Source organism: Nonomuraea basaltis (assembly GCF_005893125.1).
In the GTDB taxonomy this organism is placed as follows: Bacteria; Actinomycetota; Actinomycetes; order Streptosporangiales; family Streptosporangiaceae; genus Nonomuraea; species Nonomuraea basaltis.
On record NZ_VCJS01000109.1, the window covers coordinates 1 to 41,679 of the forward strand.

A 41,679-nucleotide genomic window follows, 5' to 3' on the forward strand; every position below is an offset into this window, starting at 1 on the left:
GTCTTAGGGTCTCGTGGGCTCGGAGATGTGTATAAGAGGCAGCCGCGAGATCAGCCGGCCAGGCTGATCCCGAACTTGTCCAGCTGCTCCTTGTACTTCGCGGAGTCGCTCTGCAGGGCGCTGAGCACCTCCTGCGGGGCGACCTCCATCGGGGTGAGCGAGTTCTCCTCGTTGAACTTCTTGTACGCCTCCGTGGCGAACGTCTTCTTGGCGGCGTCCAGCAGCCGGGTCTTGACGTTCTCCGGCGTGCCCTTGGGCGCGGTCAGGAAACGGTACTGGGTCACGAGAACCTCGAAGCCCTGCTCCTTGGCCGTCTTCACGTCGGGCAGGAACGGGATGCGCTGCTCCGAGAACACCGCGAGCGGGACCAGCTTGCCCGCCTTGATGTTCTCGATCGCCTCGCCGATCTGCATGGTCGAGACGTCGACCTGGTTGCCGAGCAGCGCGGTCAGCGCGGGGGCGCCGCCGTCGAAGGGCACGGCGGTCGCCTCGATCCCGGCCGTCTTGAAGGTCAGCGCGGAGGCCAGCTGGGCGCCGGTGCCGACGCCGGTCGTGCCGTACCGGATGGTCTTGCCCGCCTTCTTCATGTCCTCGATGGAGGCGAAGCCGGACTTGGGGTTGGTCGCCATGACGTAGTCGTCGCGCGAGATCCCGGTGATGACCTCGAACGAGTCGATCTTCGTGGCCTCGGCGGGGGACACCGTGAGCGGCGTGATGGTGAAGAGCGAGGCGTTCTGGACGGCGATCTTGTAGCCGTCGGCCTTCGCGGACTGGAGCTCCTTGGCGTTGAGCGCGCCGTTGGCACCGGGCTTGTTGATGACCGGCGTGGAGACGCCGAGCTCCTTGCCCATGCCCTGGGCCAGCGCCCGGGTGATGAGGTCGGTCGAGCCGCCCGCGGACGCCCCCACACTGAACTCGATGTTGCCGGTCGGATACTCTCCGCTGCCGCCACCGGAGGAGGTCGTCTTGACCCCGCCGCACGCGGTCAGCGCGATCGCGGCGGCGGTGCCGAGGACACCCACAAGGATGCGGCGGGGGGTTGTCCGAGATGTCGGCATGGACTTCTCCTTCGTGCGGGGGTTCGCCGCGCGTGGTCTGCTGTGCCGCGGCGATCGGAGGGGCGATCGGAGTTACGTGAGGTTACGGCAGGGTTTCCGCTCTGTAGTCTCCGGAGACTAGGGACCAGCTTCGATGCCTGTCCAGGCTTAATTCGGTATCAAGTGATACTCTTTCCGCATCATGCTAACACTCGATCAGATCCGGGCATTCGTGGCGGTTGCTGAGGAGCTCCACTTCGGCCGCGCAGCTGATCGGCTCCGCATGACGCAGCCTCCGCTCAGCCGCCACATCCAGAAGCTCGAGCGCATGGTCGGCGTGACCCTCCTGGACCGCGACAACCGGCGCGTCGTCCTCACCGACGCCGGGCGGGCCTTCCTGGAGGACGCGCGGCGCATGCTCTCGCTCGTCGACACCGCGGGCGACCGGGCGCGCCGGATCGCGAGCGGCGCCGCAGGCACCGTACGCCTCGGCTTCACGGCGGTCTCGGCCATCAGCATGCTCGGCGCCCTGCTCAGGAGGCTCGCCGAGCAGCTGCCGGACATCGACGTCATCCTCCACGAGCGGGTGACCGCGGGGCAGGTCGACGGCCTGCTGCGCGGCGAGCTCGACCTGGGCCTCGCGCGCCCGCCCTTCGACATCGCCTCGCTCGACTCCCGGGTCGTCTTCCGCGAGCCGCTCTGCGTCATGGTCCCCGTCGGCCATCCGCTCGCCGGCCTCGACCGGGCGCTCGCCCCGGACGACTTCGACGGCCTGCCGGTGATCAGCTACAACCCGGTCCAGTCACGCTACTTCCACGAGCTCACCGTCCGGTTCCTCACCAACGCGCACCCCAGGATCGAGCAGCAGGTGCATCAGATCCTCACCGCCGCGCTCCTCGTGGCGGCCGGCCGGGGCGTGGCGCTGGCGCCGGCCAGCGCGCGATCGCTCGGCATCGACGGCATCGTCTTCTGCGACCTGGTCCGGGGCGGCGGCGACCCGCTGGACGGCGACGACGGCGCCAAGGGCGAGCCGGTCGAGCTGCACGTCATCTGGAATCGCGAGTCGACCAACCCCGCGCTCTGGCGGGTGCTCGACCTGCTTCCCGACCTCCAGATCGGCCGGTGATGCCCGGTCGGCATCACCGGATACAGAATTGCACTTGGACAGGAATCACCCCACCTCCATAGCCTGGCGACGTCAGACCTGACCGGCGGCGCGGGGGGATCCCACCGCCGCGTGTAAAGCAAAGGACCGTCCGCCATGCCTGATTTCTCGCCACAAGAGCTCGCCGCCCAGCTCAAAAGCGGCCTGTTGTCCTTCCCCGTCACCCATTTCACCGATGATCTGCGGTTCGACGAGGCGCGCTATCGGGAGCATCTCTCCTGGCTGAGCGAGTACCCGGTGGCCGGGCTGTTCGCCGCCGGTGGCACGGGTGAGGGCTTCTCGCTGACCCCCGCCGAGATCGACCAGGTGGTACGGGCGGCGGTCGGCGAGGTCGGCGGCAGGCTGCCGGTCGTGGCCCCCGCCACAGGCGGCACCGCCAACGCCGTCGCCCAGGCCCAGGCCGCCGAGGCCGCCGGAGCCGACGGCCTGCTCCTCATGCCGCCCTACCTCACCGAAGCCGGACAGGCTGGTCTGATCGAGCACGTCACCGCCGTCTGCCGGAGCACCGGCCTCGGCGTGATCGTCTACAGCCGTGCCAACGCGGTGCTGAACGACCGCTCCGTCGAGATCCTGGCCGACCGCAACGAGACCCTCGTCGGGTTCAAGGACGGCGTCGGCGACATCGAGAACCTCACCCGCATCTACGCCGGCGTCGGCGACCGCCTGGCCTACATCGGCGGCCTGCCCACCGCCGAGACGTTCGCCCTTCCGCTGCTCCAGCTCGGCATGAGCACGTACTCGTCGGCGATCTTCAACTTCGTCCCGCGGTTCGCGCTCGACTTCTACGCCGACGTCCGCGCCCAGAACAGGGACGCCGTCTACCGCCGCGTCCGCGAGTTCCTGATCCCGTACCTGGACATCCGCGACCGCATGAAGGGGTACGCCGTGTCGATCGTCAAGGCGGGCCTCACCGCCGTCGGGCGCCCGGCCGGACCGGTGCGGCCGCCGCTGCAGAACCTCACGGACGGCGAGCTCGCCGAGCTGACCGCCCTCATCAACAAGATCAGTTAGGGGCAGGGGCCGTGTCTCCCACCATCCAGCGCGTCGAGGTCGTCCCGGTGGCCGGGCACGACAGCATGCTGCTCAACCTCAGCGGCGCCCACGGACCGTTCTTCACCCGCAACGTCGTCATCACCACCGACTCCGACGGGCGCATCGGCCTCGGCGAGGTGCCCGGCGGCGAGGCGATCCGCCGGACCGTCGAGGAGGCGGGCGCGCTGCTGATCGGCGAGCCGGTGGCTCGCTACCGCAGCCTGCTGCGGTCGGTGGCGGCGCGGTTCGCCGACCGGGACGCCGGCGGTCGCGGCCTCCAGACGTACGACCTGCGCACCACCGTGCACGCCGTCACCGGCCTCGAGTCCACCCTGCTCGACCTGCACGGCCAGTATCTCGGCGTCCCCGTCGCCGAGCTGCTCGGCGACGGCCCGCAGCGCGACCGGGTGCCGATGCTGGGCTACCTCTTCTTCGTCGGAGACCCGGGTAAGACCGACCTCCCCTACCGCGTCGGCGACGCCGGCGAGGACAGCTGGTCGAAGCTGCGCCGCCAGGAGGCGCTCACGCCCGGCGCGGTGGTCGCGCTCGCCGAGGCGGCCGCCGAACGCTACGGCTTCGCCGACTTCAAGCTCAAGGGCGGCGTGCTGGCCGGCGAGGAGGAGGCGGAGACGGTCACGGCGCTGGCCCGCCGGTTCCCTGACGCACGGATCACTCTGGACCCCAACGGCGGCTGGCTGCTCGCCGACGCCGTCCGGCTGTGCCGCGGGCTCGGCGACGTCCTCGCCTACGCCGAGGACCCGTGCGGCGCCGAGGGCCGGTTCTCCGCCCGGGAGACGATGGCGGAGTTCAGGCGGGCCACCGGCCTGCGTACCGCCACGAACATGGTCGCCACGGACTGGCGCGAGCTGGCGCACGCCGTACGGGCCGCCGCCGTCGACATCCCGCTGGCCGACCCGCACTTCTGGACCATGGCCGGGTCGGTCCGCGTCGCCCAGCTCTGCCACGACTTCGGCCTGACGTGGGGCTCCCACTCCAACAACCACTTCGACATCTCCCTCGCCATGTTCACGCACGTCGGAGCGGCAGCCCCAGGCGAGATCACCGCGCTGGACACGCACTGGATCTGGCAGGACGGCCAGGCGCTCACGACCAGGCCGTTCCAGATCACCAACGGCGGCATCGACGTGCCCGCCACGCCCGGCCTCGGCGTCGAGCTCGACCGCGCGGCGCTCGACGCGGCCCACGAGCTCTACCTCGCACACGGCCTCGGCGCCCGTGACGACGCCGTCGCCATGCGGTACCTGGTGAAGGACTGGACGTTCGACCCGAAACGGCCCTGCCTCGTCCGCTGAGAAACCCGTCCCGGACATCACCTACTGTGGCTTCATGGGCATGGTCGGGACGGTCGGGCTTGTGTTGCATCCGCAGCGAGACTCCAAGAAGGCGATAGACACCATCCTGCGCTGGGCGGCAGGCAAGGGCGTCACCGTGCTCGGGCTCCATGAGGAGGTGGGGCGGATCGACTGCAGCGCCGTGGCGGTCGACGCCACCGCCCTCGTCGAGCGGGCCGACCTGCTGGTCGGGCTCGGCGGGGACGGGACGATGCTGCGCACCATGCGGCTGCTCGCCGGGCGGCCGACGCCCATCCTCGGGGTCAACCTCGGGCGGCTCGGGTTCCTCGCGGAGATCGACGTGGACGAGCTGGCCGACACGCTGTCGGCCATCGACGGCCACCGTTACACGATTGAGCCGCGCATGGCGATCAAGAGCCGGGTCGGGGACGTGGAGGTGACCGCGTTCAACGACATCGCGCTGGTCCGGATCCCCGGGGAAGGGCTGGCCGCGGTGTCCGTCACGGCGGCCGGCAGCGACTTCGTCAGGTTCGCCTCCGACGCTGTGATCGTGGCGACGTCCACCGGGTCCACCGCCTACAGCTTCTCCGCCGGAGGGCCCATCGTGTCGCCCCGGGTGGAGGCGGTCCTCGTCGTGCCCGCCGCGGCGCACTCCGCGTTCAACCGGGCCCTGGTGCTGCCCGCGGACGAGGAGGTGACGCTGCGGGTGCTGCCCACCAGCGGGCGGCTGGCGGTGGAGGTCGACGGGGCGGTGGTCGGGCACCTGTGCCCCGGCGACAGCGTCACGGTGACCGCGTGGCCGGGGGCGGCGAAGGTGGTACGGCTCGGCACCACGTTCTACGAGCGGGCGCGGCGGAAGCTGCGGGTGGACGGCAGCGCCGCGGTCGATTGAGCCCGCCGCTCCTCAGGTGCCCGCGCGGCGGTGGCGGGCGGACCGCTGCTCGGCGGGATCCCCCTGCGGGGCGCGGCCGGCGGGATCGCCTTGCGTGGCGCGGTCGGCGGGATGTGCGGTGGGGCCGTGGCCGATGCGCGCGGGACGTTCGGAGGGGCTGCTGGTGGCCGGGGTGAAGAAGCCGCCCTCTGGAGCCTCTGGAGCGGAGCGCTTCGGACGGCCGGCCGGGCCGGCGAAGAAGTCGTCGTCGTGACCATCGTCCGGGCGTGTGAAGAAGTCGTCGTCCGGGTCGTCCGGGCGGCTGAAGAAGCCGTCGCCGGCCGGCGACTCGGGGTCCTCGGCATGGCGGGCGCGCCGGGAGGCGGTCAGGGCCGCCAGCGCGGTGGTGATGGGCACGGCCGAGATCAGGCCGAGCGTGCCGGCGACGCTGCGGACGATCTCCTGGGCGATGACCGGCGTCGTCAGCACATGCCCGAGGGGCTGCTCGCCGATGCTGAACAGCAGCAGCAACGGCAGCGACGCCCCCGCGTACGCCAGGATGATCGTGTTGATCACCGAGGCGATGTGCGCCCGGCCGATCCGGCCGGCCGCCCGGTAGAGGCGGGTGAACCCGTACGTCGGGTTGGCCTGCGCCAGCTCGGCCACCGTCACCGCCTGCGTGACCGTGACGTCGTCGAGCACCCCCAGCGCGCCGATGATGATTCCGGCCAGCAGCAGCCCCCGCGTGTCGATCGGCAGGCTCATGCCCAGGGTCAGCGCGGCGTCGTCGGTGATGCCGTTGAGCTCGGCGATCTCCAGCGCGCCGTACGACAGCGCGCCGGTGAGCGCGAGGCTCGCGAGCGTGCCCAGCACGGCCATCGACGTGGACGGCGAGAAGCCGTGCGTCAGGTAGAGCACGGTCAGCATGATCGCAGCCGCCCCGACGATGGCCACCAGCATGGGCGGCTTGCCCTCGAGGATCCCGGGGATGACGAAGGTCAGCAACAGCACGAACGTGATCGCCAGCCCCACGAGCGCGGTCACGCCGCGCCAGCGGCCGAAGGCGATCACCGCCAGCGCGAACGCCGCCCCGAACAGCCCCAGCGGCACGGCCCGGTCGTGGTCGGAGATCTGGTAGCCGCCGTCCGCGTCGCGCAGCAGGATCACGTCGTCGCCCGCGGCGAAGCGCTGCGCCCCCGGACCGCTCGGCAGGCGGAGCGCGACGTCTTTGTTCACGTCCGGGCCCTCGCCTACCTTGACCGTGGCGTTCCCGCAGGTGGCCGGGTCCGGCTGGGGCGCGCCCTCGGAGGCGGCGGGGCAGGGCTTGAGCGTGACACTGGTGACCGTGCCCGTGAGCCGTTCGACGCCGGCCTGCGGCGGGGCGGCGTTCTGCCCGCCGTCCGGCCAGAGCCACAGCAGGCCCGCCAGCGTGACGATCGCCAGCGGGACCAGCACGGCCAGACTGGCCATGAGCGTGCGCCGCGAGCTCGGGACGGCGGTGCCATGCGCGTGATTGGCGCCCATCGACGTGAAGGTCCTCCTCGAGTGACGAATAGTGACAGTACTGCACGGCGGAGGTCAGGGTAGGCGTAAAGCATGGCATGGCTGGTCGGCACCTCAGGGTGGCAGTACAAGGACTGGCGGGGAGTGCTGTATCCGGAGGGGGTGCCGCAGCGGCTCTGGCTGGAGGTGTACGCGCGGGAGTTCCCGACCGTGGAGAGCAACAACGCCTTCTACCGGCTGCCCAAGCCCGAGACGTTCGCCGCCTGGCGGGAGCGCACGCCGGACGGGTTCGTGATCGCCGTCAAGGCCAGCAGGTTCCTCACCCACATCAAGCGGCTGGCCGATCCCGAGGAGCCGGTCGAGCGGCTGATGGGCGCGGCCGCGGCGCTGAAGGAGAAGCTGGGCCCGATCCTGCTGCAGCTCCCGCCGACGCTCAGGGCCGAGCCCGGCAGGCTCGACAGGTGCCTGGCATGCTTCCCGCGCGACGTGCGGGTGGCCGTGGAGCCGCGGCACGTGTCCTGGTGGACCGACGAGGTGCGCGACATCATGCGAGCCCACGGCGCCGCCCTGTGCTGGCCGGACCGGCTGGGCCGGCCGCAGAGCCCGCTCTGGCGCACCGCCGAGTGGGGGTACGTGCGCATGCACCAGGGCCGGGCCGGCGTCGAGTACGGCGACACCTCCCTGCGGACCTGGGCCGGCCGGGTGCGCGAGGCCGGCTGGGAAGACGCCTACGTGTACTTCAACAACGACCTGGGAGGCGCGGCCGTGCGCAACGCGCGACGATTTGCCAGACTTCGCTAGTGCACACACGGCTGTACAGAAACGGCGCCCTCGTGAAGGAGGGCTTCCCTATCGAGGACGTCTCCGATTACGTGGACGACCCCGGCAACACGGTCTGGTTCGACCTGTGCTCGCCGGCGCCCCAGGATCTCGGCGTCATCGGGGACGAGCTGGGGCTGCACGAGCTGGCCGTCGAGGACGTCCTCACCGACCACCAGCGCCCTAAGGTGGACATTTACGACAACCACCTGTTCATCACCGTGTACGGCGTGCACTTCGACCAGGACCGGCTCGACCCCGTCGAGGTGAACATCTTCGTCACCGCCAACGCCCTGGTCACCGTCCGCGAGAACGACCACTTCGACATCCGCGAGGTGGTCGGGCGCTGGGACGCCGCCTCCCGCCTGGCCGGGCACGGCGTGACGTTCCTGCTGCACGGCCTGCTCGACTACGTGGTCGACAGCCAGTTCGACCTGGTCCAGGACCTCGACGAGCAGGCCGAGGCCCTGGAGGAGTCGCTGTTCGAGGAGGACGTGCACGACGCCAGGGAGCTGCAGCGCGCCATGTACGAGCTGCGCAAGAACACCACCAGGCTCCGCAAGATCGCGATGCCGATGCGCGAGGTGATCGGCACCCTGCTCCGCCGAGACCAGGATCTCATCGCCGATCCCGTGATGGCCCCGTACTACGAGGACGTCCGCGACCACGTGCTGCGCACGACGGAATGGGTGGACTCGATCCGCGACATGCTCGCGAACGTCCGCGAGACCCGCCTCGCCCAACAGGGTTTCCGGCTCAACGAGATCATGAAGCGAGTCACCAGCTGGGCCGCGATCATCGCGGTGCCCACCGCGATCACCGGCTTCTACGGGCAGAACGTCCCCTACCCCGGCGAGGGGCAGTCGTGGGGCTTCTGGATGTCCATGGTGCTCGTGGCGGTGGCGTCGGCGCTGCTCTACTCGGTGTTCAAGAAGAAGGACTGGCTGTAGGCGCAGACTCCGCAGCCTGCGATGGACCGCTGAACGCGGCCCCATCGTAGGCGCAGACTCCGCTGCCTGCGATGGACCGCTGAACGCGGCCCCATCGTAGGCGCAGACTCCGCTGCCTGCGATGGACCGCTGAACGCGGCCCCATCGTAGGGCGGGCGGCAGGGCTCGCCCCGGCCGTCCAGCGTCAGCTCCACCGCCACCCGTACCTCGGCGGCGCCCGAGTCGGGGTAGAGCGGCAGGCAGCGGCCGCCCGCCACCAGCGTCCTGCGGCCGATCGAGGTGGTGAGCAGCGACAGCTCGTCGTACGTGGCGGGCGTGGCCAGCAGCAGCAGCCACGCGCCCGCCTCCGTCCGGCTCCGCGTGCCCTCCAGCGCGTAGTAGTCGAGGACGTTCTCGCTGGCCGAGACGACCGCCCGCATGGTGAAACGACGCCCCTCGACCGTGAACACCTCCGCCGAGGGCGCCTTGTAGATCGAATGCACGTACCCGATCGCGAAGCCGCCGGAGATCGGCAGGCCGTTCACGGTGAGGCGCCCGGCGCCGCCGCCGGAGCCGAGCGCCATCACCGCCGCGATCGCCAGGAGGAGTCTGATCAGGCCTTTTCCTTGAAGTAGCGGGCGGCGCCCGGGTGCAGCTCGACCGGGGCCACCTGCTGGCCCAGCGTCAGGTCGAGCTTCTTCGCCTCCGGGTGCACGGCCGACAGCTCGGCCTTCTTCTCGAACAGGGTCTTGGTGATGTCGTACGCGAGCTGCTCGCTCATCTTGTCGGGCACCAGCAGCACGTTGGCGACGCCGACGGTCTTGACCGTGCCGTCCAGCTTGTAGGTGGACATGTCGACGTCGAGCCCGACGTACTGCTCCCCGAACGTCGTGCGCATCTTCTCCAGCACGTCCGCGGTGTCGAGCAGCTTCATGTCCGGCTTGCTCGTGGCCAGGTCGGTGATGCCCGCCGTGGGCAGCCCGCCGACCCAGAAGAACGCGTCGATCGTGCCGTCCTTGGCGGCCTGCACCGACTCGTTGATCGACAGCTGCTGCTTGGTGATGTCGGTGTCGGGGTTCAGGCCGGCCGCCTCCAGCATGCGCCTGGCCACGACCTGGGTGCCGGAGTTGGCCGGGCCGAGCGAGACGCGCTTTCCCTTCAGGTCGGCCACCTTGGTCGCGGTGACGCCGGGGGCGACCACGACGTGCGTGTAGTTGTCGTAGATGCGGGCGATCGCCTTGACCGGCTGCTTAGCGGTGAAGGTGTCCTTGCCGTTGACGGCGTCGGCCGCGGTGTCGACCTGGGAGAAGCCGATGTCGGCCTTGCCGCTCGCCAGCAGCTTGATGTTCTCCACGGAGGCCGAGGTGACCGACGCGGTGGCCTGGGTGTTGGCGATGTTCGCCGACAGCTGCTTGGCCAGGCCGCCGCCGTACACGTAGTAGACGCCCGTCGTGCCGCCCGTGGCGATCGACAGCCGGTTGCCCGATCCGCCCCCGCCTCCGCCTCCGCCGCAGCCCGCCACGGTCAGGACGGTTGCGGCGATTATCGCAAAGATCCGCTTCACGCTGGGTCCCTTCTCCTTCTTCTGACGAGGTGCACGGCACCGGCCACGGCCAGCATGGCCAGGCCCGCGACGATGGGGAGGGGCTCGAGGAACAGCAGCAGCACCGCGGCCACCGCCGCCAGCAGCCGCTCCGGCCAGCCGGACAGACCGCCCGTGGCCATGGCGAGGGCGGCCACCGCGACCGCCGAGACCGCGCCCATCAGCAGCACGGTCCCGATCGGGCCCTGCCCGAGCAGGGCCTGCCCGTTCGGCGTCAGCACGAACGCGAACGGCACCAGGAACGCCGGCAGCGTGTACCGCCAGGTCATCATCATCGTCTTGTACGTGTTCCCACCGGTGATCGCGGCCGCCGCGACCGCGGACAGCGCCGTTGGCGGGCTCACCTCCGACAGCACCGCGTAGTAGAAGACGAACATGTACGCCTCGGCCTGCGCGACCCCGAGAGAGGTGAGCGCCGGACCGATGATCACGGCGGCGATGATGAAGCTGGCGGTCACCGGCACGGCCAGGCCCAGCAGCATGACCGCGAGACCGGCCATGACCGTGGTCAGGATCAGGTTGCCGGCGGCGAAGTCCACGATGATCGCGCTGAGGTTCAGCCCGAGGCCCGTCTGGGTGATGACGCCGACGATGATGCCCGCCGCCGCGCACACCGCGGTCACCGGCAGCACCTCCAGCGTGCCCTTGGCCAGCGCCTGCCCGACGCGTTTGGGGCCCATCCGGTTCTTCGGGTCGAGGAACGACAGCCCGAACGCGACGGCGGTGGCGATCACCACGGACTGGAACGCCGACCGGTCCATCGCCATCAGCACGACGATGAGGATGAGCGAGCTGAAGTGGTAGCCGAAGCGCAGCAGCAGCCGGCTCGCCTTGGGCGCGTCCACCGGCACGGCGCGGGTGCCGAAGCGGCGCGAGTCGACCTCGATGGCCAGGAAGATGCCCAGGTAGTACAGGATCGTGGGGATCGTCGCGTACAGGAGCACCTGGAGGTAGCTGACCCTGAGGTACTCGGCGATGATGAACGCCGCGGCGCCCAGCGTGGGCGGGGACAGGATCGCGCCGATGCCGCCGGCCGCCAGGATGCCGCCCGCCGCCTCCCTCGGGTAGCCGGCCCGCCGCAGCACCGGCCAGGCCACGCTGCCCAGGCTGACGGTGGTGGCCACGCCCGAGCCGGACACGGTGCCGAGCAGGAAGCCGGCCGTGGTGACGGTACGGCCGGGGGCGGAGCGGGAGTTGCGGAAGGCGGCGAAGCTCAGGTCGATGAAGAACCGGCTCGCGCCCGAGAAGTCCAGCACCGCGCCGTAGATCGTGAACAGGATGATGTAGCTCGCGGCCACCTGCATCGGGACGCCGAAGAAGCCCTCGGTGCCGGTGTAGAGCTGCGACACGATCTGACCGAGGTCGAAACCGCGATGCCCGATCGTCCAGTCAATCGGCAAATATGAGCCGTAATAGGCATAAATCAGGAAAAGCAGGCAGATGATGGTCAGAGCCCAGCCGACGGTCCGCCGTACCGCCTCCAGCAGCAGCACCGTCAGCGCCAGCCCCGCCACGATGTCCAGGTCCGTCAGCGCGGCGCCCGAGCCTCGGTCGCGGAACGCGTCCATGTCGAGCAGCGGGTAGACCAGCACGGCCAGCGCGGCGGCGGCCAGCAGCCAGTCGGCGACGCTCGGCCACTCGGGGCGGCGCGTCCCCTCAGGATGCGCCACCGCCCGCGCCACGCCCTCCAGCGGGTCGGCCTGGCTGCCCGGGGGCGCGGCCGGGGTGTCCCCGGCGGGACGGCGCCGCAGCAGCCGGTTCAGCCACGACGACATCCCTGAGCGGTAGCACAGGAAGACCAGCGGCAGCGCCACCGCCAGGAACGTCATCCGATGTTCGAGAGCCTCGACCGGCCGGAACACCACCGCCAGCGAATAGACCGACAGCAGCCCGCCGACGATCCACACGCCGAGCCGGAGCGCCCCGCCGAGCTGCCGTGCCGGTCGTTCCTGTTCGTGGGCGGAGACCAGTTCGGCCTGACGATCGCTCAGCTCGGTCAAGTGTCCTCCCCGACATGGCGCGTTGCAGGGACTTTACGAGCCGGTTAGGTGATCAGGGAAGACTCCGTTACCCGATTGATTTCCCGCCGTCGGAACAAAGGTCGCGAATCAGCCGCCAACTGTTCGATGGGCACCTCGCCCGCCTGGCTGCCGTCGCGCAGCCGCACCGCCGCCTGCCCGCTCGCCACCTCGCGCGGCCCCACCACGAGCTGGTACGGCACCAGCCGGTGCGCCCTGATCCTGGCCCCCAGACTGCCCCGGCCGGCGGGCGCCAGCTCCGCCCGCAGCCCGGCGGCCACGCAGCGCCGCAGCACGTCCTCGGCGGCGGCCTGCTCGGCGTCCGACAGCGGCAGCACCACCGCCTGCACGGGCGCCAGCCACGCGGGGAACGCGCCGCCGTGCACCTCGATGAGGTGCGCGACCAGGCGTTCGATGGCGCCGACGACGCTGCGGTGCACCATGACGGGCCGGTGGCCGCCGACGTAGCCCAGGTCGAAGCGTTCCGGCTGGAAGTGGTCCACCTGGACGGTCGACAGGGTGCTCTCGCGGCCGGCGGGGTCGGCGATCTGGACGTCGATCTTCGGTCCGTAGAACGCGCCCTCGCCGTGCTCCTCGTCGTATTCCAGGCCGCGCTCCTTCAGCGCCTCGCGCAGGACGGCTTCGGAGCGTGCCCACATGGCGGGGTCGTCGACGAACTTGTCGCCGTCGCCGCGCAGCGACAGCCGGTAGCGCGCGGCCCGGATGCCGAGCCGGGCGTGCGCGGCCTCGATCAGGCCGAGCGCGGCCGACACTTCGGCGGCGGCCTGCTCGGGCGGGCAGAACACGTGCCCGTCATTGAGCTGCATGGCCCGCACCCTGGTCAGGCCGCCGAGGACGCCGGACAGCTCGGAGCGGTACTGGCCGCCCAGCTCGGCGATGCGCAGCGGCAGCTCGCGACGGGTGCGCTGGCGGGAGCGGTAGATGAGCGCGTGGTGCGGGCACAGGCTGGGTCTCAGCACGAACTCCTCCCCGCCCACGTTCATGGGCGGGAACATGTCCTCCGCGTAGTGCGCCCAGTGGCCGGAGCGTTCGTACAGCTCGCGTTTGCCCAGCACGGGAGAGTTGACGTGCTGGTAGCCGTTGCGGCGCTCCAGCTCGTGGACGTAGTCCTCGATGGCCTTGCGCATGGCCGCACCGGCGGGCAGCCAGTAGGGCAGGCCGGAGCCGATCAGCGGGTCGGTGTCGAAGATGCCCAGCTCGCGGCCGAGTCTGCGGTGGTCGTTCATGATCATCCTTTCCAGGGAAAGGGCGAACGACCGAGCTCCCGGGCATTCGCCCGGGAAGCGTGGATTCAGCGCGCCGGGACGAGGTCCGGCGTCGTCGTGACGAAGACGTGAGCGCGCTGCATGCCTCTCACCGTAGCACTCGAGGGGGCGTGAAAAAATCTTTCAAGAGAACCCCAAGGAATGGCAAATGATATAAAGGCTCCGTGGCCGAGATCACTCTGGACTTCTGCCAGCTGCAGGCGTTCGCGGAGGTCGGCTACCAGGTGGCGGGCGCCGGTGGCGCGCACGGGGCGATGGCCGCGCTGCGCCGGGTGGTCTCGCTGGACGCGTACGAGTTCGTCGCGTTCGATCCCGCCACGGGGCGGCACCGCAGCGTCGTGGCGGACGGGCACCGGCGCATCGACCGGGACGCCGCCGAGGAGTACGCCGGGCTGGAGGCGTACCGCAGGGCTCTGGCCACCCGGGCGCCGGTGAGCATGCCCGAGCCGGGCACCGAGCGTTACTTCCGCCGGCATTTGGCCCCGTACGGGTGGCGAGCCGGGCTGACCGCGCCGCTGTTCCTGAGCGAGGGCCGATTCACGGGGCTGCTGCACCTGGCGTCCAGGGAGGCGTTCCCGCGGCTCACCGGCGCGCTGGTGGCGGCGGTGAGCCCGATGCTCGCGCACGTCACCGACCTGACCAGGTGCGTGATCGACCCGGTGGGCCTGCCGGCCGACTTCCGCGCGGTCGCCTTCGACCGGGTCGGCACCCGGCGCGAGGTCCCCGGCCGGGAGGTGTCGGCCGCGTTGTGGGACGACCCCGCGATGGCCGCGTACGCCCGGGCGTTCATCGACTCGCGCCAGCTGAGCAGGCACGGGCTCTGGCTCGACGGCGACGCGCGCTGGCACGAGTTGCGGCTGCTCAGGGCCGGTGTCGGCTACCAGGGGGCGCTGCAGGGGGCCGTCGCGGCCGAGCGGCCGTGCCCGCTGCCGTACGACCTGACCGGCCGCGAGGTGGACGTGCTCACGCGGGTGGCGGCCGGCGACTCCAACCCGCAGATCGCCGCCGCGCTCGTGCTCAGCGTCCGCACGGTGACCACCCACCTGGAGCACATCTTCGCCAAGCTCGGCTGTGACAGCCGCACCCGGCTCACCACCAAGGCCCTCGCCGAGGGTCTGTGCCGCCTCGACGTCTAAACGGCCACGGCGGGCATTCTTGCCTGCAGCAGCTCGAACCAGACCGTCGTCGAGCCGTCCTCGCGGGTGAAGCCCCAGCGGTGGCTGAGCGCCTCGATCAGCGGCAGCCCCCGCCCGCTGGTGGCCTGCCCGCCGGAGGCCGGAGTGCTGGAACGGCACACGCACGGCGGCCCGTCGGACCCGGCGTCCGCCACGCACACCCGTACCGCCGACTCCGAGCTGGTCACGGTCACCGTGAACGAGCCGCCCGACCCCGACCTGGTGTGCAGGATCGCGTTGGTGGCCAGCTCGCTGGTGAGCAGCACCACGTCGTCGTAGAACGGATGATCGCGGCCCAGCGCGGCCGTCACGATCCCCCTGGCCCTGGACACCTGGGAGGGTACCCCCGGCAGCCGGACCACGAGATCGCGCGAGCCGGGCGGATCACCCCCGTTGATACGGTGAAAATCCGGCGGTGCCACGGCGACCTCCCCCATAGTCGAGCCCCTATCCCTCAGGCTGCGTTATGAGACGCGCCGGTGGTGGCCCGGAGTTATCGCGAAAAGGTAGGAATGCCCTTTCCCAAGGTCGCCTGCACGACCGCCGGCGGCTACCGAGTACGCTGCGATCGACGAGTCGTCTAGGCCCATAGGGGAGTCGTCGAGGCCCGTAGGGGAGCGAAGGAGGTCGCGTGAGCAGCCTGGAGGCCGTCTGGGTGCAGCCGTACGACCGGCCGGGGGCGGCGGTCGTGACCGGGGTCTTCGACATCCTGCACGTGGGACACGTGCGCTACCTGGGCGCGGTGGCGGCCCGCGGGCTGCCGCTCGTCGTCGGCGTCGAGGACGATCCGCGCGTGCGCGCCTGGAAGGGGCCGAGCCGGCCGTTCAACCCGTCGGCGGAGCGGGCCGAGGTGCTGGCCGCGCTCCGCTTCGTGACCGGCGTGTTCATCGTGACGGGCCCGCCCGAGGCGAACGGGCCGGAGGACTACATCGACCTGCTCGCGCCGATGCGGCCGGGCGCGCTGGCGCACACGGCGGGCGACCCGCACGCGGGCGCCCGCGCCGCCGCGGCCGCGATCCTGGGCGCCGACTGCTGGGAACTGGAGGCCATTCCGGGCCGCTCCACGACCCGGATCGTGAACGCGGCCGGCAAGGGCTGACCCCCGGGTCACGCGTCGTCCACCCGCCGCAGGCATTCACGCCGCCACCGGCATCGGCCAAGGGCGCTGGAGCCGGTCGTTGGTGCTACCCCATGCGGGTCCTTCGGCGAAGGGCGGCGCATGATCGCGTAATCTTTCATCACATGACGGCTGACCTGGTGGCGAAACGGGTGACGAATCTGCTGGCGCCCCAGGTGCTGGTGATCCTCATGCCGCCCGTCGTCGGCCTGCTCGCGCAGGGGTGGAGCGGCGCGGCGTGGGGCCTGGTGGCCTCGGCGTTCTGCGGCGGCGTGCCGGCGGCGGTGATCGCGGTGGGCGTGCGGTCCGGACGTCTCGACTCGCATCACATCGTGGACCGGGCACGGCGCACCGGCCCACTGCTCGCGGCTGTGGCGGCCGTGCTGGTGGCGCTGGCGCTGCTGGTCGTGCTGGGCGCGCCGACGCTGCTCGTCGCCACCGTGACCGCCATGCTGGCGGCGCTGGCCGTGACCGTGCCGATCACGCTGCGGTGGAAGATCTCCTTTCACGCCGCCGTGTCCGCGGGCACGGTCGTGGTGCTCGCCCACGTGCTGCCCGCCTGGCCGGCCGCGATCGCCGGGGCCGCCGTCGTGGCGCTGGTGTGCTGGGCCCGGGTACGCCTGGCGCACCACACCTGGGCGCAGGTGGCCGCGGGGGCGGCGGCCGGCACGCTGACGACGTGGGCGACACTGGCGGCGTTCGGCATCGAATAACCGGAATAGGCGCGTCGCTGCCGGGGTTGCCGCGAGCATGGATGCTGGCAATCGCGGCCGGGTACGCGTCGAGCGGACGGCCAAGCGCGTGAGGACCTATCTGGGCGGCCGGGTGGTGGCCGACACCACCTCCGCCCTTCTGGTGTGGGAGGTCCCGTACTACCCCACCTTCTACTTCCCGCTGACGGACGTGGACGAGGCCGCGCTCAAGGCGACCGGGACCACCAAGCACTCCCCGAGCAGGGGCGATGCCGTCGTCCACACGGTGACCTCCGGCACGGCGGAGGCGGCCGAGGCGGCGCTGGCGTACCCTGACTCGCCGCTGGAGGAGATCCGCGGCCACGTCCGCTTCGACTGGGACGCCATGGACGCCTGGTTCGAGGAGGACGAGCAGGTCTACTTCCACGCGCGCGATCCGTACACGCGGGTGGACATCCTGCCCAGCTCGCGGCACGTGCGGGTCGAGGTGGACGGCGTCACCGTGGCCGACTCGCGCAGCGCGCGCATCCTCTTCGAGACGGGGCTGCCCGCCCGCTACTACCTGCCGAAGACGGACGTACGGCTCGACCTGCTCGAACACACCGACACCGTCACCCACTGCCCGTACAAGGGCTCGGCGGAGTACTGGTCGGTCAACGGCAAGAAGGACCTGGCCTGGTCCTACCCGACGCCGCTGCCTGAGAGCGAGCGGATCGCCGGGCTGGTCGCGTTCTACAACGAGAAGCTCGACATTTACATCGACGGCGAGCTGGAGGAGCGGCCGAAGACCAAGTTCTCCTGACCAAGCGAAGAGCTCGGCTGCCACGTAAACGGCGATGGCATCGAACCGGCTTCGTCCCGTCACGCCTGTCCAGGAGGAAGCCCGCCGCCTGGTCGATCCGCTGGAGCGGCCTTTCGCGTGGCGGTGAGGTATGTGACTGCAGCTGTAAAGGCGAGCAGTGCGGTCCAGACGTTGAGGCGCAGACCGAGGATGTGGTGGGCGGGGTCGATGCGGAGCCACTCGATCCAGGCGCGACCGGCGGTGTAGGCGGCGGCGTAGAGCGCGAATGTCCGGCCACGGTCGAGCCGGAACCGCCGTTCGGCCCAGACGACGAACCCCGCCACGCCCAGGTTCCACAGCGACTCGTAGAGGAAGGCCGGGTGGTAGGTGGCCGTGGATTCCATACCGGGTGGCCGATGGGCGGGGTCGATCTCCAGCGCCCAGGGCAGGGTTGTCGGCCTGCCGTACAGCTCCTGGTTGAACCAGTTGCCCCAGCGGGCGATCGCCTGCCCGAGCGCGATCCCGGGCGCGACGGCGTCGGCGAAGTCGCGCAGCGCGATGCCGCGCCGGCGGCAGGCCAGCCACGCGCCCACCGCGCCGCCCGCGACGGCGCCCCAGATGCTGATCCCGCCCTCCCAGATCGCGAACGCGCGCAGCGGGTCGTTGCCGGGGCCGAAGTACTGCTGCCAGTCGGTGGCCACGTGGTAGAGCCGGGCACCGACCAGGCCGAACGGCACGGCCCAGGTGGCGATGTCCCCGACCGCGCCAGGCTCGCCGCCGCGAGCGACCCAGCGGCGCTGGGTCACCCAGATGCCGACGAGGACGGCGAGCAGCATCAGCAGGGCGTAGGCGCGGATCGGGAGCGGGCCGAGGTGCCAGACGGCTTGGGTCGGGCTGGGGATGGCGGTCACGCCGTCGAGTCTGGTTCCGGCACGGCGGCGCCCGCATCGAGCGGAATGCTGATTACGTGATCAGTCGACTGGTTGATGCCGAACGGACGGGTGGTTGATTATCGTCGGTGGTGTGGAGTCCTGGGAGCGGTCGCGGCGCCGGTGGCAGCACGCCTTCTTCGCCTCATGGCTGGTGCTGACCTCGGCTGGACCCCTGACGGAGGCGGGCCAGGTACTCCCGGTGGTGCTGGTGGCCGGGCTGGCCGCTTGGTATGCGGTGTGGTTCGTGCTGCGCACGCCGCCCCCGGGTGACGTGCCCGTGCCATACGTGCTCGGCGGTGGGTTGCTCTGGCTGGGGCTGTTCGCCCTCGATTCCTCCTTCCTGGTGGTCGTGCTGAGCGTGCTCGTGCCGTACTGCATGGACGCCGTGCGGGTCGGGCTGGTCGCGGTGGTGTCGTGTGCCGGGGGCTGGCTGTGGCATCGTTTCCACGCGACCGGGTCAATCACCTGGGCCGAGATCGCCATCGCCGCGCTGATCGCGATCAGCGCGGCCACCGCGGTCGGATACTTCAGCTCGGTGTCCCGGCAGAGCGCCGAGCGCAAGCGGCTCCTCGATCAGCTGCAGGCCGCGCAGGAGGCGCGGGCGGCGGCCGAACGGCAGGCGGGCGTGGCGGCCGAGCGGCAGCGGCTGGCCCGCGACATCCACGACAGCCTGACCCAGGGGTTCGCCAGCGTGGCGATGTTGCTGGAGGCGGCCCAGGCGACCCTGCCGGACAACAAGCACCTGACCCAGGCGCTGCGGGCGGCACGGGAGAATTTGGCGGAAAGCCGCCGGGTGGTGAGAGCGCTGCGACCCGGCCAACTCGACGAGTGCGGCCTACCGGAGGCCCTGCAGCTGCTGGCCGGCCGGCTGTCGGATGAAACCGGCATCGACGCGCACACCGTGATCACCGGCAAGCTCCGGCCGCTCCAAGCCCAGGCCCAGGCGGAGCTGCTGCGCGTGGCGCAGGAGGCGGTGGCCAACGTTCGCCGCCATGCCCGCGCCGAGCAGGTCACGCTGACCCTGTCGTATATGGAGGACCTGGTCGTGCTCGATGTCCACGACGACGGCGACGGTTTCGATCCGGGGCGGGCCGCCTTCGGACACGGCCTTTCGATCATGCGGGAGAGGATGGAGCAGCTCGGCGGCACGCTACTCGTGGAAAGTGCCCCGGGTGCGGGCGCCACAGTGGTGGCCAGCCTCCCAGCGGTGGCTTTGAGCGGGGCGCGATGACCGTCCGGGTCCTGATCGCCGACGACCACCCGGTGGTCCGCGACGGCATACGGGCGATGCTCGGCACCCAGGACGACCTGGAGGTGGTCGGCGAAGCGGTCTCCGGCGCAGATGCGGTGCGGCTGGCACGCGACTTGCGGCCCGACGTCACCCTGATGGACCTGCAGCTGCCCGAGATCGACGGCGCGACGGCGATCAGCCGGATCCGCGAACATGACCCAGGCGCCAAGGTGATCGTCTTGACCACTTACGACACCGATGGCGACATCTCCCGCGCCATCGACGCGGGAGCCATCGGCTACATGCTCAAGGACGCCGGCCGTGAGCAGCTGTTCGACGCGATCCGGGCGGCGGCGCGAGGGGAGAGCGCCCTGTCGCCGGCGATCGCGACCCGAGTGTTGTCGTGGGCGCGTGCCGATGCTCCCGATGCCCTCAGCGGTCGGGAGGTCGAGGTTCTCGGCGCGGTCGCCCAGGGGATGAGTAACAAGGCCATCGCCGCCCACCTGTGCATCAGCGAGGCCACGGTCAAGACCCACCTGCTGCACATCTTCGCCAAGCTCGGCGTGGACGACCGCACCGCCGCAGTGACGGTCGCCGCTTCCCGCGGCATCATCCGGCTGGGCGGTTAGCTGCTTCAGCTCAGAGATGGGAGTCCGGGGTGTGCCGCTTGGTGCCACACCCGGGACGCCACGACAAGAACCTGAGCCGGCGTCAGGGGGCCGTCCAATGGGGGTCGCGGCCGAGGTAGCGCAGGAGGGTCGCGACGTCGTCGTCGCCCGTCTCCGGCTCCAGGGCCGCGGCGTACGCGCCCCAGGCGCGCAGCGGCTCGACGATCTCCTTGGCGACCCGCAGCAGGGGCTGCGCCAGTTCGGGCGTGAGCGGCGACGGCGCGCCCGCGGCCATGGCGATGTCCCAGGCGTGCACGGCCGCGTCGAGCGCGCACGCCGTGGACCCGGACCACGGGGACATCTTGTGCGGCGGCACCGGCGTCGGCACCTCGGCGGCGTCCCGGTCGACGCCCGCCCACGCCTTGGCCGAGCGGGCCAGGGCGTCCTCCAGGAACGCCGCCGGGTCCTCCTCCAGCACGCCGGACGGGTCGAACGGGTTGAAGGAGGGGCCGGGCTCGCCGGTCAGCGCCGAGGCGAAGCCGATCTGGTCACCGACGGCGTGCTGGAAGACCTTGGTGACGCTCCAGCCCGCGCAGGGCGTGGGCAGGTCCCAGCCGCCGGCGGGAACGGCGCCGACCGCCTTGCGCAGCGCCTCGTGCGACGCGTCCAGAACGTCCCAGCCGCTGGAGATCGTGGTGTCGCTCATCGGTGACTCCCTTTTTCGTCGGTTCCTCCACTCTACCAGAACGGAATGCTTTATTCCACTATTTGACCCCTCCCGGCCGCCTCGGCGACCAAGCCCCTGATCAGCATGTCCAGGGCGTGCTCGAAGTCCGCCGCCGGGTCCACGCCCCGCTGCGTTCCGCGCAGCAGCCTGCTGAAGTGCGGCAGCGCCACCGGGTCCATCTCGCGGATGTACGCGCCGACCTGCCGGCCGCCCGCATGCTCCCCGGGATCCCCGGTGAACCCGCCCGTGGACATCATCAGTGAGCCGAACACCAGGCTGTTCACCGCGCCCAGCGCCCGCCACGTGCCCACGTCGTCGAACCCCGCCTGAAACAACGCGCCGGCCAGGGCGTCGATCGGCTGAAGCGCGCGTACCGACGTCGGGTTGGACTGGTCGGTGACCAGCGCGAGCGGCACCACCGGATGGCGGCCGAACGCCCGGTACATGCTCAGCGCCAATTCCCGGACCTGCTCCTGCCACGCCAGCGCCCTGTCCGGCCGCTCGACTTGGGCGAACACCCGCTCCGCGATGCCGTCGAGGATGTCGGCCTTGTTCGAGACATGGTTGTAGTGGCGGACGTCGCTCAGGACGCCTTGGGTGTCGTGGCCACGCTCGCCGACGGGCGGGCCCTGCGCGGGGCGTACCTGGTGGGGTGCGACGGCGGGCGGAGCGCGGTGCGCAAGCGGTCGGGGTTCGCGTTCGAGGGCACGCCGCCGACCATGACCGGGCGGACCGCGGTGGCCGAGCTGGCCGACCCGGGGGCGATCGCGTCGTCGCTGCGCAGCCCGGGCGGGCTGGTCAACCTGTCGCTGGTGCCCGGCGAGATCGCCACGGTGGAGTTCGACGGAGGGCCCGACGGCCGGGACGGGCCGATGACGGCCGAGGAGCTGCGGGCCAGCCTGCGGCGGGTGACCGGCCTTGACGTCGTGGTCAGGCGGGTGGAGACCGGGATCCGGTACAGCGACAACACGCGGCACGCGGAGACGTACCGGAAGGGGCGGGTGCTGCTGGCGGGGGACGCGGCGCATGTGCACTCGCCGATCGGCGGGCAGGGGCTCAACCTGGGGCTGCAGGACGCCGTCAACCTGGGGTGGAAGCTGGCCTTCGTCGCTCGGGGGCGCGCGCCTGAGAGCCTGCTCGACACCTACACCGATGAGCGGCATCCGGTGGCGGCCCGGGTGCTGCGCAACACCCGGGCCCAGGTCGCGTTGATGCGGCCGGGAGCGCAGGTGGACGCGCTGCGTGAGGTGCTGTCGGAGGTGCTGGCGCTGCCGGAGGCGCGGCGGCACTTCACCGGGATGGCCGACGGCACGGACGTGGACTACGCGCCGGGCTCGGCCGTCCCGCTCGTCGGGCGGTTCGCGCCGCCGCTGGAGCCGCACGATGCCGCGGCGTCCTGGACTCTCGCCGAGCTGCTGCGGGACGGGCGCGGACTCCTGGCCGACCTGTCGGGCGCGCTCGTCGAGGCCGGGGGAGCCGAAGCGGATGGGGTCGCGGGCGGGGGCGCCTGGCCGGCGGCGGCCGTGGCCGGCCATCGCGACCGCGTGCGCCCGGTCCGCGCCGTCGCCCCAGGCGCACCTGCCGCGTCCGGCGGTGCGAGCCTGCTGCTGGTGCGGCCGGACGGCTACATCGCCTGGGCGGGGGAGGGTGACGGGCTCGGCGAGGCGCTCGTCACGTGGTTCGGCCCGCCCAGGTGACAGGTCAGGCGAGCAGGCGGGCGAGGACGCGGGTGCCGAACTCCAGGCCCTCCACCGGCACGCGCTCGTCCTTCCCGTGGAACATGCCGAAGTAGTCCAGATCCGGCCGGAGCATGAGCGGCGCGAAACCGTACCCCTTGATGCCGATCCTGGCGAAGGACTTGGCGTCGGTGCCACCGCTCATCACGTACGGCACCGGTCTGGCCAGGGGGTCCTCGGCGACCAGCGCCCCGGCGAGCTCGTCGAAGAACGCCGACGGGTACGGCGCCGCGGGCGCGCCCTCCAGGTTGACGAACTCGCGGGTGATCTTCGGCCCGAGCAGCTCGTCGATCGTCTGCAGGAACTCCTCCTGCAGGCCGGGCAGATAGCGCCCGTCCACGTGCGCCTCGGCCGTCGAGGGCACCACGTTGACCTTGTAGCCGGCATCCAGCATGGTCGGGTTCGCCGAGTTGCGGATCTGGCTCTTGAACAGGCTGCCGAGTGGTCCCAGCCGGGCCGCCTCGGCGTCCAGGCGATCCAGGTCGATCGGCCGGCCGGTGAGCTCCGACAGGCTCTGGATGAGCGCGGCGACCGACGGCGTCAGGCGTACCGGCCACTGGTGGGAGGCCACCCGCGACAGCGCGTGGACCAGCGTGGCGACCGGGTTGTCCACCGGGGGACGCGAGCCGTGCCCGGCCACGCCGTGCGCGGTGAGCTTCATCCAGGCGGTGCCGCGCTCGCCCACGGCGATCGGGTAGACGCGGTGCCCGTCCGAGGCCACGCTGAAGCCTCCCGACTCGCTGATCGCCTCGCTCACGCCGTCGAACAGGTCCCGGTGCTCGGTCACCGCGTGCCGCGAGCCGTATTCGCCCGTCGCCTCCTCGTCGGCCAGGAACGCCAGCACCAGGTCACGCCGGGGACGCACGCCGCGCGCGGCCAGGTCGAGCACGGTCGCGAGCGTCATCGCGCACGAGCCCTTCATGTCGACCGCGCCCCGGCCGTACACGCAGCCGTCCACGATCTCCCCGGAGAACGGGTGCATCCGCCACTCGGCCGGGTCGGCGGGCACCACGTCGAGGTGGCCGTGGATGAGCAGCGCGTCGGGGGAGTCGCCGTCGATCCTGGCCACGACCGTGGTGCGCTTCGGCGCCGACTCGAACACGACCGGCTCCAGGCCCGCGTCGGCGAGCAGCGTGGCGACGTACTCGGCGGCCGGCCGCTCACCCGAGCCCGGGTTGGTGGTGTCGAACCTGATCAGATCCGAGCAGATCTCGGCAACGCTCTTCACACTCTTCCCTTCAGAGTCAGCGGGGGCACCCCGGGCGTCTCGATGCCGAAGATCAGCCCGTAGAAGGCCAGCTCGGCCTCGAGCACCGCGACGATAGTCTCCTCCCTGCGCCAGCCGTGCTGTTCGCCGGGGAAGGTCAGCAGGGCCCACTCTTTGCCATGCCTGTCCAATTCGGCGGTGAAGCGCTCGGCCTGGCCGACGTCCACGATCGCGTCCTCCAGGCCGTGCAGCATGAGGCACGGGCCCGACGCGCGGAAGGCGTTCAGCAGCGGCGAGCGCTCACTGTAGCGCTGCCGCGTCTCGGGCAGCGGGCCCACCAGCCCGTCCAGGTAGCGGGACTCGAAGTCGTGCGTCTCGGCCGCCCAGCTCTCCGGGTCGGTGATCGCGTAGTGCGCGACCCCGCCCGCGAACACGTCGCTGTGCACGAGCGCCGCCACCGTGGTCCAGCCGCCGGCGCTGCCGCCGCGGATGGCGAGCTTCGCGGCGTCGGCGCGGCCCAGCTCGACCAGGCCGCGCGCCACCTTGGCGCAGTCCTGCACGTCCACCACGCCCCACTGGTGGCGCAGCCGCTCCCGGTAGGCGCGGCCGTAACCGGTGGAGCCGCCGTAGTTCACCACGGCCACGCCGATGCCCCGGCTGGTGAAGTAGGCGATCTCCAGGTCGAGCACGATCGGCAGGTGGCCGGTAGGGCCGCCGTGCACGAAGATCACGTACGGGGCGGGGCCGCTCTGGGCCCCGGACGGCGGGTAGAGGTGCGCGTGCACGCCGTCGATCGTCACGGCCTCGGGAGTGGGCAGCAGGCCACGGTCCGGCAGCGGCTTGGGCGCCGACACGACCTCTTGTGCTCCGTCGCCGAGGTCGACGAGCGTGACCTCCAGCGGCGTGTACGGCGTCGCGCGCACGGCCGCCGCCCTGCCGCCCGCCACGGACACGGTCGAGGACCAATGGGTGGCATCGCCGCCGATCTCCCGCAGCTCCCCGGTCTCCGGGTCGAGCACGCCGAGCCGGCGCCGGTCGGCCGTCCCGTACACGGCGGCCAGGCTCCCGCCCTCCGCGACGGCGAAGTACGTCATGCCCGGCTTCCACGCCGCGCCGCCGAACTCCAGCTCCATCGGGGTGAGGTTCTTGCCGGGGGAGCCGTCCACGTGGACGAGGTGCACGTTCCACCAGCCGGTGGGGTCGGTGGCCGCGTACAGGCTCGCGTCGTCGCGCCACTCCGCCTGGACGACCGACTCCCGGGGGCCGCCCGCGACCACCCGGTGCTCGCCCGCCGTGCCGTCCTGGCCCAAGGGGGCCACGCAGAGCTCGGTGCCGTCCCAGGGCATGTTCGGGTGGTCCCAGCCGATCCAGGAGATATATCGGCCGCCCGGGGAGATGCGGGGATTCATCAGGAAATGCTGGGCTCTGACGATGATCCTGAGCGGGCCTCCGTCCAACGGCACCGCCACCAGGTCGCGCACGTCGCCGGTCTCCCGGACCGCCCACACCTCGTCCCGGCCCGGCGGCAAGTAGAGGTCCGCGTAGCGCGAGAGGCCCTCCGGGGTGATCGGCGCGGGCCCGTCTTCCCGAAGGGGGCCGTCGAGGCGGTAGAGGCGCTGGTCGGCCCAGTTCGTGAAGACGATCCCGCCGCCCGGCAGCGGCCGCCAGGAGCGGCCGCCGTACTCGATCACGCGGTTGCGCGCGTTCCACCCGGCAGGCAGCGCGTCGGTACGGGAGCCGTCCGGCAGCCGGCGCACCACGCACCGCCTGCCGCCCTCGTGCGGGCGCGGCTCGTCCCACCAGACCTCGACACCGGAGGGCGTGGCCACCGCCTCCACCCACTGAGGGCCGCCGTCGGTACGGGCCACGTCGATCGGTCGAATGCTCATCAACTCACCAATTGCCGTCGGTACAAGGAGGAAGGGGGTGATCGGGCGAGTGCACGACATACGCGATGCCGCCGCTGCCAGAGCTCCGGAGCCACACGTTCTCGAACGCTGCCCGCGGATAGATCCGGCGAACCTCGTCGTCGCGCGGCGCGGCTGGGTCGTTCACGACGACGTCGCCCTCGGCCGTGAAGCCGACGACCACCAGGATGTGCCCGTTCGTGGAGTAACAGGAGCCGGGCAGCTCATGCGCCTTGAACGACTGCGACGTGATCACCGGGATCCCGGCGCGTACGAACCGCTCCAGCTCCGCCGCCGACCGCAGTCGCGTCACGAACCCGGCCAGGCCGTACCGGCCCGCGTAGGCCACGTTGAACGGCCAGTTGCCGGTGCCCTGGTAGCTCTCGTCGTAGGTGCCCATGGCCGCGTGGTCCACGATCGGCGCCGGGTCGCCGGCCCCCACCCAGGCCAGCTCGCCGGGATCCGGGCCGCGGCCCCAGAATCCGAGCACCATGGCCACGGAGGCCGGGCCGCACCAGTTCGCGCCGCCGCCGTCGTAGCGCGGGTGGTGCCCGGCGTGCGCGTGCTGCGAGTGCCGCGGCACGTCCAGCTCCACGGGCTCCGCCGCGGCCGGCGCGCTCGGTCCGGCCGGGCGCTCCGGCGGGGCCGAGGCCATCACGCCCAGCCCCGTCACGCGGGCGCCCGCGCCGTGCACGGTGACCCGCACCTGGTACGCCACCACCGGCCGCCGGGCCACGAACGTGTCCACCGCCACGTCCCCGTCCTCGTCGCCCTGCCCGGGCACCGACGTGCGCGGATCGCCGTGTTCGGACCAGCGCCCCATCACGTACCACTTGGTACGGGCCCCTGATGTGGCCCTGGCCCGAAGCGCTACCTCGATCCAGGCGCCCGGCGAGGTGCGCGCCGTCCACGAGGGCACGAGCTGCGTGGCCGGGAAGCCGATCTCGCGTTCCTCGCTGGTCCACGACTCCTCCGCCGTTCCTGGCACGGCGAAGCGGGCGAAGGCGACACGGGCCAGATCGACGGTGAGCACCAGACACATTGTGGTTTCGCACTCCGTGTCGCACATCGGATGGTTTACGTACCGGCCCGATCGTGTCGGTGATGATCTCTATGGTGCGGGGCATGACTCAAGCGGTACAGGCATACTCCTACGCCGGGCGGCTCAGGTTCGAGTCGTTCTCCGTGTGCGGTGGCGTCTACGCCCGGCTCGACGTGCAGGAGCTCGACGGCGACGTCCTCGACCGGGGCACCACCAACGTCGACGTCAACGGCCCGCTGCGCGAGGCCCTCGCCAGAGTGGGCGGCCGGGACCCCGCTCCACCTGGGCGTCGGGCCCGACGAGCTGACCGTCACCACGCTCGACGGCGCGGTCGTGGAGAAGAAGGTGCCGCTGCCGTCGCGGTGGCTGCGCGGGTTCGCCTGAGGTGCAGGTGATCGCGGCCCGGTTCGACCCTCGGGCCGAGCTGGCCGGGCCGCACGCCGTACGCTTCCTGCGCTCGCTGCCGCGCGGCGCCCGCTCCACCGTCTGGGCCGTGCCCGCCGGAGCTGGGGGCCGCGACCTGCGCGTCTCCTCCAGCTTCGCCCCCGGCGGCGTCCGACAGGGAGCAGGTCGCCCAGCTCAATCCCCGGCTGACGGCGGCCCGCGCGCTGGTGTCGTCGGGCGCCGTGCGACTGGTGGGTGACTCGGCCGAGGTGACGACCGACGGCGGGGTGCGGCGGGTGCGCATCGACGCCGAGGTGACCACATGACCACAGGCGACGCGCCACCGGGAGGTGCGCCCGCGAATGCTCAAGGCGACACCTTGATCCGCATCCAAAAGCGCCTCAGAATACCGAAGTTGAAGCGCTTCGACTGAGGGACTCGCAGAGAGACGCCGCCGACCGCCATGGGGTGATCAAGGGCTGCGGCGCGACTCTTCCGTGAGCCGCTGCCGGTGGATTCTGCTCCACGTGTCTACCAACGAGGGGAAACTGGCGTCACGCATGAGATTCTTCCTGCTCGGGTACTTCGAGATCCAGAAGGCGGATGGCGCCCCCCTGGCGGTGAGCCGCGTCAAGCAACGGCAGTTACTCGCACTGTTACTACTCGACTCGCCGAGCGTGGTGACCACCGAACGCTGCATCCGTGCTCTCTGGGGCGAGGAGGTCCCGCCTTCGGCGCGGAGAAACCTGCAGACCTACATCGCGGGGCTGCGAAAGGCCCTTGCCGTGTCGGAGGTCACGATCGAGACCGTACCGGGCGGATACCGGATGGCCGGCATCGGCGACGGCCTTGACTTGACCGCCTTCGAGACGTTGCGCTCCCGCGCGGCGCTCGCTCTCAGCGTGGGCCAGGACGCGGCCGGGATACAGGTGCTCAGGGAGGCGCTGGACATGTGGCGCGGATCGGCGCTGCAGGATCTCGCGGAGAGCTCCGAGGTGTTCAGGAACGCCGCCATCCGGCTCGACGGGTGGCGGCTGACCGCGATCGGCGACTTCGCCGATGGTTGCATCCGGATGGGGGCGTACGAGACGGCCATCGACCAGTTGCGGGCCGCGATCTCCTGGGACCCCCTTCGGGAAGATCTGCGGGGCCGGCTCATGCTGGCCTATCACCTGAGCGGGCGGCGAGCGGACGCGCTTCTCGCCTACCACGAATGCCGGGCCGCGCTCGTCCAGCGGCTCGGAGTCGGTCCCTCGCACGCACTCGCACTCCTGCACAACAAGATATTGATGGACGACCCTCACCTGTGAAGCGGCGTATGGCGGTTGTATGGCGATCGTGGACAGGCCTCGACAATCCTGAGGGCAGGCAACCGATGAAGTAGGAGGTGTGCCATGCCCGTACGGACCCCTGACGGTCGGACGCTGACCGTCGAGGGCATGCCCGAGCCCTTCAAGACCGGGTGGAGCTGCCTGCTCTGGGTTCATGTCGACACCGGTGCGTATCGAGTCCACACAGGGGCCGCTGGTGCCAGGGAGCTCGTCGCCCGATACCTGGGAGAGTTCAGCCGGTTCACCGTCAGGGAAGCGTCCTGGAACGGAGCCCGGCTGGTCTCGTACGAGGATCCGGAGATCAGCGGCACCACCATGTTGTGGATCGGCCCCCACCACGAGCTCTACACCTTCGTTCCCGGGACGGGTGTGCCCTTCGAGGTGTTCATGGACCAGCTGGGCAGATTCGACGTGCAGGACGCCCCAGACGGCCTGGTGCTCACGCCCCGTCCCGGGGCGGGGGTACAGTTCGCGAGCTTGATCGCGGTCAACACGCTCGACGGGGTGTGCTCCGTCCAGGTCAAGCCGCGCTCTGAGGCGGCGCCCGAGCTGCCGGGCCGCGCCGGCAAGCGGGTGCGGGGAGGAGAGCTCTGGAAGGTCGACGAACGCGCCGCCGACGGAAAGTTGTTCCGCTCCGCCCTGCTGGTGAACGACACGACGGCCACGACCCTCATGGCCGCGCAGCCCGATGACCCGCGGTTCGCGGCCGTGGCCGACTCCATCGAATGCAAGCTGAACTGACACCCATGCAGAACATCATCAACTCCCTTGCCGTCCTCGCCTTCCTTGGCATGATCATCGCGCTCTTCGCGCTGTCGGCCCTGCTCAGGACGGTCAGAGAACTCCAGCAGGCGGCACTGGCCGCCTCCGCTCAGGGTTCCGTCACGCCGGGCGTCCGTTCGGTCGCCCGCTTCGCCTCCACGGACGGTCGTCCCACGTTCCTGCTGGTGGTCTCGGAGCACTGCGCGAGTTGCCGCGAGCGCGCCGAACGCCTCGCCGTCGTCGCCGACGGCCGCGTCGAAGGCCATCTGAAGATGCTGAGTGCCGGAGCCGCCTGCGGGACGTGGGTGGAGGGGACGAAGATCGAATTCATCGCGGACTCGGACCTGCTGGGGAGGGTGGCGATCGGCGCCACCCCTTCCTTGGTGAAGTACGCACCGGACGGAACCGAGGCATGGCGCCGGGTCGTGGGATCTGACAACGATCTCGACCAGTACCTCGGGGCTCAATCTTCAGATGTTGCGAACGTGAGGTGAGTTTCATGACGACCGACTACTGGGCGAGTGTTCCCTCCGCGGACGAGCCTGAATCGACGGATTCCACATCGTCGAGGCCGCGCCGGGCACGGCCGCGCCTGGCCCGCCGGACGATGTTCAAGACCATGGGGGTGCTCGGCGGCGCGCTCGCGCTGAATGTGGTGGGTGCGCTGCCGCCCGCGCGGATCAGGAGTGCCTCCGCGAGGGTCGGTACCGAGTGGACCCACTGTGCCGGGTTCGGCGGGTGGGCCGGCTACGACAACAACACCAAGATCTGTGTGGGTGCGCCTTACTCCAGGTCCTACTGCGGGAGCGACGGCTGGTTCCGTACCGACGGCAACGCCTACTCCGCGTACATCCCCATCCAGGCGTGCGGTACCGGCAGTTACAGCAAGAAAAACGCCTGGCGCTGGACGCACAGCGGAACACCGTACCGTTGCGCGGACGGGTACTTCCGCGTCTACGGCTCGGGCGACACCTTCTACATCTGCTCGTGGTCCAATCCGTAAATGGGCCGGCTTGTCTCCGCTTCGCGCGCCGCGGGTTGCTCCTCGCGGCGCTCGCTGTGGCGCCGGTCGTGGATGTCGCTGATCGCCGTGCTGATCGCGGTGGGAGGTTGCGCCGCTGAGCCGACGGTCTCCCTTCCATCCGGCGGCCCCACCCCGTCGCCGGATGTCCTCCTGGAGCCGGGCCAGCTGACCGGTTCCTGGACGGAGGCGAAGACGGGGGACGGGAGCTGGGCGAGTCTGGAGGACGATCTCGTTCCGTGCTCCCGGCGGGCGATCGCTCCCGGCCACGCGCCGGTGCGCTTCCGGGTGTTCCGGGCCGCCGACGGTGCGTCGGTGTCCCAGCTGGTGGTGTCCGAGGTGGACGGGATGGATTCGTTCAAGCGGTTCTACGCCGAATGCCTGGCGGTGGGAGAGGTCGAGAGCAAGACAGGACCGAGCCACGTGGCCAGGTACGCGGAGGAGCTGGAGATCGCCGCGTTCACCGAGGACCGGTTGATGGTCATCAGCGGACCGGTATCCCGGGACGATCTCCGCCGGATCGCGGACATCGCCCGGCGACACCTTACGGGCGGTTCATGACGCGGCTCCGGAGGCCTCCCACGTACCTGACGTGACGCACAAGGCAGGGTCTCTAGAGGTACAGGCCCGTGGACTCGTCGCCGCCGGTGGGGGCGATCTCGCGGCCGGCGCGGAGGGCGTACAGCTCCGCGAGGGTCGCCCCCGACGGGCCCACGCCCTGGGACGTGCCGAGCCACGCGACGGCCTCGTTCCTGCTGAGCGGGCCGACCTCGAGCTGTGCCAGGCAGCGGCCCGGGCGTACGACGGCCGGGTGGAGCCTGGCCAGGTCCTCGTTCGTGGTGATCGCCACCAGGACGTCGCGGCCCTGCCCGAGCAGGCCGTCGGTCAGGTTGAGCAGGCGAGACAGGCCCTGACCCGCCTGGGCCTTGGCACCCGCGCTGATCAGCTCGTCGCAGTCCTCCAGGACCAGCAGCCGCCACCGCTGCGTGTCCTCGTCGGTGTCGTAGCCGACCGCCACCTCCATGAGGTAGCCGGGCTCGTTGAACAGGCGCTCGGGGTCGAGTACGCAGTCCACCTGGCACCAGTCGTGCCACTGCTTCGCCAGCGTGCGCAGCAGCGTGGTCTTGCCGGTGCCGGGCTGGCCGTGCAGGAGGACGAGGCGGCCGTTCACGTCGGCCGGGGTGATCGACATCAGCCTGTCGAGGGCGGGGCGGATCTTGCCGGAGTAATTCTTGCCGATCTCGGCCCACGGCTGAGCGGTGATCGGCTTCTCCGAGCGCGTGCCCCCGTGCGTGCCGCGCCACCAGAAGCCCATCTCGACGTGGTCGGCTTCGGGCACGGCCTCCTCGGCGCCGTCGATGCTCTCCTGGAGCACGGTCTTGGCCAGCTCCTCGTTCACCGCCGTCACGCTGACGGTGGCGGTGCGGTTGCGGTGGCGTACGACGCGCAGGGTCCAGCCTTCGCCGCAGATGAGCCGCGACTCCGAGCCGTCCTCGACCCGCGCGGTACGCAGCACGCGGGCGCCCGGCGGGCTGAGCGGGGCGTCGGGACGCACGCGCTCCAGGTTGGCCAGGCGGGACCAGGGCTGGGCGCCCGTCGCGAACGGCGACAGCGCCAGGGCGTCGATGACGTCGATGGCGGAGTCGGCGTCGTCGAGCCAGATGTTCATCGGAAGCTCAGAGGAGTCCCGGCTGGGGAACGGCACCTCCCTAATCACAGACATAGCGTCAATGATCTAAGCCACCGCCCCCGATGTCGAAGGGTTTGACCGGAAATCCGGCTAAATTCGGTTAGTTCTTGCTGAGCTTACCGGTCTGCGTGACGAGCCCCGGGCCCGGCACATCCTGCCACCTGTAGGTGAGCGTGTCGTCCTGCAGCGCCAGCCAGATGGTGCCGGCGATGCAGCCGCCCTCGTTCTCGCCCAGGGAGAAGGTCAGCTGGGTGTCCTCCACCTTGGTCAGGGTGATGGTTCCCTTGCATTCGTCGTCGGCGTCCTTCTCCGACCAGGCCGCGGTGGACTCGCCCTCCTCCAGGTCCACGGTGTTCTCGGCGCCGTCGGGGTCCATGGGGTTGGTGCTGGTGGTGTGGCCCGACCAGTCTCCGTCGAAGGCGGCAGGGATCTTCAGGTCCGTGGCGGCCTGGGTCTGCGTGGGCGGCTCGGTGCCGGCTGACGGCTCCGCGCTGGGTGACTGGGTGGCCGGCGGGGTGGCCGATGATGATCGGTCTCCGCCGGTGGCCGGGGCACGGGTCGCCAGGTACGCCGTGGTGCCGGCCGCGCCGAAGACGATCACCGCGGTCACCGTGGCGATGAGCGCGCCCCGGGAGCGCCGGGCCCGCGCCGCGGTGGTCTCCGAAAGGCCCTGCGGACCGGTGGGGGAGCCGTTGCGCCCTCCGGCGTGACCCCAGGGACCCTGAGGGCCGTGGGGGCCGGATCCCGGGGCGCTGTGCCACTCGCCCGCCGCGCCAGGCGGAGCGGCAGCGCCGGCCGACGGCGCTGGGACGGCGGGTGCCGGTGCCGAGCCGCCGCCTGATGGCGCCGGGGTGTTGGGGGTGACCAGGGACACCATCAGCTGCTGCGCCGTGGGCCGGCGCGACGGGTCCTTGGCCAGGCAGGACGCGATCAGCCCGCGCAGGCGGGGCGGCAGCGGCGCCAGGTCCGGGTCGGTGTGCAGCACCCGGTGCAGCACGGCGGGTACGGTGTCCGCCCCGAACGGGCTCGTCCCCGTGGCCGCGTACACCATCGACGTCGCCCACGCGAACACGTCCGACGCCGGCGACGCGGGCGTGCCGCCGATCTGCTCGGGCGCCAGGTAGGCGGGCGTGCCGATCAGGCCGGACGTCATCGTCGCGGCCCCCTCCGCCCTGGCGATGCCGAAGTCCACCACGCGCGGCCCATCGGGACCGAGCAGCACGTTGGCCGGCTTGAAGTCGCGGTGCACGATCCCGGCCGCGTGGATGGCCGCCAGCGCGGTGGCCGTGCCGACCACCAGCCGTTCGAGCTCGCCCCCGCCCAGGGGGCCGCGCTCCCGCACCCGGTCCGCCAGCGACGGCCCGTCGACGTATTCGCTCACCACGTACGGCCGCGGCCCGTCGGTCGAGGCGTCGAGCACCCGGGCCGTGCAGAAGGAGGCGATGCTCTCCAGCGCGTCGAGCTCGCGCGCGAGCCTGACCCGGGTCTCCTTGTCGCCCGTGTTGAGTAGCTTGATCGCGACCGGCCGGCCGTCGGGGGAGTGGGCGAGGTAGACCACGCCCTGCCCGCCCTCGCCGAGCCGGCCGGCCAGGCGGAAGCCGCCCAGCGACGCCGGATCGTCTGGTGTGAGGGGGGCGGCCATGGCCGATACGTTACCGGTCTTCATGCGGAAGCGAAGATCGCCCGGGTATCTTGTCCTGTTGGGTTAAATCACTCCTTACATGGAGGTATCGGGCAAGTGTCCAAGGTCACGTTCCGCGAACGCGCGCGGTACTGGTTCGACAACACCATGTCGAAGGGCACGGCGTCGCTGATCGGCTGGCTGGCCGTGGTGTCGGTCGGGCTCATCGCGGTCGTGGCCGCGCTCACGCTCTGGCTCGCGCCGAACGAGCCGGAGGGCGTGGGCAATCCGGGCGAGGTGCTCTGGATCGCTCTCATGCACGCGCTCACCCCGAGCAAGGTGGCCAGCGACAAGGGCTCGATGGCCTACATGACCGTGATGTTCGCCGGCTCGCTCGGCGGCCTGTTCATCGTCAGCATGCTCGTCGGCCTGCTGTCGAACGGCCTCAAGCAGAAGGTGGACCGCCTGCGCAGGGGCCGCTCGCGAATCGTGGAGTCCGGCCACACGGTGGTGCTGGGCTGGTCGGACCAGGTGTTCACGATCGTGGGCGAGCTGGTCAAGGCGCACGCCAGCCAGAAGGACTCGGTCATCGCGGTCCTGGCGGAACATGACAAGCTCGACATGGAAGAGGACATCCGCGAGCACGTCGGCGACCTGGGCAGGACCCGCCTGGTCTGCCGTACCGGGCGGCCCACGGAGCCGCGCGACCTCGTGCTGATGAACCTGGACGCGGCCAGCTCCGTCGTCGTGCTCTCGCCCGAGGGCGAGGACCCGGACGCGCACGTCATCAAGATCCTGCTCGCGCTCGCCAAGCGCGACGGCAAGCACCCGCCGGTGGTCGCCGCGCTCGCCTCCAGTCGCAACATCGCCGCCGCCCGCCTGGCCGGCGGTCAGGACGTGCACCTGGTCGACTCCGACGACACCGCCTCCAGGCTCATCGTGCAGTCCTCGCGCCAGTCCGGCATGTCCGTGGTCTGCATGGACCTGCTGAACTTCGACGGCGGCGAGATCTACATGCGCACCCCGAAGAAGCTCGTCGGCGTCACGTACGGCGACGCCCTGCACGCGTACCAGACCGCCTGCGTCATCGGCCTGCGCCGGCCGTCCGGCACCGTGCTGAACCCGCCCATGGACACCGTCATCACAGACGACGACCAGATCATCGTCATCGCGCACGACGACTCCCACGTCCGCCTGGCGGCCGGCAGGCCGTCGGTGGACGAGGCCGCCGTCGTCATGGGCGAGCGCCCGGCCCCCGAGCCCGAGCGCATGCTCCTGCTCAACTGGAACGGCAGGGCCGAGCAGATCGTCCGCTACCTCGACGGCTACGTCGCCCCCGGGGCCGTCCTGGAGATCGCCGCCGGCCACCCCAAGGCCGGCACCGGCCTGGTCGGCCTGCGCAACCTCACGGTGAACGTCAAGGACTGCGACACCACCGACAGGTTCGCCCTCGAATCGCTCGGCGTCGGCCTCTTCCAGCACGTCATCGTGCTGTCCGACGATCGCTTCGACGCGCACCACTCCGACACGCGCACGCTCATGACGCTGCTCCAGCTCCGCGACATGCAGAGCGTGCTCGGCGAGCACTACTCGATCGTCAGTGAGATGCACGACGAGAACAACCGCGCCCTGGCCGAGGTCACCGAGGCCGACGACATCGTGATCAGCGACACCGTCATCGGGCTGCTGCTCGCCCAGCTGGCCGAGAACAGGCACCTGGCGGACGTGTTCGGCTACCTGTTCGACTCGCGAGGGTCGGAGATCTACCCCCGTCCCGCCTCCTGGTACGTCAAGACGGGCACGAAGGTGACGTTCACCACGGTCGTCGAGGCGGCCCGGCGCCGCGGCGAGACCGCCATCGGCTATCGCAGCTCCGAGGCGCGCAACAACCCGCCGCACTACGGCATCGTCCTGAACCCCGACAAGTCGGAGCCCATCGTCATGAACGAGCGGGACTCGGTGATCGTCCTCGCCGAACGCTGAGCCGTCTCCGGAGCCGCACGCGAGCGGTTCACCGAGGTGGGCTAGCGTTTGCCCCGTGAGGACCATTGACTGGGTCGACGGCGCCGTCGAGCTCGTGGACCAGACGCTCTTACCCGACAAGTGCGTGATGCTCCGCATCCACACCGTCGATGAGCTCGTCGACGCCATCCGGAGGCTGGCCGTGCGCGGCGCGCCCGCGCTCGGCGTGGCCGGCGCGCTCGGCGTCGTGCTGGCCGGCGGCGACCCCGCGCAGATCGCCAGGCTCCGCGCCGCCCGGCCCACCGCCGTCAACCTCGCCTGGGGCGTCGACCAGGCCGTAGCGCACCTGCGAGAAGGCCATGACGCGGTGCTGGCGGCCGCGCTGCGCGTGCGCGACGACGACCTCGCCGCCTGCAAGGCGATGGGGGAGCGCGGGGCCGACCTGCTCGAGGGCGACCGGCTGCGGATCATGACCGTGTGCAACACCGGCGGGCTCGCCGCCGTCGAGCGCGGCACCGCCCTGGGCGTCGTGCAGACGCTGCACGAGCGCGGGCGGCTGGTCGAGGTCCTCGTCCTGGAGACCCGGCCCCTGCTGCAGGGCGCCCGGCTCACCACCTGGGAGCTGGCCAGGATGGGCGCGCCGCACCGGCTCATCGCCGACTCGGCGGGGCCGTACCTGCTGGCCAAGGGCGAGGTGGACGCGGTGCTCATCGGCGCCGACCGGATCGCCGCCAACGGCGACACCGCCAACAAGATCGGCTCGTACGCGCTCGCGCTCGGCGCCGAACGCGCCGGGGTGCCGTTCGTGGTGGTCGCGCCCGAGTCCACGATCGACCAGAAGACACCGTCGGGCGAGCACATCGAGATCGAGGACCGGGGCGCCGACGAGGTCGTGTCCATCAGAGGTGTACGAGTGGCTCCTGAGGGAACTCCGGCGTTGAACCCGGCGTTCGACGTGACTCCGCACGATCTCATCACGGCGATCGTGACGGACAAGCGGGTGATCAGGCCGTAGGCGAAATCTCCGATCCAGGAGACCTGTCCGCGTCCCCCGCGCTACGCTCGGTCGTCCCGACCATCACCCTCGGAGCTCACCGTGGCCATTGACCTGGTGTTACGGCGTGACTGGAACGCTCGCGCGCCGCGCGGCAGCTACACCCAGCTCGACTCCACCAAGGGGGTGAAGGTCCACAACACCGGCGGCAGGGTCGACCCGGGCATCGTCGCGAACCACAGTGGCTGCGTCTCCCTGGTGCGCTCCATCCAGGGCTCCCACATGGACGGCAACGGCTGGATAGACATCGGCTACTCGTATGTCGCATGTCCGCATATGAAGGTGTTCGAGGGGCGTGGCCTGTACCACCTGCCCGCCGCGAACGGCCCGGGGCTCAACGCCGGCCATTACGCCGTGCTCGGGCTGGTCGGCAACGCCGGCCTCGTCCAGCCGCCCGACGGCGTCCTGCACGCGATCCTCGATGCGGTCCAGCACGTACGCGACCGCGGCCGCGCCGGCAACGAGATCAAGGGGCACCGCGACGGATACGCGACCGACTGCCCGGGCGAGCCGCTCTACGCCTGGGTGCGCCGGGGCGCGCCCCGCCCCGGCGGTACCCCGCCGCCCGGCCCGGTCACGCCGCCGTTCCCCGGGCGGCTGCTGAAGTACCCGCCGGTGATGCGCGGCGAGGACGTGCGCACCTGGCAGACCCAGATGCGGAAGCGCGGCTGGACCCTGTCCGCGGACGGCGCGTACGGCCCCGAGTCGCGCGACGTGTGCCGCGCGTTCCAGCGCGAGCAGGGCGTCGACGACGACGGGATCGTGGGTCCGGTCACGTGGCGGCTGGCCTGGGAGGCGCCCGCCGCTTGATCCCGTTCTGGGGCGACCCGGGGTTACCGCGCTCCTTGCGCTCCGCCTACTATCCGAACCATGGAACTCGCAGCGGGGTTCGCGCCCACGACTCGTGACGACTGGCGGGCGCTGGCGATGGAGGTCCTGCGCAAGTCGGGGGTCGAAACGGTCTCGCCGGAGGAGGCGCTGTCCACCACGACGTACGACGGGGTCACCGTCGCGCCTCTCTACGACCTCGACGACCTGCCCGGCCACCCGGGGCCGCCCGGTGTGCCGCCGTACGTGCGCGGGTCGCGGGCCGTCACCGGCTGGGACGTGCGGCAGCGGCACGCCGTGCCCGACCCGGAGGCGGTGCTCGCCGACCTGGAGAACGGCGTCACCTCGCTCTGGCTGGTCGTCGGCGACGGCGCGATCCCGGCCGGCGCGCTCGGCACGGTGCTCAAGGACGTCTACCTCGACCTGGTCCCCGTCGTGCTGGAGGCGGGAGAGCACGTGCGCGAGGCCGCCGAGGCGCTGTTCGCGCTGGCCGCCGCGCGCGGCACCGCGCTCACCGGCAACCTGGGTGCCTCTGGTGCGGCCGGGGCCGAGCTGGCGCTGCGCTGCGCCGCCGGCTTCCCGGGGATGCGGGCCGTCACCGTGGACGCCACGCCGTACCACGACGCGGGCGGCAGCGACGCCGAGGAGCTGGGCTGCTCGATCGCGCGGGGCGTCGCCGAGTTGCGGGTGCTCACCGGCGCCGGCCTCTCTGTGGAGCAAGCGCTAGGGCAGATCGAGTTCCGGTACGCCGCCACCGCCGACCAGTTCGCCACCATCGCCAAGCTGCGGGCCGCCCGCCGGCTGTGGGCCAGGGTCGCCGAGGTGTGCGGCGCGGCCGGGCACGGCGGGCAACGTCAGCACGCCGTGACCAGCTCGGCCATGATGACCGCCCGCGACCCCTGGGTGAACATGCTGCGCACCACCCTGGCCTGCTTCGCCGCCGGGGTCGGCGGGGCCGAGGCGGTCACCGTGCAGCCGTTCGACGCCCGCCTCGGGCTGCCGGACGCGTTCTCCCGCCGCATCGCCCGCAACACGCAGTCGCTGCTGCTGGAGGAGGCGGGGGTCGGCCGGGTGATCGACCCGGCGGGCGGCTCGTGGTACGTCGAGCGCCGCACCGACGGCCTGGCCGAGCGGGCGTGGGCGTGGTTCCAGGAGATCGAGGCCGCCGGCGGCATCGACGCGGCCGCCGCGCCGGTGTCCGCGCGCATCGCCGCCACCCGGGACCGCCGCGCCGCCGACATCGCCCGCCGGCGCCTCCCGATCACGGGCGTCAGCGAGTTCCCCAACCTGCACGAGAAGCCCCTCCACCGCCCGCCGGCCGGGACGGCGAAGCCCGGGATCGTGCGGTACGCGGAGGAGTTCGAGGCGCTGCGCGACCTCGCCGACGCCCAGCCCGAGCGGCCCAAGGTGTTCCTGGCCACCATCGGTCCCATCGCCGCCCACACCGCGCGCGCCGCGTTCGCCGCGAACCTGTTCCAGGCGGGCGGCCTGGCCACCGAGACCGCCGGTCCGGGAACCGACCCCGAGCAGATCGCCACCGCCTTCGCCGTCAGCGGTGCAGCCGTCGCCTGCCTGTGCTCCAGCGACAAGCTGTACGCCCAGCACGCCGCCGCCGTGGCCGCCGCCCTGCGAAGAGCCGGGGCGAAGAAGGTGTGGCTTGCGGGGAAGGGGGAGTACGACGGCGTGGACGCCACCCTCCACGCGGGCTGCGACGCGCTGCACGTGCTCCGCACGACCTTCGACGACCTGGAGGTGACCCGATGATCCCGGACTTCTCCGGCATCCCGCTCAACGGCCTGCCCCCGGAGGCGGCGGGGACGCACGCGCACGAGGGCGAGGTCTGGGAGACGCCCGAGGGCATCGGCGTCAAGCCGGTCTACACAGCCCAGGACCTGGAGGGGCTCGACTTCCTGCGCACCTATCCGGGCGCGGCGCCGTACCTGCGCGGCCCCTACCCCACCATGTACGTCAACCAGCCCTGGACCATCCGCCAGTACGCCGGCTTCTCCACCGCCGAGGACTCCAACGCCTTCTACCGGCGCAACCTCGCCGCCGGGCAGAAGGGCCTGTCGGTGGCCTTCGACCTGGCCACGCACCGGGGCTACGATTCCGATCACCCGCGCGTGGCCGGCGACGTGGGCATGGCCGGAGTGGCGATCGACTCGATCTACGACATGCGGCAGCTGTTCGACGGGATCCCCCTCGACGAGATGTCGGTGTCGATGACCATGAACGGCGCCGTGCTGCCGGTGCTGGCGTTGTACATCGTGGCCGCCGAGGAGCAGGGCGTCGCGCCGGAGCAGCTCGCCGGGACCATCCAGAACGACATCCTCAAGGAGTTCATGGTCCGCAACACCTACATCTACCCGCCGGCCCCGTCGATGCGGATCATCTCGGACATCTTCGCGTACACCAGCGAGAAAATGCCGAAGTTCAACTCCATCAGCATCTCCGGCTACCACATCCAGGAGGCCGGAGCGACCTGCGACCTGGAGCTGGCCTACACGCTCGCCGACGGAGTCGAATACCTGCGCGCCGGGGTCGCCGCCGGGATGGACATCGACCGGTTCGCGCCGCGGCTGTCGTTCTTCTGGTGCATCGGCATGAACTTCTTCATGGAGGTCGCCAAGCTGCGGGCCGCCAGGCTGCTGTGGGCCAAGCTCGTCTCCGGGTTCAACGCCGCGAACCCGAAGTCGCTGAGCCTGCGTACGCACTGCCAGACCTCCGGCTGGTCGCTGACCGCGCAGGACGTGTTCAACAACGTCGTACGCACCTGCGTCGAGGCCATGGCCGCGACCCAGGGCCACACCCAGTCGCTGCACACCAACGCCCTCGACGAGGCGCTCGCCCTGCCCACCGACTTCTCCGCACGCATCGCCCGCAACACCCAGCTCCTCCTCCAGCAGGAATCGGGCACCACGCGCCCGATCGACCCCTGGGGCGGCTCCTACTACATCGAGCGCCTCACCCACGACCTCGCCGAACGCGCCTGGGCGCACATCGAGGAGGTCGAGGCCGCCGGCGGCATGGCCAGGGCCATCGAGGCCGGGCTGCCCAAGCTCCGCATCGAGGAGGCGGCGGCCCGCACCCAGGCCCGCATCGACTCCGGGCGGCAGCCGGTGATCGGCGTGAACAAGTACCGTGCCGAGAGCGACGAGGCCATCGAGGTGCTCAAGGTCGACAACAGCGCCGTACGCGCCCAGCAGCTCGACAAGCTGGCCAGGCTCAGGGCCGAACGCGACGACGACACCGTGCGGCACGCGCTCGACGCGCTCACCAAGGCCGCCGACAACCCCGCGCCCGGCCTGGAGAACAACCTGCTCAAGCTGGCCGTGGACGCCGCCCGAGCCAAGGCCACCGTGGGCGAGATCTCCGACGCGCTCGAGCGGGTGTTCGGCCGGCACGCCGAGCAGGTCCGTACCATTTCAGGGGTGTACCGCGACGAGTCAGGCCAGGCCGGCAACATCGAACGCGTCCGCCAGGCCTGCGCCGACTTCGAGAAGGCCGAGGGCCGCCGCCCGCGCATCCTGGTGGCCAAGATGGGCCAGGACGGCCACGACCGCGGCCAGAAGGTGATCGCCACCGCCTTCGCCGACCTGGGCTTCGACGTGGACGTCGGCCCGCTGTTCCAGACGCCGGAGGAGGTCGCCAGGCAGGCCGTCGAGGCCGACGTGCACATCGTCGGCGTCTCGTCGCTGGCCGCCGGGCACCTCACGCTGGTGCCCGCGCTGCGCGAGGCGCTGGCCGGCCTCGAGGCCGGCGACATCATGATCGTCGTTGGCGGGGTCATCCCGCCCGGCGACCACGACGAGCTGCGCGCCGCGGGCGCCGCCGCGATCTTCCCGCCGGGCACCGTGATCGCCGACGCCGCCCTCGACCTCCTCGACGAGCTCAGACGTCACACATCGTGACCGAGATCGACCGCTCGATCGGAACGGGAGAGGTGATCCGCAGCGTGACGCGGTGGGTGCCGCCGGTGCTCGTGAGGGAGCGCGGAGAGGTCAGGTAGCGCCGGCCGTTCTCGGAGATGATCGCCGACGAGCGGTCCACCGTGGCGCCGTCGACGATCCAGGTGTACCTGAACGTCAGCGGTTCGCCCGTCCGCGCCACCAGCGCCCGCAGCGTGACCTCCCCGCCGGCCCAGCAGTCGCCGTTCAACGTGCCGCCCGGCCGCAGGTAGACGAGCCTGAGCCGGCCGGTCGCGGCGGCGGTCGTCGTCCCATCGCCGGTGGGCACGACGCTGGGCGTGCCCTCGGTCTGCGGGCTGGGCCTGGCGGTACGGGTCCGCTGGGGCC

At 71.2% G+C, this 41,679-nt stretch carries 41 protein-coding genes; 25 read left to right on the top strand and 16 right to left on the bottom strand.

Features of this window, described 5'->3' with window-relative positions; all coding sequences use genetic code 11:
* Positions 1–50: 50 nt before the first annotated feature.
* Positions 51–1,058: a Bug family tripartite tricarboxylate transporter substrate binding protein gene (locus EJK15_RS38775; protein ID WP_138715458.1), complete on the bottom strand. Its 1,008-nt coding sequence runs from the start codon at positions 1,056–1,058 to the stop codon at positions 51–53.
* Positions 1,059–1,239: 181 nt separating this feature from the next.
* On the opposite strand from EJK15_RS38775, the gene EJK15_RS38780 reads away from it, so the two are divergent.
* From EJK15_RS38780 to EJK15_RS38795, 4 genes are all read left to right on the top strand, one after another.
* A complete protein-coding gene (locus EJK15_RS38780; RefSeq protein ID WP_138715459.1) occupies positions 1,240–2,163 on the top strand; it encodes a LysR family transcriptional regulator in 924 nt (307 codons plus the stop codon).
* A gap of 135 nt (positions 2,164–2,298) precedes the next feature.
* Positions 2,299–3,213 carry a 5-dehydro-4-deoxyglucarate dehydratase gene (kdgD, locus tag EJK15_RS38785; RefSeq protein ID WP_138715460.1) on the top strand — a complete coding sequence of 305 codons (915 nt, stop codon included), beginning with the start codon at positions 2,299–2,301 and terminating at the stop codon, positions 3,211–3,213.
* 11 nt (positions 3,214–3,224) lie between these two features.
* Positions 3,225–4,547, top strand: coding sequence for an enolase C-terminal domain-like protein (locus tag EJK15_RS38790; protein ID WP_240777484.1), 1,323 nt, complete (start codon positions 3,225–3,227; stop codon positions 4,545–4,547).
* Between the two features lie 34 nt (positions 4,548–4,581).
* Complete coding sequence (locus tag EJK15_RS38795; protein ID WP_138715461.1) at positions 4,582–5,439, top strand: NAD(+)/NADH kinase; 858 nt, start codon at positions 4,582–4,584, stop codon at positions 5,437–5,439.
* Between the two features lie 12 nt (positions 5,440–5,451).
* Here the strand turns inward: EJK15_RS38795 and EJK15_RS38800 are convergent, their stop codons facing one another.
* Entirely contained in the window at positions 5,452–6,942 is a 1,491-nt protein-coding gene (locus EJK15_RS38800; protein WP_138715462.1) for a YibE/F family protein, read from the bottom strand.
* 72 nt (positions 6,943–7,014) lie between these two features.
* On the opposite strand from EJK15_RS38800, the gene EJK15_RS38805 reads away from it, so the two are divergent.
* On the top strand, positions 7,015–7,722 hold the full coding sequence (locus tag EJK15_RS38805; RefSeq protein WP_138715463.1) for a DUF72 domain-containing protein: 708 nt from the start codon (positions 7,015–7,017) through the stop codon (positions 7,720–7,722).
* Positions 7,722–8,690 (top strand): magnesium transporter CorA family protein, encoded by a 969-nt coding sequence (locus tag EJK15_RS38810; protein WP_240777485.1) that lies wholly within the window; start codon positions 7,722–7,724, stop codon positions 8,688–8,690. The genes EJK15_RS38805 and EJK15_RS38810 overlap by 1 nt, the downstream gene beginning before the upstream one ends.
* Here EJK15_RS38810 and EJK15_RS38815 read toward each other — a convergent pair.
* From EJK15_RS38815 to thrS, 4 genes are read right to left on the bottom strand one after another with little or no spacing between them, the layout of a single operon-like run.
* The gene (locus EJK15_RS38815; protein ID WP_138715464.1) at positions 8,657–9,253 is read right to left on the bottom strand and encodes a DUF1850 domain-containing protein; all 597 of its coding nucleotides are present in this window, start codon (positions 9,251–9,253) and stop codon (positions 8,657–8,659) included. The genes EJK15_RS38810 and EJK15_RS38815 overlap by 34 nt on opposite strands.
* Before the next feature lie 29 nt (positions 9,254–9,282).
* The gene (locus EJK15_RS38820) at positions 9,283–10,233 is read right to left on the bottom strand and encodes a TAXI family TRAP transporter solute-binding subunit (RefSeq protein WP_138715465.1); all 951 of its coding nucleotides are present in this window, start codon (positions 10,231–10,233) and stop codon (positions 9,283–9,285) included.
* The gene (locus tag EJK15_RS38825) at positions 10,230–12,272 is read right to left on the bottom strand and encodes a TRAP transporter permease (protein ID WP_206061371.1); all 2,043 of its coding nucleotides are present in this window, start codon (positions 12,270–12,272) and stop codon (positions 10,230–10,232) included. The genes EJK15_RS38820 and EJK15_RS38825 overlap by 4 nt, the downstream gene beginning before the upstream one ends.
* A gap of 44 nt (positions 12,273–12,316) precedes the next feature.
* Complete coding sequence (gene thrS / locus EJK15_RS38830; RefSeq protein ID WP_338089911.1) at positions 12,317–13,696, bottom strand: threonine--tRNA ligase; 1,380 nt, start codon at positions 13,694–13,696, stop codon at positions 12,317–12,319.
* A 44-nt stretch (positions 13,697–13,740) separates the two neighbouring features.
* Here thrS and EJK15_RS38835 point away from each other — a divergent pair, with 44 nt between their 5' ends.
* Complete coding sequence (locus tag EJK15_RS38835) at positions 13,741–14,712, top strand: helix-turn-helix transcriptional regulator (protein ID WP_138715467.1); 972 nt, start codon at positions 13,741–13,743, stop codon at positions 14,710–14,712.
* On the opposite strand, the gene EJK15_RS38840 is transcribed toward EJK15_RS38835, so the two are convergent.
* A complete protein-coding gene (locus EJK15_RS38840; protein WP_240777487.1) occupies positions 14,709–15,173 on the bottom strand; it encodes an ATP-binding protein in 465 nt (154 codons plus the stop codon). The genes EJK15_RS38835 and EJK15_RS38840 overlap by 4 nt on opposite strands.
* Before the next feature lie 209 nt (positions 15,174–15,382).
* Between EJK15_RS38840 and EJK15_RS38845 the strand changes: the two genes are divergently transcribed.
* The 3 genes from EJK15_RS38845 to EJK15_RS38855 all read left to right on the top strand — a co-directional run bounded on the left by EJK15_RS38845 (position 15,383) and on the right by EJK15_RS38855 (position 17,362).
* The gene (locus tag EJK15_RS38845) at positions 15,383–15,850 is read left to right on the top strand and encodes an adenylyltransferase/cytidyltransferase family protein (RefSeq protein WP_138715469.1); all 468 of its coding nucleotides are present in this window, start codon (positions 15,383–15,385) and stop codon (positions 15,848–15,850) included.
* Between the two features lie 143 nt (positions 15,851–15,993).
* On the top strand, positions 15,994–16,581 hold the full coding sequence (locus tag EJK15_RS38850; RefSeq protein ID WP_138715470.1) for a hypothetical protein: 588 nt from the start codon (positions 15,994–15,996) through the stop codon (positions 16,579–16,581).
* A 37-nt stretch (positions 16,582–16,618) separates the two neighbouring features.
* Positions 16,619–17,362: a DUF427 domain-containing protein gene (locus EJK15_RS38855; protein WP_138715471.1), complete on the top strand. Its 744-nt coding sequence runs from the start codon at positions 16,619–16,621 to the stop codon at positions 17,360–17,362.
* A gap of 59 nt (positions 17,363–17,421) precedes the next feature.
* Here EJK15_RS38855 and lgt read toward each other — a convergent pair whose 3' ends face one another.
* Positions 17,422–18,252 carry a prolipoprotein diacylglyceryl transferase gene (gene lgt / locus EJK15_RS38860; RefSeq protein WP_138715472.1) on the bottom strand — a complete coding sequence of 277 codons (831 nt, stop codon included), beginning with the start codon at positions 18,250–18,252 and terminating at the stop codon, positions 17,422–17,424.
* Between the two features lie 112 nt (positions 18,253–18,364).
* On the opposite strand from lgt, the gene EJK15_RS38865 reads away from it, so the two are divergent.
* Complete coding sequence (locus EJK15_RS38865; RefSeq protein ID WP_138715473.1) at positions 18,365–19,504, top strand: sensor histidine kinase; 1,140 nt, start codon at positions 18,365–18,367, stop codon at positions 19,502–19,504.
* Positions 19,501–20,133 (top strand): response regulator, encoded by a 633-nt coding sequence (locus EJK15_RS38870; protein WP_138715474.1) that lies wholly within the window; start codon positions 19,501–19,503, stop codon positions 20,131–20,133. The genes EJK15_RS38865 and EJK15_RS38870 overlap by 4 nt, the downstream gene beginning before the upstream one ends.
* An 82-nt stretch (positions 20,134–20,215) precedes the next feature.
* Here the strand turns inward: EJK15_RS38870 and EJK15_RS38875 are convergent, their stop codons facing one another.
* A complete protein-coding gene (locus EJK15_RS38875) occupies positions 20,216–20,818 on the bottom strand; it encodes a TIGR03086 family metal-binding protein (RefSeq protein ID WP_138715475.1) in 603 nt (200 codons plus the stop codon).
* A 50-nt stretch (positions 20,819–20,868) separates the two neighbouring features.
* Positions 20,869–21,357: a TetR/AcrR family transcriptional regulator C-terminal domain-containing protein gene (locus EJK15_RS38880; RefSeq protein WP_206061373.1), complete on the bottom strand. Its 489-nt coding sequence runs from the start codon at positions 21,355–21,357 to the stop codon at positions 20,869–20,871.
* Positions 21,358–21,399: 42 nt separating this feature from the next.
* On the opposite strand from EJK15_RS38880, the gene EJK15_RS38885 reads away from it, so the two are divergent.
* Positions 21,400–22,536 (top strand): FAD-dependent monooxygenase, encoded by a 1,137-nt coding sequence (locus EJK15_RS38885; protein ID WP_206061374.1) that lies wholly within the window; start codon positions 21,400–21,402, stop codon positions 22,534–22,536.
* Between the two features lie 4 nt (positions 22,537–22,540).
* Here EJK15_RS38885 and EJK15_RS38890 read toward each other — a convergent pair whose 3' ends face one another.
* The 3 genes from EJK15_RS38890 to EJK15_RS38900 are packed head-to-tail and all read right to left on the bottom strand — an operon-like array spanning position 22,541 to position 26,731.
* The gene (locus tag EJK15_RS38890; protein WP_138715476.1) at positions 22,541–23,803 is read right to left on the bottom strand and encodes a M20/M25/M40 family metallo-hydrolase; all 1,263 of its coding nucleotides are present in this window, start codon (positions 23,801–23,803) and stop codon (positions 22,541–22,543) included.
* Positions 23,800–25,671: a S9 family peptidase gene (locus tag EJK15_RS38895; protein ID WP_171074775.1), complete on the bottom strand. Its 1,872-nt coding sequence runs from the start codon at positions 25,669–25,671 to the stop codon at positions 23,800–23,802. The genes EJK15_RS38890 and EJK15_RS38895 overlap by 4 nt, the downstream gene beginning before the upstream one ends.
* Before the next feature lie 4 nt (positions 25,672–25,675).
* Positions 25,676–26,731 carry a C39 family peptidase gene (locus EJK15_RS38900; RefSeq protein WP_138715477.1) on the bottom strand — a complete coding sequence of 352 codons (1,056 nt, stop codon included), beginning with the start codon at positions 26,729–26,731 and terminating at the stop codon, positions 25,676–25,678.
* An 83-nt stretch (positions 26,732–26,814) separates the two neighbouring features.
* Here EJK15_RS38900 and EJK15_RS75110 point away from each other — a divergent pair, with 83 nt between their 5' ends.
* The 7 genes from EJK15_RS75110 to EJK15_RS38930 all read left to right on the top strand — a co-directional run bounded on the left by EJK15_RS75110 (position 26,815) and on the right by EJK15_RS38930 (position 30,790).
* Positions 26,815–27,126, top strand: coding sequence for a hypothetical protein (locus tag EJK15_RS75110; protein ID WP_240777488.1), 312 nt, complete (start codon positions 26,815–26,817; stop codon positions 27,124–27,126).
* On the top strand, positions 27,123–27,374 hold the full coding sequence (locus EJK15_RS75115) for a hypothetical protein (protein WP_240777489.1): 252 nt from the start codon (positions 27,123–27,125) through the stop codon (positions 27,372–27,374). The genes EJK15_RS75110 and EJK15_RS75115 overlap by 4 nt, the downstream gene beginning before the upstream one ends.
* 268 nt (positions 27,375–27,642) lie before the next feature.
* Entirely contained in the window at positions 27,643–28,425 is a 783-nt protein-coding gene (locus tag EJK15_RS38910) for an AfsR/SARP family transcriptional regulator (protein WP_138715478.1), read from the top strand.
* Positions 28,426–28,509: 84 nt separating this feature from the next.
* A complete protein-coding gene (locus EJK15_RS38915; protein WP_138715479.1) occupies positions 28,510–29,187 on the top strand; it encodes a hypothetical protein in 678 nt (225 codons plus the stop codon).
* A gap of 5 nt (positions 29,188–29,192) precedes the next feature.
* Positions 29,193–29,702 carry a hypothetical protein gene (locus EJK15_RS38920; protein WP_138715480.1) on the top strand — a complete coding sequence of 170 codons (510 nt, stop codon included), beginning with the start codon at positions 29,193–29,195 and terminating at the stop codon, positions 29,700–29,702.
* 5 nt (positions 29,703–29,707) lie between these two features.
* A complete protein-coding gene (locus tag EJK15_RS38925; RefSeq protein ID WP_138715481.1) occupies positions 29,708–30,211 on the top strand; it encodes a hypothetical protein in 504 nt (167 codons plus the stop codon).
* The gene (locus EJK15_RS38930; protein ID WP_138715482.1) at positions 30,212–30,790 is read left to right on the top strand and encodes a hypothetical protein; all 579 of its coding nucleotides are present in this window, start codon (positions 30,212–30,214) and stop codon (positions 30,788–30,790) included. It abuts the gene before it with no gap.
* A 52-nt stretch (positions 30,791–30,842) separates the two neighbouring features.
* Here the strand turns inward: EJK15_RS38930 and EJK15_RS38935 are convergent, their stop codons facing one another.
* Both EJK15_RS38935 and EJK15_RS38940 read right to left on the bottom strand, forming a co-directional pair.
* Entirely contained in the window at positions 30,843–31,952 is a 1,110-nt protein-coding gene (locus EJK15_RS38935; RefSeq protein ID WP_138715483.1) for a DUF5925 domain-containing protein, read from the bottom strand.
* Between the two features lie 67 nt (positions 31,953–32,019).
* The gene (locus tag EJK15_RS38940; RefSeq protein WP_171074776.1) at positions 32,020–33,561 is read right to left on the bottom strand and encodes a serine/threonine-protein kinase; all 1,542 of its coding nucleotides are present in this window, start codon (positions 33,559–33,561) and stop codon (positions 32,020–32,022) included.
* 96 nt (positions 33,562–33,657) lie between these two features.
* Here EJK15_RS38940 and EJK15_RS38945 point away from each other — a divergent pair, with 96 nt between their 5' ends.
* The 5 genes from EJK15_RS38945 (at position 33,658) to scpA (ending at position 41,295) form a co-directional block, all read left to right on the top strand.
* Positions 33,658–35,523 (top strand): CASTOR/POLLUX-related putative ion channel, encoded by a 1,866-nt coding sequence (locus EJK15_RS38945; RefSeq protein WP_138715485.1) that lies wholly within the window; start codon positions 33,658–33,660, stop codon positions 35,521–35,523.
* A 55-nt stretch (positions 35,524–35,578) separates the two neighbouring features.
* The gene (gene mtnA, locus EJK15_RS38950; protein WP_138715486.1) at positions 35,579–36,517 is read left to right on the top strand and encodes an S-methyl-5-thioribose-1-phosphate isomerase; all 939 of its coding nucleotides are present in this window, start codon (positions 35,579–35,581) and stop codon (positions 36,515–36,517) included.
* 81 nt (positions 36,518–36,598) lie between these two features.
* Positions 36,599–37,366 carry a peptidoglycan recognition protein family protein gene (locus EJK15_RS38955; RefSeq protein WP_138715487.1) on the top strand — a complete coding sequence of 256 codons (768 nt, stop codon included), beginning with the start codon at positions 36,599–36,601 and terminating at the stop codon, positions 37,364–37,366.
* A gap of 60 nt (positions 37,367–37,426) precedes the next feature.
* Positions 37,427–39,148 (top strand): methylmalonyl-CoA mutase subunit beta, encoded by a 1,722-nt coding sequence (locus EJK15_RS38960; RefSeq protein WP_138715488.1) that lies wholly within the window; start codon positions 37,427–37,429, stop codon positions 39,146–39,148.
* The gene (gene scpA, locus EJK15_RS38965) at positions 39,145–41,295 is read left to right on the top strand and encodes a methylmalonyl-CoA mutase (protein ID WP_138715489.1); all 2,151 of its coding nucleotides are present in this window, start codon (positions 39,145–39,147) and stop codon (positions 41,293–41,295) included. The genes EJK15_RS38960 and scpA overlap by 4 nt, the downstream gene beginning before the upstream one ends.
* Here the strand turns inward: scpA and EJK15_RS71195 are convergent.
* On the bottom strand, positions 41,276–41,679 hold a 404-nt coding region (locus EJK15_RS71195; RefSeq protein WP_171074777.1), incomplete at its 5' end, for a hypothetical protein. The two genes, scpA and EJK15_RS71195, sit on opposite strands and share 20 nt — an antisense overlap.

Coding starts and splice junctions, on each gene's coding strand:
- EJK15_RS38775 (WP_138715458.1), bottom strand. CDS start 1,058: ATGCCGACATCTCGGACAACCCCCCGCCGCATCCTTGTGGGTGTCCTC.
- EJK15_RS38780 (WP_138715459.1), top strand. CDS start 1,240: ATGCTAACACTCGATCAGATCCGGGCATTCGTGGCGGTTGCTGAGGAG.
- kdgD (WP_138715460.1), top strand. CDS start 2,299: ATGCCTGATTTCTCGCCACAAGAGCTCGCCGCCCAGCTCAAAAGCGGC.
- EJK15_RS38795 (WP_138715461.1), top strand. CDS start 4,582: ATGGGCATGGTCGGGACGGTCGGGCTTGTGTTGCATCCGCAGCGAGAC.
- EJK15_RS38800 (WP_138715462.1), bottom strand. CDS start 6,942: ATGGGCGCCAATCACGCGCATGGCACCGCCGTCCCGAGCTCGCGGCGC.
- EJK15_RS38805 (WP_138715463.1), top strand. CDS start 7,015: ATGGCATGGCTGGTCGGCACCTCAGGGTGGCAGTACAAGGACTGGCGG.
- EJK15_RS38815 (WP_138715464.1), bottom strand. CDS start 9,253: ATGGCGCTCGGCTCCGGCGGCGGCGCCGGGCGCCTCACCGTGAACGGC.
- EJK15_RS38850 (WP_138715470.1), top strand. CDS start 15,994: ATGACGGCTGACCTGGTGGCGAAACGGGTGACGAATCTGCTGGCGCCC.
- EJK15_RS38855 (WP_138715471.1), top strand. CDS start 16,619: ATGGATGCTGGCAATCGCGGCCGGGTACGCGTCGAGCGGACGGCCAAG.
- EJK15_RS38870 (WP_138715474.1), top strand. CDS start 19,501: ATGACCGTCCGGGTCCTGATCGCCGACGACCACCCGGTGGTCCGCGAC.
- EJK15_RS38875 (WP_138715475.1), bottom strand. CDS start 20,818: ATGAGCGACACCACGATCTCCAGCGGCTGGGACGTTCTGGACGCGTCG.
- EJK15_RS38885 (WP_206061374.1), top strand. CDS start 21,400: ATGGTTGTAGTGGCGGACGTCGCTCAGGACGCCTTGGGTGTCGTGGCC.
- EJK15_RS38895 (WP_171074775.1), bottom strand. CDS start 25,671: ATGAGCATTCGACCGATCGACGTGGCCCGTACCGACGGCGGCCCTCAG.
- EJK15_RS38900 (WP_138715477.1), bottom strand. CDS start 26,731: ATGTGTCTGGTGCTCACCGTCGATCTGGCCCGTGTCGCCTTCGCCCGC.
- EJK15_RS75110 (WP_240777488.1), top strand. CDS start 26,815: ATGACTCAAGCGGTACAGGCATACTCCTACGCCGGGCGGCTCAGGTTC.
- EJK15_RS38915 (WP_138715479.1), top strand. CDS start 28,510: ATGCCCGTACGGACCCCTGACGGTCGGACGCTGACCGTCGAGGGCATG.
- EJK15_RS38920 (WP_138715480.1), top strand. CDS start 29,193: ATGCAGAACATCATCAACTCCCTTGCCGTCCTCGCCTTCCTTGGCATG.
- EJK15_RS38925 (WP_138715481.1), top strand. CDS start 29,708: ATGACGACCGACTACTGGGCGAGTGTTCCCTCCGCGGACGAGCCTGAA.
- EJK15_RS38930 (WP_138715482.1), top strand. CDS start 30,212: ATGGGCCGGCTTGTCTCCGCTTCGCGCGCCGCGGGTTGCTCCTCGCGG.
- EJK15_RS38935 (WP_138715483.1), bottom strand. CDS start 31,952: ATGTCTGTGATTAGGGAGGTGCCGTTCCCCAGCCGGGACTCCTCTGAG.
- EJK15_RS38940 (WP_171074776.1), bottom strand. CDS start 33,561: ATGGCCGCCCCCCTCACACCAGACGATCCGGCGTCGCTGGGCGGCTTC.
- EJK15_RS38960 (WP_138715488.1), top strand. CDS start 37,427: ATGGAACTCGCAGCGGGGTTCGCGCCCACGACTCGTGACGACTGGCGG.
- scpA (WP_138715489.1), top strand. CDS start 39,145: ATGATCCCGGACTTCTCCGGCATCCCGCTCAACGGCCTGCCCCCGGAG.